Source organism: Candidatus Flexifilum breve (assembly GCF_016713355.1).
Genome location: NZ_JADJPI010000010.1, coordinates 279,888 through 334,296, shown reverse-complemented (window position 1 = coordinate 334,296; position 54,409 = coordinate 279,888). Strand labels below are relative to the sequence as shown.

62 protein-coding genes, 1 tRNA gene and 8 pseudogenes (2 of these 71 only partly in view) are annotated in these 54,409 nt (G+C 60.5%); 39 read left to right on the top strand and 32 right to left on the bottom strand.

Translation table 11 applies throughout. The features are described from left to right. On the bottom strand, positions 1-55 hold the 5' portion of the coding sequence (locus IPK17_RS11430; RefSeq protein WP_343417817.1) for an ABC transporter substrate-binding protein. 941 nt of this gene lie to the left of the window's left edge; only the first 55 of its 996 coding nucleotides appear in the window; it begins with the start codon at positions 53-55; the stop codon falls past the left edge of the window. A 439-nt stretch (positions 56-494) separates the two neighbouring features. Here IPK17_RS11430 and IPK17_RS11425 point away from each other — a divergent pair, with 439 nt between their 5' ends. Together IPK17_RS11425 and IPK17_RS11420 are read left to right on the top strand one after the other, a co-directional pair. Continuing rightward, positions 495-788, top strand: a complete 294-nt coding sequence (locus IPK17_RS11425) for a hypothetical protein (RefSeq protein ID WP_343417816.1) — start codon at positions 495-497, stop codon at positions 786-788. A 294-nt stretch (positions 789-1,082) separates the two neighbouring features. Then, positions 1,083-1,712 carry a response regulator gene (locus IPK17_RS11420; RefSeq protein ID WP_343417815.1) on the top strand — a complete coding sequence of 210 codons (630 nt, stop codon included), beginning with the start codon at positions 1,083-1,085 and terminating at the stop codon, positions 1,710-1,712. Here the strand turns inward: IPK17_RS11420 and IPK17_RS11415 are convergent. The 4 genes and pseudogenes from IPK17_RS11415 to IPK17_RS11400 form a co-directional block, all read right to left on the bottom strand. Next, entirely contained in the window at positions 1,681-2,787 is a 1,107-nt protein-coding gene (locus IPK17_RS11415; RefSeq protein WP_343417879.1) for an ATP-binding protein, read from the bottom strand. The genes IPK17_RS11420 and IPK17_RS11415 overlap by 32 nt on opposite strands. 169 nt (positions 2,788-2,956) lie before the next feature. Continuing rightward, positions 2,957-3,226 (bottom strand): annotated as a pseudogene (locus IPK17_RS11410) (sensor histidine kinase); the annotation flags it as partial. A 422-nt stretch (positions 3,227-3,648) separates the two neighbouring features. Then, a complete protein-coding gene (locus IPK17_RS11405; protein ID WP_343417814.1) occupies positions 3,649-3,810 on the bottom strand; it encodes a hypothetical protein in 162 nt (53 codons plus the stop codon). Positions 3,811-3,871: 61 nt separating this feature from the next. Continuing rightward, the gene (locus tag IPK17_RS11400; RefSeq protein ID WP_343417813.1) at positions 3,872-4,270 is read right to left on the bottom strand and encodes a BadF/BadG/BcrA/BcrD ATPase family protein; all 399 of its coding nucleotides are present in this window, start codon (positions 4,268-4,270) and stop codon (positions 3,872-3,874) included. A gap of 195 nt (positions 4,271-4,465) precedes the next feature. Between IPK17_RS11400 and IPK17_RS11395 the strand changes: the two genes are divergently transcribed. From IPK17_RS11395 to IPK17_RS11360, 10 genes are all read left to right on the top strand, one after another. Then, on the top strand, positions 4,466-5,578 hold the full coding sequence (locus IPK17_RS11395; protein ID WP_343417812.1) for an integrase core domain-containing protein: 1,113 nt from the start codon (positions 4,466-4,468) through the stop codon (positions 5,576-5,578). 214 nt (positions 5,579-5,792) lie between these two features. Next, a complete protein-coding gene (locus IPK17_RS11390; RefSeq protein WP_343417811.1) occupies positions 5,793-6,005 on the top strand; it encodes a hypothetical protein in 213 nt (70 codons plus the stop codon). 81 nt (positions 6,006-6,086) lie between these two features. Beyond that, positions 6,087-6,296 (top strand): helix-turn-helix domain-containing protein, encoded by a 210-nt coding sequence (locus IPK17_RS11385; RefSeq protein WP_343417810.1) that lies wholly within the window; start codon positions 6,087-6,089, stop codon positions 6,294-6,296. Further along, entirely contained in the window at positions 6,293-6,481 is a 189-nt protein-coding gene (locus IPK17_RS11380) for a hypothetical protein (RefSeq protein WP_343417809.1), read from the top strand. Before IPK17_RS11385 ends, IPK17_RS11380 begins: the two co-directional genes overlap by 4 nt. 225 nt (positions 6,482-6,706) lie before the next feature. Next, positions 6,707-6,907: a plasmid mobilization protein gene (locus IPK17_RS41035; protein WP_502748667.1), complete on the top strand. Its 201-nt coding sequence runs from the start codon at positions 6,707-6,709 to the stop codon at positions 6,905-6,907. Beyond that, a complete protein-coding gene (locus IPK17_RS11375; RefSeq protein ID WP_343417808.1) occupies positions 6,904-8,511 on the top strand; it encodes a DUF3987 domain-containing protein in 1,608 nt (535 codons plus the stop codon). The genes IPK17_RS41035 and IPK17_RS11375 overlap by 4 nt, the downstream gene beginning before the upstream one ends. After that, a complete protein-coding gene (locus IPK17_RS40480) occupies positions 8,438-8,890 on the top strand; it encodes a CHC2 zinc finger domain-containing protein (protein WP_350341619.1) in 453 nt (150 codons plus the stop codon). Before IPK17_RS11375 ends, IPK17_RS40480 begins: the two co-directional genes overlap by 74 nt. Before the next feature lie 96 nt (positions 8,891-8,986). After that, positions 8,987-9,571, top strand: coding sequence for a toprim domain-containing protein (locus IPK17_RS11370; protein ID WP_343417807.1), 585 nt, complete (start codon positions 8,987-8,989; stop codon positions 9,569-9,571). After that, on the top strand, positions 9,555-9,737 hold the full coding sequence (locus tag IPK17_RS11365) for a hypothetical protein (RefSeq protein ID WP_343417806.1): 183 nt from the start codon (positions 9,555-9,557) through the stop codon (positions 9,735-9,737). The genes IPK17_RS11370 and IPK17_RS11365 overlap by 17 nt, the downstream gene beginning before the upstream one ends. A 23-nt stretch (positions 9,738-9,760) precedes the next feature. Beyond that, the gene (locus tag IPK17_RS11360) at positions 9,761-10,198 is read left to right on the top strand and encodes a recombinase family protein (protein ID WP_343417805.1); all 438 of its coding nucleotides are present in this window, start codon (positions 9,761-9,763) and stop codon (positions 10,196-10,198) included. Positions 10,199-11,420: 1,222 nt separating this feature from the next. Here IPK17_RS11360 and IPK17_RS11355 read toward each other — a convergent pair. Beyond that, a tRNA-Ala gene (locus IPK17_RS11355) sits at positions 11,421-11,496 on the bottom strand. 97 nt (positions 11,497-11,593) lie between these two features. Between IPK17_RS11355 and IPK17_RS11350 the strand changes: the two genes are divergently transcribed. From IPK17_RS11350 to IPK17_RS11325, 6 genes and pseudogenes are all read left to right on the top strand, one after another. Then, positions 11,594-12,124, top strand: a complete 531-nt coding sequence (locus IPK17_RS11350; RefSeq protein ID WP_343417804.1) for a glycosyltransferase family 4 protein — start codon at positions 11,594-11,596, stop codon at positions 12,122-12,124. 90 nt (positions 12,125-12,214) lie between these two features. Beyond that, positions 12,215-12,779 (top strand): annotated as a pseudogene (locus IPK17_RS11345) (glycosyltransferase family 4 protein). Next, a complete protein-coding gene (locus IPK17_RS11340) occupies positions 12,728-13,324 on the top strand; it encodes a hypothetical protein (RefSeq protein ID WP_343417802.1) in 597 nt (198 codons plus the stop codon). The pseudogene IPK17_RS11345 and the gene IPK17_RS11340 overlap by 52 nt, the downstream one beginning before the upstream one ends. 121 nt (positions 13,325-13,445) lie before the next feature. Then, positions 13,446-13,904: pseudogene (locus IPK17_RS11335) on the top strand (glycosyltransferase); the annotation flags it as partial. Next, complete coding sequence (locus IPK17_RS11330; RefSeq protein ID WP_343417801.1) at positions 13,901-14,422, top strand: glycosyltransferase family 2 protein; 522 nt, start codon at positions 13,901-13,903, stop codon at positions 14,420-14,422. The pseudogene IPK17_RS11335 and the gene IPK17_RS11330, both read left to right, overlap by 4 nt. After that, a complete protein-coding gene (locus IPK17_RS11325; protein WP_343417800.1) occupies positions 14,401-14,613 on the top strand; it encodes a hypothetical protein in 213 nt (70 codons plus the stop codon). Before IPK17_RS11330 ends, IPK17_RS11325 begins: the two co-directional genes overlap by 22 nt. On the opposite strand, the gene IPK17_RS11320 is transcribed toward IPK17_RS11325, so the two are convergent. Further along, positions 14,610-15,260: a LysE family translocator gene (locus IPK17_RS11320; RefSeq protein ID WP_343417799.1), complete on the bottom strand. Its 651-nt coding sequence runs from the start codon at positions 15,258-15,260 to the stop codon at positions 14,610-14,612. The genes IPK17_RS11325 and IPK17_RS11320 overlap by 4 nt on opposite strands. A 395-nt stretch (positions 15,261-15,655) precedes the next feature. On the opposite strand from IPK17_RS11320, the pseudogene IPK17_RS11315 reads away from it, so the two are divergent. From IPK17_RS11315 to IPK17_RS11290, 6 genes and pseudogenes are all read left to right on the top strand, one after another. Then, positions 15,656-16,321: pseudogene (locus tag IPK17_RS11315) on the top strand (glycosyltransferase); the annotation flags it as partial. Between the two features lie 139 nt (positions 16,322-16,460). Then, complete coding sequence (locus tag IPK17_RS11310) at positions 16,461-16,721, top strand: glycosyltransferase (protein ID WP_343417798.1); 261 nt, start codon at positions 16,461-16,463, stop codon at positions 16,719-16,721. A 233-nt stretch (positions 16,722-16,954) separates the two neighbouring features. After that, positions 16,955-17,119, top strand: a pseudogene (locus IPK17_RS11305) (hypothetical protein); the annotation flags it as partial. Between the two features lie 160 nt (positions 17,120-17,279). Next, positions 17,280-17,594 carry a hypothetical protein gene (locus IPK17_RS11300; protein WP_343417797.1) on the top strand — a complete coding sequence of 105 codons (315 nt, stop codon included), beginning with the start codon at positions 17,280-17,282 and terminating at the stop codon, positions 17,592-17,594. An 11-nt stretch (positions 17,595-17,605) separates the two neighbouring features. Next, positions 17,606-17,872, top strand: coding sequence for a hypothetical protein (locus IPK17_RS11295; RefSeq protein WP_343417796.1), 267 nt, complete (start codon positions 17,606-17,608; stop codon positions 17,870-17,872). A gap of 77 nt (positions 17,873-17,949) precedes the next feature. Continuing rightward, entirely contained in the window at positions 17,950-18,159 is a 210-nt protein-coding gene (locus IPK17_RS11290; protein WP_343417795.1) for a DNA-directed RNA polymerase subunit alpha C-terminal domain-containing protein, read from the top strand. Positions 18,160-18,168: 9 nt separating this feature from the next. Here IPK17_RS11290 and IPK17_RS11285 read toward each other — a convergent pair whose 3' ends face one another. The 7 genes from IPK17_RS11285 to IPK17_RS11255 form a co-directional block, all read right to left on the bottom strand. Further along, positions 18,169-18,636 carry a hypothetical protein gene (locus tag IPK17_RS11285; RefSeq protein WP_343417794.1) on the bottom strand — a complete coding sequence of 156 codons (468 nt, stop codon included), beginning with the start codon at positions 18,634-18,636 and terminating at the stop codon, positions 18,169-18,171. Between the two features lie 12 nt (positions 18,637-18,648). Beyond that, positions 18,649-19,134, bottom strand: a complete 486-nt coding sequence (locus tag IPK17_RS11280; RefSeq protein ID WP_343417793.1) for a PaaI family thioesterase — start codon at positions 19,132-19,134, stop codon at positions 18,649-18,651. Between the two features lie 166 nt (positions 19,135-19,300). Beyond that, a complete protein-coding gene (locus tag IPK17_RS11275) occupies positions 19,301-20,158 on the bottom strand; it encodes a DMT family transporter (protein WP_343417792.1) in 858 nt (285 codons plus the stop codon). A gap of 4 nt (positions 20,159-20,162) precedes the next feature. After that, positions 20,163-20,489 (bottom strand): DJ-1/PfpI family protein, encoded by a 327-nt coding sequence (locus IPK17_RS11270; RefSeq protein WP_343417878.1) that lies wholly within the window; start codon positions 20,487-20,489, stop codon positions 20,163-20,165. A 420-nt stretch (positions 20,490-20,909) separates the two neighbouring features. After that, positions 20,910-21,230, bottom strand: coding sequence for an AzlD domain-containing protein (locus IPK17_RS11265; protein WP_343417791.1), 321 nt, complete (start codon positions 21,228-21,230; stop codon positions 20,910-20,912). A 28-nt stretch (positions 21,231-21,258) separates the two neighbouring features. Further along, positions 21,259-22,080: an AzlC family ABC transporter permease gene (locus IPK17_RS11260; RefSeq protein WP_343417790.1), complete on the bottom strand. Its 822-nt coding sequence runs from the start codon at positions 22,078-22,080 to the stop codon at positions 21,259-21,261. Next, positions 22,077-22,817 carry a pyridoxamine 5'-phosphate oxidase family protein gene (locus IPK17_RS11255; RefSeq protein ID WP_343417789.1) on the bottom strand — a complete coding sequence of 247 codons (741 nt, stop codon included), beginning with the start codon at positions 22,815-22,817 and terminating at the stop codon, positions 22,077-22,079. The genes IPK17_RS11260 and IPK17_RS11255 overlap by 4 nt, the downstream gene beginning before the upstream one ends. A gap of 114 nt (positions 22,818-22,931) precedes the next feature. Here IPK17_RS11255 and IPK17_RS11250 point away from each other — a divergent pair, with 114 nt between their 5' ends. From IPK17_RS11250 to IPK17_RS11235, 3 genes and pseudogenes are all read left to right on the top strand, one after another. Beyond that, positions 22,932-23,906, top strand: coding sequence for a hypothetical protein (locus tag IPK17_RS11250; RefSeq protein WP_343417788.1), 975 nt, complete (start codon positions 22,932-22,934; stop codon positions 23,904-23,906). An 11-nt stretch (positions 23,907-23,917) separates the two neighbouring features. Next, positions 23,918-25,329: pseudogene (locus IPK17_RS11245) on the top strand (AAA ATPase domain-containing protein); the annotation flags it as partial. 218 nt (positions 25,330-25,547) lie between these two features. Further along, positions 25,548-26,591, top strand: coding sequence for a glycosyltransferase family 9 protein (locus IPK17_RS11235; protein WP_343417785.1), 1,044 nt, complete (start codon positions 25,548-25,550; stop codon positions 26,589-26,591). A 3-nt stretch (positions 26,592-26,594) separates the two neighbouring features. On the opposite strand, the gene IPK17_RS11230 is transcribed toward IPK17_RS11235, so the two are convergent. Beyond that, complete coding sequence (locus tag IPK17_RS11230) at positions 26,595-27,023, bottom strand: MarR family winged helix-turn-helix transcriptional regulator (RefSeq protein ID WP_343417784.1); 429 nt, start codon at positions 27,021-27,023, stop codon at positions 26,595-26,597. 161 nt (positions 27,024-27,184) lie between these two features. On the opposite strand from IPK17_RS11230, the gene IPK17_RS11225 reads away from it, so the two are divergent. The 8 genes from IPK17_RS11225 to IPK17_RS11190 all read left to right on the top strand — a co-directional run bounded on the left by IPK17_RS11225 (position 27,185) and on the right by IPK17_RS11190 (position 33,230). Further along, on the top strand, positions 27,185-28,309 hold the full coding sequence (locus IPK17_RS11225; protein WP_343417783.1) for a CgeB family protein: 1,125 nt from the start codon (positions 27,185-27,187) through the stop codon (positions 28,307-28,309). A 3-nt stretch (positions 28,310-28,312) separates the two neighbouring features. Beyond that, the gene (locus tag IPK17_RS11220; protein ID WP_343417782.1) at positions 28,313-28,882 is read left to right on the top strand and encodes a hypothetical protein; all 570 of its coding nucleotides are present in this window, start codon (positions 28,313-28,315) and stop codon (positions 28,880-28,882) included. Between the two features lie 200 nt (positions 28,883-29,082). Further along, positions 29,083-29,382 (top strand): hypothetical protein, encoded by a 300-nt coding sequence (locus tag IPK17_RS11215; RefSeq protein WP_343417781.1) that lies wholly within the window; start codon positions 29,083-29,085, stop codon positions 29,380-29,382. A 226-nt stretch (positions 29,383-29,608) separates the two neighbouring features. After that, entirely contained in the window at positions 29,609-30,076 is a 468-nt protein-coding gene (locus IPK17_RS11210; protein ID WP_343417780.1) for a hypothetical protein, read from the top strand. 19 nt (positions 30,077-30,095) lie between these two features. Next, positions 30,096-30,545: a hypothetical protein gene (locus IPK17_RS11205; protein ID WP_343417779.1), complete on the top strand. Its 450-nt coding sequence runs from the start codon at positions 30,096-30,098 to the stop codon at positions 30,543-30,545. Positions 30,546-30,873: 328 nt separating this feature from the next. Continuing rightward, positions 30,874-31,257: an ester cyclase gene (locus IPK17_RS11200; protein ID WP_343417778.1), complete on the top strand. Its 384-nt coding sequence runs from the start codon at positions 30,874-30,876 to the stop codon at positions 31,255-31,257. 65 nt (positions 31,258-31,322) lie between these two features. Continuing rightward, positions 31,323-32,183 (top strand): glycosyltransferase family 2 protein, encoded by an 861-nt coding sequence (locus IPK17_RS11195; RefSeq protein ID WP_343417777.1) that lies wholly within the window; start codon positions 31,323-31,325, stop codon positions 32,181-32,183. A 15-nt stretch (positions 32,184-32,198) separates the two neighbouring features. Further along, positions 32,199-33,230, top strand: a complete 1,032-nt coding sequence (locus IPK17_RS11190) for a class I SAM-dependent methyltransferase (protein WP_343417776.1) — start codon at positions 32,199-32,201, stop codon at positions 33,228-33,230. 174 nt (positions 33,231-33,404) lie between these two features. Here IPK17_RS11190 and IPK17_RS11185 read toward each other — a convergent pair whose 3' ends face one another. Next, positions 33,405-34,397 (bottom strand): multicopper oxidase family protein, encoded by a 993-nt coding sequence (locus IPK17_RS11185; RefSeq protein ID WP_343417775.1) that lies wholly within the window; start codon positions 34,395-34,397, stop codon positions 33,405-33,407. Positions 34,398-34,634: 237 nt separating this feature from the next. On the opposite strand from IPK17_RS11185, the gene IPK17_RS40475 reads away from it, so the two are divergent. Further along, positions 34,635-34,868: a hypothetical protein gene (locus IPK17_RS40475; protein WP_350341618.1), complete on the top strand. Its 234-nt coding sequence runs from the start codon at positions 34,635-34,637 to the stop codon at positions 34,866-34,868. Further along, positions 34,865-35,080, top strand: a pseudogene (locus IPK17_RS40470) (c-type cytochrome); the annotation flags it as partial. The gene IPK17_RS40475 and the pseudogene IPK17_RS40470, both read left to right, overlap by 4 nt. A 679-nt stretch (positions 35,081-35,759) precedes the next feature. On the opposite strand, the gene IPK17_RS11175 reads toward IPK17_RS40470, so the two are convergent. Continuing rightward, the gene (locus tag IPK17_RS11175; protein ID WP_502748658.1) at positions 35,760-36,413 is read right to left on the bottom strand and encodes an FAD-dependent oxidoreductase; all 654 of its coding nucleotides are present in this window, start codon (positions 36,411-36,413) and stop codon (positions 35,760-35,762) included. A 178-nt stretch (positions 36,414-36,591) separates the two neighbouring features. Further along, positions 36,592-37,756, bottom strand: a pseudogene (locus IPK17_RS11170) (acyl-CoA dehydrogenase family protein). A gap of 236 nt (positions 37,757-37,992) precedes the next feature. On the opposite strand from IPK17_RS11170, the gene IPK17_RS11165 reads away from it, so the two are divergent. Beyond that, positions 37,993-38,193: a hypothetical protein gene (locus IPK17_RS11165; RefSeq protein ID WP_343417773.1), complete on the top strand. Its 201-nt coding sequence runs from the start codon at positions 37,993-37,995 to the stop codon at positions 38,191-38,193. Positions 38,194-38,779: 586 nt separating this feature from the next. Here IPK17_RS11165 and IPK17_RS11160 read toward each other — a convergent pair. The 12 genes from IPK17_RS11160 to IPK17_RS11105 form a co-directional block, all read right to left on the bottom strand. Beyond that, positions 38,780-40,072: an anaerobic glycerol-3-phosphate dehydrogenase subunit C gene (locus IPK17_RS11160; RefSeq protein WP_343417772.1), complete on the bottom strand. Its 1,293-nt coding sequence runs from the start codon at positions 40,070-40,072 to the stop codon at positions 38,780-38,782. A 121-nt stretch (positions 40,073-40,193) separates the two neighbouring features. After that, entirely contained in the window at positions 40,194-40,961 is a 768-nt protein-coding gene (locus IPK17_RS11155; protein ID WP_343417771.1) for a hypothetical protein, read from the bottom strand. A gap of 29 nt (positions 40,962-40,990) precedes the next feature. After that, positions 40,991-42,049 carry an anaerobic glycerol-3-phosphate dehydrogenase subunit B gene (locus IPK17_RS11150; RefSeq protein WP_343417770.1) on the bottom strand — a complete coding sequence of 353 codons (1,059 nt, stop codon included), beginning with the start codon at positions 42,047-42,049 and terminating at the stop codon, positions 40,991-40,993. After that, a complete protein-coding gene (gene glpA / locus IPK17_RS11145) occupies positions 42,046-43,860 on the bottom strand; it encodes an anaerobic glycerol-3-phosphate dehydrogenase subunit GlpA (protein ID WP_343417769.1) in 1,815 nt (604 codons plus the stop codon). The genes IPK17_RS11150 and glpA overlap by 4 nt, the downstream gene beginning before the upstream one ends. A 98-nt stretch (positions 43,861-43,958) precedes the next feature. Next, positions 43,959-44,348, bottom strand: coding sequence for a PIN domain-containing protein (locus IPK17_RS11140; protein ID WP_343417768.1), 390 nt, complete (start codon positions 44,346-44,348; stop codon positions 43,959-43,961). Beyond that, positions 44,345-44,614, bottom strand: a complete 270-nt coding sequence (locus tag IPK17_RS11135; RefSeq protein WP_343417767.1) for a hypothetical protein — start codon at positions 44,612-44,614, stop codon at positions 44,345-44,347. The genes IPK17_RS11140 and IPK17_RS11135 overlap by 4 nt, the downstream gene beginning before the upstream one ends. Positions 44,615-44,742: 128 nt before the next feature. Further along, positions 44,743-45,381 carry an SdrD B-like domain-containing protein gene (locus IPK17_RS11130; RefSeq protein WP_343417766.1) on the bottom strand — a complete coding sequence of 213 codons (639 nt, stop codon included), beginning with the start codon at positions 45,379-45,381 and terminating at the stop codon, positions 44,743-44,745. A 13-nt stretch (positions 45,382-45,394) separates the two neighbouring features. Further along, entirely contained in the window at positions 45,395-46,996 is a 1,602-nt protein-coding gene (locus IPK17_RS11125) for a LysM peptidoglycan-binding domain-containing protein (protein WP_343417765.1), read from the bottom strand. Between the two features lie 169 nt (positions 46,997-47,165). Continuing rightward, complete coding sequence (locus IPK17_RS11120; protein ID WP_343417764.1) at positions 47,166-47,978, bottom strand: ABC transporter permease subunit; 813 nt, start codon at positions 47,976-47,978, stop codon at positions 47,166-47,168. Between the two features lie 15 nt (positions 47,979-47,993). Further along, positions 47,994-48,791, bottom strand: coding sequence for an ABC transporter permease subunit (locus tag IPK17_RS11115; RefSeq protein ID WP_343417763.1), 798 nt, complete (start codon positions 48,789-48,791; stop codon positions 47,994-47,996). Positions 48,792-48,801: 10 nt separating this feature from the next. Continuing rightward, complete coding sequence (locus IPK17_RS11110; protein ID WP_343417762.1) at positions 48,802-49,734, bottom strand: ABC transporter ATP-binding protein; 933 nt, start codon at positions 49,732-49,734, stop codon at positions 48,802-48,804. Positions 49,735-49,793: 59 nt separating this feature from the next. Continuing rightward, complete coding sequence (locus tag IPK17_RS11105) at positions 49,794-50,567, bottom strand: TetR/AcrR family transcriptional regulator (protein ID WP_343417761.1); 774 nt, start codon at positions 50,565-50,567, stop codon at positions 49,794-49,796. 667 nt (positions 50,568-51,234) lie between these two features. Here IPK17_RS11105 and IPK17_RS11100 point away from each other — a divergent pair. Continuing rightward, the gene (locus tag IPK17_RS11100; protein WP_343417760.1) at positions 51,235-51,633 is read left to right on the top strand and encodes a hypothetical protein; all 399 of its coding nucleotides are present in this window, start codon (positions 51,235-51,237) and stop codon (positions 51,631-51,633) included. Positions 51,634-51,705: 72 nt separating this feature from the next. On the opposite strand, the gene IPK17_RS11095 is transcribed toward IPK17_RS11100, so the two are convergent. Further along, positions 51,706-53,556 (bottom strand): AAA family ATPase, encoded by a 1,851-nt coding sequence (locus IPK17_RS11095; RefSeq protein ID WP_343417759.1) that lies wholly within the window; start codon positions 53,554-53,556, stop codon positions 51,706-51,708. Continuing rightward, on the bottom strand, positions 53,557-54,409 hold the 3' portion of the coding sequence (locus IPK17_RS11090) for an AAA family ATPase (protein WP_343417758.1). It continues 143 nt past the right edge of the window; 853 of the gene's 996 nt are visible here — the last part of the coding sequence; the start codon falls outside the window, past its right edge; it ends in the stop codon at positions 53,557-53,559.

The following is a 54,409-nucleotide window of genomic DNA, read 5'->3' as shown; positions in this document are numbered from 1 at the left end:
CGGTTCGACGCCGCCGCTCGGTGTGTAGAAACCGCCCAGACCTTTGCCGCCCCACATGAAGTAGATGTCCGGGGCAGCCGAGGTGTTGATGGCGACGCGCATCGCTTCCTTGTGCCCATCGACGGTGCGGGTTTCCAGGGCGATACTCACGTTCGGGTTGGCGGCTTCATACTCGGCGATAATCGCTTCGGTGGGAGCGGTCCCGCCGGACTGCACGACCCACATGGTAAGCGTGACGGGTTGATCCTGGGCGATGACGCTTCCGAAGGACAACAGCAGGGAGAACAGAACGAACATCAGGTAAACAGCAAGTCTTGAACGAGGCATAGCTCCACTCCTTAAGTCTATTCCAAAGGGCGGGTTCAAAAGACCGAAACTCACTATAATCCATAGTACCTTTCAGTTCTAACAATCTTCTGCCATATTCCTGACAAGAATCCCGCGCATCAGCAGTCCAGCAGCGCGGGCAAGTTTGAAAGCAGCGCATTCCGGTGATGAGTTCACTTACGGAAGATGGATTCACCGACGCTTTGCACGAGTGCTTGCAGCACCTCTACGATTTTGCTTTTTTGCAGCAGCAGGCGCTGGTCGATGATCTGGTGCGCGACGCCCAGGGGCCGATGCGCGTGCAGGCTTTCCGCAGCCTGATCATCGACGCGATTGAACAGCTTCGCCCCGCCGACGATCTCGCGTTGAACACGTCCCGCGCGCTTTCACGCGCTGTTGGTGCAACGGTATGTCAAACAGCGTTCCTTGCAGGAGGTGTTGCAGCTTCTGTCGCTCAGTGAGCGCCAGTATTACCGTGATCACGCGAAAGCTATCCAGGCGCTGGCATCGCTGCTGTGGACAGGCGTACACGAGACGGGACACCCGGCGGATGATCACAACGTCCCCCGCGCCGATCTCGCTGCTCTCCGAAGTCGATCGCCTCCGCGCCGGTTACGGACAGCAGCAGCGCGAAACGCTGCAAACGGTGCTGCGCGGCGCGCTTTCGGCGCTGCGCGGCTTGATCGAGTCGCGCTCGCTACCCGTCGATCTGCTGATCGCCGAGGACGCCGCAGGGTTGGAAATCGATCGAGGTGGTGATCCGGCGGTTGTGCATCCTGATCCTGTCCCCGCTCGCGCTCAATGCACCGCCGGACAGCCGCCTCATTATCGCCCCGGAGCTTTCCCCGCAGCAGTGTTCGCTTCGGTTCACGCTGCTGCTGTCCGTAACCGGCGCGGAGGCGATCGAGCGGATCGCGCAGGAGGTCGCCGCGCAGGAGAGCATTCACGTCCTCGCCAACACCATCCATGCCCCGATCCATACAAGCTGTGAAGCGCAGGGCATTCACGTAACCCTGAATATCCCTCTGCATCAGAGTATGATCCTGATGATCGACGATAACCCGAACGTCAGGACGTTGTTCGAACGCTACCTGACCGGGACGCTGTACCGCATTGTCAGTGCCGCCGACGGCGAAACCGCGATTCGCCTGGCGCGCGAGATGCAGCCCGCGCTGATTCTGCTCGACATCATGATGCCGGGACTGGATGGCTGGGAAGTCCTGCAAAACCTCAAGAATCACCCGCTGACCGAGTCGATTCCGGTGCTGGTGTGTTCCGTGCTGGACGTTGCCGCCCTGTGCGCGCACTTCGGGGCAGATGGGTTTCTGCGCAAGCCGCCCGCACAGGACGAGTTCACGGCGCTGGTGTCGCACTGGTTGGGCTGACCACGTCGACCAGCGCCTCGACGCAGCGCACCAGCTCCAGCGGTTGAAAACCACCCTGTTTCGCCATCACCAGCGGCCCGCTGATCCTGGCGCTGATGGCATCCCCCGCGCCGCGCGCCGAGACGAGGATCAGCGGGATGTCGCGCAGTCTAGGATCGGCTTTGACGCGCTCAAGCACGCCAAAGCCGTCAAGATCGTGCATCATCAAGTCAACGATCACGGCGTCGGGGCGCTCGTGCTGCATGATCGCCAGCCCCTCTAACCCGCCGTAGGCTTTCCAGACGTGATCGATGCTGGGCATACTTTCCAGCATCAGACTGAGCAACCGCACCACCTCCGGGTCATCGTCGATCACCAGGGCGACGTGAACCTCTTTGCCACAGCGACTCAGCGCATCCTCAAGCACTTGTTTCGAAACCGGCTTGACCAGAAAACCCGTCAGGCCAATGTCGCGCAGCAGTCGCCTGCCGCTCAACGGCGGCAGTTTGATCGCGGCCAGCGCGTCCGAGGCGGCGGACACGATCGCATCCAGCGCGGCGCTGTCGTAGTCGGCCTCCACAACCAGCGCCGATGGCTGGATCGACCGTACCAGCGCCTCCACTTCGTCGGAGGTGCGTGCGGAGGTAGGACGGTGTTTGGCGCAGTAACGTCCAAAGAGGGACTGCACCGCCGGGTCGTCGTTAAGCACCACGAAATGCCTGCTGGCGGGTTTTTGCTGCACGGACGGATCCAGATTCGAATGCTGGCGCAGCATATGATTTTCGGTGGGCAGCAGGAGAGTGAACGTGCTGCCCTGTCCGCGCACACCCGCGCTCGCCACCGTCAGTGAGCCATCATGCAGGTCGATGAACTGCTTGCTTAGGGTCAGCCCCAGCCCCGACCCCTGTTTGGAGCGCGTATCGCCGGTGGGCGACTGGTAGAACTCGTCGAAGACGCGCTTCAAATCCTGCACGCTGATTCCCGCGCCCGTGTCGGCAACCTCGACGCGCAGATGGTCGTCGTCGTCCCTGGCGCGCAGCGTGACGCTCCCCTGTTCGGTGAAGTGAACGGCGTTCCCCAGCAGATTCAGCAGCACCTGACGAATGCGCACCCGGTCGATCCAGCAGGGCGGCAGCGCGTCCGGGACATCGACGACGAACTCTAACCCCTGACTGCGGATCGTCGCTGATCAAGCCCGCGGCTTCCAGAATCGTCTCGCGCACGTCGGTGCGTTCGCGAACAATGGACATATAGCCCGCTTCCACCTGCGAAATATCCAGTACATCATTGATCAGACTTTGAAGGTGCCGTGCGCTCTCGTAGATCGTCTGCACATCGCCCCGGTAACTCCCCGGCAGGGGAATGCCGTACACCTGCGGCGACTTGACCATGATCTCGCTGAAACCGACGATCAGGTTGATCGGCGTGCGGAATTCATGGCTGACGTGTGCTGCAAACCGCGCCTTGATCAGGCGCGCTTCTTCTGCGGCGTAGCGCGCGTGGCGAAGCTGCACATTGGCCTGATCGAGGCGCATCTGCGACTCGTTGAGCGCGTGCGTCAGGCGCATCAGCTCCCTGCGATGTTCGCGTGCTTCGCGCATCTGCTCATTGGCGTACTGCTGGTGCCCGGTCACCATCTCTAGCTGCCGCCTCCAGTTGAAGTGGATGATCACACTCATGCCCGACAGCAGCCACAGCACGGTCAGCGCGATCGCCGTCACATCCGAGTCACTGGCGAGTATGAATGCCGCCGAGAGGATCATCACGCCGAGCGCACGCGACGGGGAGATCAGTTGGAAGGCGAGAAACGGGATCAGCGCGAACACCAGCAGGAACAGGTCTGCGGAAGCCGCACGATAGCTCAGTGCTGCCCACACCCACAGCGCCGCGATCAGGGCGTACCTGCCGATCCCGCGCCAGTGTCCTTCGACCAGCACAGCCCCCACGCAAAGCAGCATCAGCATGAGCAGGCTGACCAGCGCCGACGAGGGGTAGGCCGCCACAGATAATTCACGCCCAGCAGGGCGATTTGCGCGCTGACGCCCAACAGCGCGGTCAGTTGGTAGAACAGATTCGGCGCAAGCCGTTCGTGATTCTGAACCTGATGATCCATCGCCATTGTCACTCGATTTATCCGCCGGACTCACGCCTGGATCATAGAACAGATCACAACTGACCCACTAGGTCAGAAACAGTTTGCTCGGCGGCAGACTCGTCTCCAGAGCGGTCAGTCGCTCCGCGCTGACTTCAACGCCTGCCGTTTCAAGCGCCAGCAAGACGGCGCCGACCGCCGGCTCATACCGTCCCCGTACCGGCGTGATGTGGGGCGTTTGCTGCTGAATGACGGCGGTCACCGTATCGACCAGCAGCCGCCCCCGATGCCGGAATAGTCCGCCATTCAGCACCAGCGTAAACGTCTGATCGGCAATGCCGACTTTGCGCGCCGCGACCAGGACATATTCAGCTAAGCGTGTGCCAAGCTGCACCACGAGCGCCCGTGCCCTCGGATCGCCGTTTTCGGCTTCGTCAAGTACGATGCGAGCCAGCTTGCTGACTTCAATCTGTGTTGGCGGGACCACCCCGCGCTGCGTAAAGCGGCGCAGCAGACCTTCCGCCGACTCCTCGCCAAAGAGTGCCAGCGCCCTCGGCTGTGCTGGACTGATTGCTCATCCGTTCAAAAACGAGGAGCATCTAAAGTTCTTCCTTTCCAGACGCTCACATGTCACCGTAAAATGCACCACTCGCTCTTCAGTCTATCCCCACCGGGTGGTGTCATGTTTCGTTCTTTGTGGTCCCCATTTGAGAGAAAGCTCATTGAGCTCCTTCAATCGCTTCAGCGTCAAATCAAAACTTGGGCGAAGCCCCTTCCGCCGACTGTCGCCGCTGGCGTACTCACAGATTTACCGCGCACCAAAACCGATCTCGTTCTCGAAAATGCCTTGCTGCGCCAGCAACTGGTCGTGCTGCAACGTCATGTCAAGCGTCCTCGTTTCACTTGGAGAGACCGTATCTTCATGGTCGTCACAGCAAGCCGACTACCGTCTTGGCGTCAAGCGTTGCTGATTGTTCAACCAGACACCGTCCTCCGCTGGCATCGTGACTTGTTCAAATATATCTGGCGTCGCAAGTCGCGTCAGCGCGGAGGGCATCCGCCGTTGAGCCCCGAGATCGTGGCGCTCATCCAGCAGATGGCGACCGCCAATCGCTTGTGGGGTGCGGAACGTATTCGGGGTGAGTTGCGAAAATTAGGCTGGGAGGTTGGGAGAGGTACGGTGCTCAAGTATCTGCGTCGGTTCCGTCCGGTTCGTCCGCCAAGCCAAACTTGGAAAACATTTCTGCGTAATCATGCAGATACCATCTGGACATGTGATTTCATTCAAGTCACCGATGTCTTCTTTCGCTCTCTTTTCATCTTTGTCATCGTCGAACTCGGTTCTCGACGCGTTGTCCATCTGGGCGTTACCCGTCATCCAACGGATGCTTGGGTTGCTCAGCAACTGCGCGAAGCGACGCCGTTTCAACAAGGACCCAAGTATCTCATTCGGGACAACGACCGAAAATATGGAGCGTTTTGCCGTAGTGGCTCAGGAACCTCAATCGAGGTCGTGCGGACACCCATTCGTGCGCCCAAAGCCAACGCCGTGTGTGAACGCTTCATCGGTTCCGTGCGCCGCGAGTGTTTGGATCACCTGCTCGTTCTTGGTGAGAAACATCTGTTCCAGATGATGAAAGCTTATATCGAGTACTACAATCAGTATCTACCACATCAGGGTATAAACCAACGCATCCCTGCATCTGTGACATCAGCGCAGTCGACAAGATCGGGACCCATCACGGCACAACCCATCCTCGGAGGTCTGCACCACCATTATTCGCGCGCGGCGTAGCCGGACAGCTCCAACCTCAAATCCTGGAACGGATGTGCAAAGAGTCCAGCACAGGTTCGTTGGCGATTGGTCCTGGCAGAATTGTTTCTGGGGGTTGATCAAAGCGCGGCGCTGGATCACAAAGTCCAACCAGCGCGTCGATTTCATCTTTGACCTGACGGAGAGCGGACGGTTTCCCAAAGGCGCTGCGCTATACCTTCCGCGAGGAATGGCTGTGGCAGCGGGTCAAGTGGCCGAAAATGATCGGGCGGATCGTGGTGGTGGGTGGTGGGCAGCAAATGAGCGAGCTCTTGAGCTCCGCTGCAAAATTGCTCCGGAGACGATGAAGTATTTCCGGCGGGTCAATACACTGGAGGAAGCGTTTGCGCTGCTCAAAACGTGGGTCCTTGATGATGACACGCCACCCTTCGACGAAATCGCGATCTGACGACTGTCACCCTTTTCCACGCTTTGACGACTTCCGGTTATACTTGGCCAACGACCGAACACGAGTGCTTGAGGGCGGATTATGGATTCCTCGAAGTGGATCAAGAAACGACGGGAAACTCTGGGAATTACGCAGGAGCAGTTTGCCGAACGTCTTGCCCAAGGGGGAATCGAAGTGACGAAAGCCGCCATTTCCAAGTGGGAGGTCGGGCGAACACCCCTACCACTGCAAACCCCAGAAAACCGGCAGGCCTTTGCTGCTGCCCTTGAACTCTCGATCAAGAGTTATTGATCTGTGCCGGTTACGAGATTGATACGGAATGGTCGATCCAGGCGCGGCTCATCGCCACGCTCTTCGATCAGCTTTCAGCGCACAATCAAAAAGCGGTGTTTCTCCTCGTCACGCACCTCAAAGGTGATGAGGATGCCGCGAATGAAACCGTGGATGACAGTGTGCTGCTCGACAAGTTCGGCTGATTCTCGCAGTTTCTCCAAGACGTCTTGCTTAATTTCATCACCAGATGCCAGCCCTACTATTTGTAGCTGCTGGCAATTGTCGTCGCGCAGTAACGAGGTCGTCGCGCCTGATGACATTGTTACTGCGTTTGTTCATGTTTAGCTATCTGGAACGATGACCTTATCATCGGGATTTCTGGTGCTTTCCATTACTCTCTGCGTACAAGTACAGACACGGAGGGTTGAATGTCTACGAAAGTTCCCCGAACTGAAAAAGTCACCTCACGAGTGACCCAGGAAGAGCATCGGCGGCTGACTGAATTGGCGGACGCAGAAGGTCGCAGCCTGTCGAATTACCTTCACTGGTTGATTCGAGCGCGGTTGCAAACGGAAACAACCAAGCAGCCTTCGGCGCCAACCGCTGTGCGCTCGCGACCGCTCCGGTGATCGCCTTCTCTCAACATGATCTGTATGCGTTGTCACGGGCGTTCGTCGGGCTGCCGTGGGCCGGCGTGCCGCTCACACCAACCGCTGCGCTGCTCTTGGCACATCTCGATCCCAACCAAGCGGAAGACCTGCGTTTCCTCCGCAAAGTTTTGGGGCAGGAGCTCATTCAAGCAATCCTTGCCATCGATCCTCAGGCACCGCCCCCCGAAATTGTCGCTCGTTCTTCCGATCTCAACATTGTGCCTGAACTTCCCATGGCTACTCAGCTAACGCCAGCACAAGTTGCGGAAGCCCAGGGGGTTGGACGCTGGCTCACGGATTATATGGAATGGGCGGGACGGGCAGCGAACGAAACGCCCCTGATGTTTCATCAGGGAGCGGGCTTATATCTGGCAGCGGTAGCGGTCGGACGACGGCTCTACATTCGCACACCGTGGCGGCAGCAGATCTTCCCTAACCTTTATCTGATGATCGTTGCCATTTCAACCTACTACCGCAAGTCTGCCGGGCTGAACCTCGCCGCCGAAGTCGCCCCTCTCGCGCTGCCCCACATGATCATGCCGCAGCCCGGATCACCGGAGAACTTCATGGCGATGCTCGGCGGCATTCTCCCGCCGAACTTCTCGGATATTCCTCAGGCAGATCGGACGCGGCTGGAAAAAGGGAATCGCTTTGCAGCCCAGCGTGGATTGCTGCGCGACGAACTGTCCGGGTTGTTCAAATCGATGGGCCGCGATTACATGGCCGGCCTAAAAGAGCTCATCATGACGCTTTACGACTGCCCCGGCTACCTCGACAGCAATACCAACAACAAAGGACTGGTCGTAATCCGGGATGCGGCGCTCTCGATCCTCGGCGCGGCCACCCCCGCCGAGCTCGCCAACGCACTGACGGTTAACGACTGGTACAACGGTAATCTCGCTCGCTTCGCTCTTTTGACACCAGAGACGGATTATCACGAACGGGTCGCGCCACGAGACAGCCATAACCCGACTGAACTCGCTGAGCGTCTGCGTCGACTCCATGAGCGCCTGCCCGAACCGCCGCCAGCCGCCGCGCTCGGGGATGCACCGGAGGCGGAGGCGTGGTCGTTGGTGGCAGAGTTCTGGTCGGCGTGCCACGGGTATGAACAGGCGCTACGCGCGATGACTGCTCCGCAATCCACACTGGATGATCGGTTGCGCGCCATCTACGGTCGACTGCATGTCCAAGCGATCAAGGTGGCGATTCTGTTGGCCGCCCTCGATTGGTCGGATGCGGGCGAGGAACGGCTGCAATTGAAGGTCACTACGGCGCACTGGTACCGCGCACAGTTGATCGTCGAGGAATGGCGCGCCTCGGCGCATCGTCTCCTCGCTGACCTCGGCGAGAACGAAGAAGGGCGTCTGGAAATACGCATTCTGAGTTTGCTGCGGGCCTCCGGGGGGGCGACGGTGCGTGACCTTTACCGTTCACTGCGCTCAACACGCAAACCCGTGATGGAGGCACTGCGGGCACTCGAAGAAGACGGCTGTGTTGTCCGCCTAGAGAATGCGGGCGGCAGTGGTCGTGGTCCGCGCACCGACCTCTATCAGGCGATTGACTTATCTGGCATGGGGTCGTGACAAATCAACAAACCTGTCAACCTGTCAACTTGTCCAGAAGCATGACGAGTTTTTCAGAGAGGGAACCATGAAGACTGTTGTGCGGCGAGCAAAAGAAGCAACAGATCTGAGGGTGCTGGTCGAACAAGATCTGGGACGACCCGTTTCGCGCAGCGCCCGCGCTTGGCTCTGGAAGTGCCCATTTCATCATGAACGGCGGGGCGCGAGCCTAGCGGTGTGGGCCGATGGTTATCGCTGTTTTGGTGCGTGCGCATCGGGTGGCGATCTGGTTGACTGGCTGCAGCGCTACCGTCATTTGAATTTTACTGGAGGCGCTCGCCGTGTTGGGAGATGCTGTGTCTGCCTATCCTCATCTTCATCGACCGCAGGAGTCAACTGAACCACCCCGTTCGAGTGGCAAGAAGCGGCACGGCGCGTCGTCGCTTATGCCGAAGAGAAACTTTGGTCGCTAGAGGGGCGGTCTGCTCTCACGTATTTGTTCAAACGTGGCCTCACAAGTCGAACGATCAAAGCCGTTCGCCTTGGTTACGTGCCCGGTGGGTATCACGGTTGGCAAAGCCTCCACGGACTGAAAGTTCCGTGCGGGATAGTTATCCCCTGGTTTGCGGCGGAGGCGTTGTGGGCGGTCAAGGTGCGGCGCGCTTACGGTGAGCCAAAGTACGTGCAGATTTCCGGAGGCAGTTCGCACGGACTGTACAACGCCGATTCGCTGGAAGATCGTAGTAATGGACTCATGTGTGAAGGGGAATTCGACACACTGATTGCTCAGCAGGAAGCTGACGAACTCGTCGCAGCAGTGTCGCTCGGGAGTGCCAGCGCCGCTCTCTCGATCCGTTGGTACAGTGCCCTCGTGACGTGCAGCGATATCCTTGTTTGCTATGACAATGACGCGGCGGGCAAAAAAGGCGCTGCACGGTTACAACAACTCTCACCCCGTTTTCGTTCGATCTCAGTTCCTCATGGAAAAGACATCACCGATTTCCACCTTGGCGGCGGTGATGTGTATGGGTGGATTGAACAAGTCTTGAGGCTGCGGATTGACAATGAGCCGCACCGGTAACTGCTCGCCTGAAGAGATGCTGCTGCGCGTTCTGCGCGTGGCGGAAATGATCATCAAACAGGAAGCAGTGCTGCCGCATCGTGCTACTGAACACCCTGATCAGCGGCCCGATCCCAAATTGCCTCGCAAAAACACCAGGGGAATAATCTGGTGTAACTTAATGTAGATGAAGTCCTGATTGAGGTTGTGATGCCACGACGCAAAGCGAAACGACTTCCGCCCAAACCCGGATGGGCGGTTTATCTTCGCACCAGTGATGAAGAGGCGCAGAACCCGGCGCTCTCGCAGAAACGGCAGCGGTTTGCCATAAATACGGGACTAGTTGATCGTAGCATGCTGCCACTCATCGAAGAATATGTTGATAACCTGACCGGACGTTCACCTGATCGGCTTGACTATCAGCGGATGTTGGATGACGCGCGTTCAGGTAAGTTTTCCCATGTGGCTGTCGAACGTGCGGATCGTTTTGGACGGAACGATGCGGAGGCACTGCGCGCGATTGATGAACTGCACGACTTTGGTGTTGCCGTGCGATTCGCCAATCAACCAGATTTGATCCGATTGATGCAGATGACCGTATTCTGGTCACACTCCAATTCACACTGGCGCGGCGTGAATCCATTTTGATGGGCTTACGGATCAAAGGCGGGCATCACTCGAAACTTCGTGATGGGGGGTTGGTCAACGCTCGCACCCGATGGCTACCGGAATATGGAAGAACGTACCGAACACGCTGAGCGACTGGAATATGGCAAATACAAGCATTGGGTAGAACCTGATCCTGAACAGTTTAATGTGTGGCGACGGGCATGGGATCTGCTGCTTGAAGATCAAATGACGTTGGAGGAAATCTGCGAAGACCTGCATGCACGTGGTTTCCACTTTCGGACGGGACGTCCATTTGTTGAAATCAAAGATGGCAAACGCCGCGCAGCAGCCAATGGTTTATCCAAGAAGTTTCATAACTGGTTCTATGCAGGTTGGGTGGTGAGTGAACAGGCCAATATTCCTCCAAAGACGATCCGCGGGGAATGGAAAGCGGTCGTAACAACGGAGGAATTTGAGCGCGGTCTTGACATCCTCAAACGGCGGGTGAAAGACAGATCGCCGCGTCGTCGGCACGAGTATCTACTGAGCGGGCTTGTCTACCTTCAGCAAGAGGGACAAGATCAACTGGTGCGCTTGACCTGTTCCACCTCCAATCCTGACCGGAGCGGTGGCGGTACAGCGCACTATCGCGTTGCGCGGTCAGATATTAACCTCCTGTGCAGCGCGATCGATGCGCAAGTAACAACCCTCATCGCACAGGTTAAAGTCGATCCTGAACTCGTACCGGTGATTCGCGCAGCTTATACGCACGATATCGCCGAACGCCTGGGCCATCTGCGCCCGTCGGATCGAACGCGGATCGAAGCCGAATTGAAAGCAATTGATGGGGAAGAAGCGCGGATTGCCCGTTTGCTGGCGTCCGGCAAAGTCACTGAGTCAGTGTGGAATAATCTGTGGGAAGAATGGCAGGATCGCCGCCGCACTTTGCGCGCCAATCTGGATGGCGTTGCGCAGCAGGTAGACACGCATATTGCGCACCTTGATCAAGCTTTAACTCTGATTTCTAAAGTGGGTGTATTATTTGGAGCAATGGAGCGCAGTGCCCAAAAAGCCTTGCTGCGTGAAATGGTTGAGCGGGTTGTCGTTGACCCTGACGGTCAGGTTGTTCGGTTGGAACTGCTCCCCCCATTTTCGTATTTGCGTCAGTTGACGCAGCGAGCAATGGGAAGCAAGCGTGGCACAGGCAAAACAAAAACCAGCAAAGTCTCCTCGCTGGTTTCAGTTCGATTGATTTCTCTTCTGGTGGACCTGAGGGGATTCGAACCCCTTACCTCTACAGTGCGATTGTAGCGCTCTCCCAAATGAGCTACAGGCCCGTGAGTTGCACGAACGAGAGGAATTGTAATGGCGGCGGGCATGGGTGTCAAGGCGGAGTCTCACGCTAATGCGGAAAATTCGCTACAATGACGCCCTATGATGAACCATGTCTTGATGCTCAGTCTGGATACCGCGCTCGCCACCCCATCCTCAAGGCGATTCCCGAGCGCGGCACTCACCTACGCGGCGCGGACGGGGCGCTTGACGATCATCGTCTACACGACGCCGCACGTCGGCGCGGCGTTTCAACCCTCCGACCATCTGACCATCATCCCGACCAACAGCCGCCACCCGGTGCTGTTCCCGCTCGATGCGATCCGGTTGGCGCGCGGTGTGCTGCGCGGCGGCGGCGTGAACCTGATCACGACGCAGGAGCCGCTTGCGACCGGGCTGGTCGGCTTGCGGCTGCGCTTGCGCTATCGTGTGCCGCTCCTCGTGCAAAATCACAGCTACTTCTTCGGCAATCAGGCGTGGCTGGATGAGCGCCCACTGCGCAATCGTCTGCTTACAGCGATTGGGCGGGTGGTGGTCGCGCGCGCTGATTTCTATCGCACGGTCAATGATAAAGAGAAGCAGAACTATCTCGCGGCAGGGGATCACCGCGCCGGGTGGTCGCGCTGCCACTAGGGACGGCGGCGGGCCTTTGCCGCCGCGCCCGATCCTGATCAACTGGCGGCGCTGCGCGCACGACTCGGTTTGACGGCGGCGACGCCCGTCGTGCTGTGGGTTGGTTATCCGGTTGGGTTTAAGCGCGTGCCGATCCTGTTCAAAGTGTTCAAGAAGGTGCTCAGCCGCGTGCCCGACGCCAAGCTCGTGCTCATCGGCGATATGAAGCGCTCCCCGGTCGACTTGGCGGCGCTGGCGCAAACTGAAGACCTCGGCGGGAGCGTCATTTTCGATGGACCGGTGCAGCACGATCAACTGCCGCTGTATTACGCGCTCGGCAGCGTGTACGCGCACACTTCCTCATATGAAGGGGCCGCGCGTGCTGTTCGAAGCGTCGGCGGCGGGGCTGCCGCTCGTGGCGCTGGATGTGGTCGGCGTCAACGAGGTGATCGAGAATGGCGTGAACGGCTATCTCGCGCCGGATATGGATATCGACGGTATGGCGGGGCGGATCGTCACGCTGCTGCAAGACCCTGTGCCTGCCAAAGCGATGGGCGAACGCGCGCGCGATCTCGCGCTGCGGCGCTACGATGCCGAACGCTACATCGATTCGTGGATGGGCGTGTGGCGCGAAGCGATTCGCCTAGGCATGCGCAGGCGGCGGAGGTGGTTGTGAATCTGCTGCTGTTCAACCTCGCGACCGACGCCGACGATCCGATCCTCGGCTTTACGACGGGCTGGAGCAACCGACTGGCGGCGCATTACGAGCACATCGACGTGATCACCATGCGCGCCGGACGCTTGGATGTTGCGCCGAATGTCAGTGTGTACTCCATTGGCAAGGAGCGTGGCTACGGAGAAGCGCGGCGGGCAGTCGAGTTCTATCGCGTGTTGAGTACGCTGCTGTTACGGCGGCGCTACGCGGCGTGTTTCGCGCACATGCAGCCGCTGTTCGCGCTGATGAGCGCGCAGCTGCTGCGACCGCTCAATGCGCCTATCACGCTGTGGTATACGCATCGCCAGCGGCATCGCACACTCGAATTGGCGACACAGGTCAGCCGCCGCGTGGTGACGGCATCGCCGGACAGCTTTCCGATCGCCACGCCTAAACTGCGCGTGTTGGGTCATGGGATTGATACGGATTTCTTTAGGACTGAGGGCGAAGGTCTGAGGACTGAGGAGAACGTTCCCGTTATACCTAACACCTCTATAGCAAGCTGATCTTACTCAGTCCTCAACCCTCAGTCCTCAGTCCTCAATATGTCGTGCATGGCGCGGCTGATGCCGATCAAGCAGCAGGCGACGCTGATCCGCGCGCTGCCGAGCGTGCCCCGCCGCGCACGCCGTGTTTGTTGGCGATGTGCCGCCGGAACAGGGCGCGAACTATCGGGCGGAACTGGAAGCGCTGGCGCGGGATCTCGGCGTAGCGGAGCGGGTCACCTTTGCGGGCAATCAATCGGCGGAGGGCGTACGGGCGTGGTATGCGCGGGCGGCGGCGGCGGTCAATCTGAGCCCGGTCGGGCTGTTCGACAAGGCCGCGCTCGAAGCGATGGCCATGCGCGTGCCGACCATCGTCACGAATCCGTCTTTCGATCCGCTGCCCGGTGATGCAAGCTGGCGCAGCGAGTCGCCGGAGGATCACGCGGGGCTGGCGGCACGTCTCACCGCGATCTTGGCGCTCGATCCCGCGGAACGGGAGCGGCTCACGAGCATCAGCCGTATGCGGACGGTCGAGGCGCATGGTTTAGACGGCTTGATCCGCCGTCTTGTTCAGGTACTCAACACCGGAGAGATGACATGAATTTCCCGAAAACGCTGGTGATCATCCCCGCGCTCAACGAAGCGGACAGCATCGCCCACGTGATCGGCTTGATCCAGCAGCACGCGCCGTGGGCGGATATCGCCGTGATCAACGACGGTTCGACCGACGATACGCGCGCCATTGCGACGACGTGCGGCGCGATTGTGCTCAGCATGCCGTACAACGTGGGGATCGGCGCGGCGGTGCAGACGGGCTTTCTCTATGCGGCGCAGCACGGCTATGAAGTCACGGTGCAGAACGACGGTGACGGCCAGCACAACCCGCAGGAGATCCCGCTGCTGGTGTCCGACCTGATCGCCAGCGGCTCGGATCTCGTGGTCGGGTCGCGCTACATCGAAGATCGCGGCTACATCACGCCGATGGCGCGCAAGGTCGGCATTGTGATCCTCGCGCGCATCATCTCGCTGATCACGCGGCAGCAGTTCACCGATCCGACGTCAGGGTTTCGCGCCTCCAGCCAGCGGACGATTCGCCTGTGCGCGCACCTATCCGCATGATTACCCCGGAACCGGAAGCGGTCGTGCTGCTGCATCGCGCCGGGCTGCGGCTGCGCGAAATCCCCGTGACGATGAACCCGCGCTACGGCGGCAAATCCTCGATCACTCCGATCAAATCGGGCGTGTACATGCTCAAGGTGATTCTCGCGATCCTGATCGGGCTGCTGCGTCCCGCGCCATCCGTCGATTAGCTCGACTTGTGCCCGCCGCTGGAGAAGGCCGTGACCAGCCCTAAGCCGATGTAAATCGTCCCGCTGATGTACTTCTGCGCGCGCAGAAACGTCTGGTTGCGCTTGAGCCAACCGCCCGCCGTGCCGGAGAGGATGGCATAGGTGCCATCGGTGAACAGGGCCATGAGGGTGAACATCAGGCCGAGCAGCAAAAACTGCACGCCGACCGCGCCGCGCGCCGGATCGACAAATTGGGGCAGGAAGGCGAAGAAGAACAGCGCGGTTTTGGGATTGAGCACGGCAACAACCACGCCTTGACGGTAGATCGAGCCAAGGCTGCGGCGTTCAACGACTGCGTTGGCGGTGAGGGGCGTTTTGTCGAGCAGGGTCTTCACGCCGAGGTAGACGAGATAGGCCGCGCCGAGGTACTTGACGATGTCGAAGGCCAGCGCCGACGTGAGCAGAATCGCCGAGAGGCCGAGCGTCGCCGCGAGCACATGGACGAGCGTCCCGGTCTGCACGCCCATGACGGAGACGACACCCGCGCGCCGCCCCTGATCCATACTGCGGGCGACGATGTAGAGCACGGCGGGGCCGGGCGTGATCAGCAAGATGAATGCGCCAGCGAGGAACAGCGACAGCGTACTCAGCGGTAGGATAGTCTCCATGCCTGTGAAATCCTTGTGCGATTGGGTGAACACAACCCCTTTACTATAAGTGGACTTTCCTGACCTGTCTATGACCAGTTGATCGGGCCTCACCCGTAAACCAGACCCCACCCCCGGCCCCTCCCCGAATTCAGGGAGGGAGCCAACATCCCTCGCAGAATCCGATTAGATTTTCGTAGGGACGCGCAACGGCGCGTCCGTCGTTTCCAACCCCACCTCCGGCCCACGCCTCTGAATTCAGGGAGGGGAGCCAACATTCCTCCCCTCTCACCGCTGGCGTGGGAGAGGGGTTGGGGGTGAGGGGAAACATGGCATCTGCTATACTGCGTTGACTGTGACCTGCCACCTGTAAACTGTGAACCCTATGCGCGTGTTGATGATCTCCAAAGCCTGCATTGTCGGCATCTACCAGAAGAAACTCGAACTCATCGCCAAAATGGGCGTCGAACTGCTGGCGCTGTGCGCCCTCGTGGAAAGATGAGCGCGGCGAACAGCGCCTCGAACGGGTCTATACGGACGGCTACCGTCTCGAAGCCATCCCGATCTGGCGGAACGGCGATTTTCACGCGCACAGCTACCCGACGCTCGGGGCGCACCTGCGGACGTTCAAGCCGGACATCGTGCATATCGACGAAGAGCCGTATAACCTCTCGGCGTGGCAGGCGCTGTTCCATGCGCGGCGCGTGGGCGCGAAGTCGCTGTTTTTTAGCTGGCAGAATATCGCGCGGGACTACCCGCCGCCCTTCAGTTGGGGCGAACGCTGGACGCTCAACCATGTCGACTACGCGCTGATGGGCACGGAGAGCGCCGCCGAGGTGTGGCGCGCCAAAGGCTACCAAAAGCCGCTGCGCGTGATCCCGCAGTTTGGCACCGATCCCGACCTGTTCCACCCGTCGCCACCGACCGCTCGACCGTTCACCGTGGGGTTTTTCGGGCGGCTCGTGCCGGAGAAGGGCGTCGACGTGCTGCTGGACGCGCTCGGTCAGCTCGGCGGGGAGTGGCGCGCGCTGATCGTCGGCGGTGGGCCAGAAGCAGAACGCTTGCAAGTGCAGGCCACCGCGCACGGCGACCGGATCACGTTTCGCGCGCAGGTGCCGTCGACGGAGATGCCCGCGCTCTACCCCAAGTGGATGTACTGGTCTTGTTGTCGCGACCCGCCCCAACTGGAAAGAGCAGTTTGGGCGTGTGCTGGTGGAGGCGATGGCGTGCGGCGTCCCGGTGATTGGCTCGGACAGCGGCGCGATTCCCGATGTGATCGGCGATGCGGGGCTGATCACGCCGGAGGGGGATGCGGCGGCTTTAGCGGACGCGCTGCGCCGCGTGCGCGATGATTCGAGTCTGCGGGCGAAACTGGCGGCGCAGGGGCGTCAGCGCGTGCTGGAACGCTTTACGCACGCGCAGGTTGCCGCCGACACGGTTGAGGTGTACCAGGAGATGTTCAACTCGGCTCGTTCACGATAAAAGAGCCGGACGCAATGAATTGCGTCCCTACGCAGACTCAAATGTAGGGACGCGATTTAGAGGGTGTCCAATAAGGGTATCACCTGTAGGGACGAGGCATGCCTCGTCCTGATTTTTTGAGAAGGATACAGAGGACAAGGCATGCCTTGTCCCTACAAAAACTTGGTAACTGTGTGCTTTTTAAACACCCTCTTTATCGCGTCCGCTGATTAGGTAGAGGCGTAGTAATGATAACGGCAGACGAATATGAGAAACTTGTTGCTTTCCTCGACTACTTGATTGATGAAGTTGGCGAGGATGAGTCACACCCGCTGGCATCGGTCATAGATGTGGTTGGGGTGTTAATCGAACGGTACGAAAATGAAAACGTATCGGAGATCTCCAATACTTCAAAATAGCGCGGTTTCTATATGTAATTTGTGCATCAAATATGCACTTGACAAAGACAAGAACAAATGTACAATAAATTCTGTTCACAATGAACGTTATCGCAGACGGAATTAGCGGTACGAATCGTTTCCTGGGTCGCACCCACATTTATCCGGGAGGCCGTGCACCTTGACCGCACATAAGTCAAATGGCGAACAAAACAGTTCACGTCCTCCTCCTGTCCTTGAGCGAAAGTCAGAGAATAAAAGGGCTAAGGAAGAAACTAGTAGAACGCGTAAACGGGTAAAGCGTTACAGTCTTGTCTTGCCTGAAGAACTGTACACGACGATACAAGAACTGGCTGATGACCGGGGAACGACCGTTCTGGAGATATTCCGACGCTTCATCAAGTTGGGGTTAATTGCTGCTGAGCTAGAAAATGATCCCAACAAGAGTCTCATAATTCGTGAAGGCGATAAGGAGCGGGAAATCATTCTCATCTAAGGAGGTGAGTGATGACAACCGCCGGTACGCACGATGAGCGCGTTACTATCGACGAGCTAGCAGGTGATTTGCTAGACCAAAGCATCAGTAACGGGGTAGAAGCGACTGAGTTGGGTGAGGAAAATCGACCCAACTTCTATGTTCTTCACTACCAAGGCAATATTCATGTCGGCCTAAGAGCTTCGATTTCAGTGAAGCGCTTGTTGACTTATACTGGTGCTCTAGGTGGTGCGGGTGGTGTAATCCACCTGATTTTGACAGCAATTTCCGGGAAGTAACGCGATAGCATTGCATATGATTACACCAGGTACGATATGTATCTGGTGTTTTCTTTATATTTCAGGAGACCCAATCAATGTCCAACCAGCAACCTGACCAACCCACCGACCTGCCCAAGATTGGCGCGCCGGCGACGAATGCGCTTAATGGCGCGGGGTACTATCGCCTTGAACAGTTGACACAGGTCACCGAAGCCGAGCTTATGGCGCTGCACGGCTTCGGGCCGAAGGCGCTGCGTATCCTCAAAGAAGCGCTTGCCGAACGAGGATTAGCGTTGAAGGGGTAAGCAGCAAGGCTAGAGCTTCCCCGCCTGCTTGAGTTCGACGATATCCCGCGCGTGGTCGCGCTCGTGGATGATTGCGCCTTCGACGAACTGCGTGACGGTCTCGCTGGCCCATGGAAAGCGCACCAACTGCCCGTAGGCCTCGGCGGGGATGCTCTCAAGGAAGATTTTGAGCGCAAAGCGGTTGATCTCGCATTCCAGCCGCGCGCCGTCCACGGTCGCGCTCTGCCGCTCGGCGACAAACTGCGCGTTGGTCACATCGACGTTGATGTAGGGGTAGGGCGTCACCGGGATGCCCGCCACCGTGTCGCGGAAGATGGTGAACATCAGCGCGTCCCAGCCCGCCATGTGCGCGAAGAAGTCGCGCTTGTTCCAGCCGGGGTAAATGTCGACCGCCGGATCAACATCGGCCAGCACCGCCCACAGATTGTCGCGCTCGGCGTCTAGAGATTGCAGTAAACTCGCTTTATCTTGGCTCATCAAAATCTCTCCCTAAGGTGTCAAAATCGCGCAGGTCGAAACGCCGTGCGCGTACAGTTTGCCCGCCGCATCGACCAGCCGCGCTTCCGCGGTAGCGATGCGCCGCCCCACGTTGATCGTCTGGGCTTCGGCGCGCAGCAGTCCGGTGTCCAGCGTGATCGGGCGGATGAAGTTGGTGTTGCCGCTCACCGTCGTGTAGCCGACGCCCGCTTCCAGCATGGTCTGCACGGCGCAGCCCGTCGCCGAATCGAGGATTGTCATGGCGACGCCGCCGTGCACCAGCCCGATCGGGTTGTAGAGGAATTCGGCGGGCGTCACGGTGAACACGGCGCGTCCCGGCGCGACTTCGACGAGCGTCATGCCAAGCAGATAGGCGAAAGGCGGGCGAGGGATCTCCCCGTCGATCATCGCCTGCAAGAAGTCGAGTCCGCGCATGGTGCGGGCTTTCTCGGCGATGGGCAGCGGGTCGTGCCAGGTCACGGTGCGGGTACGATCCATGTGTTTCCCCTTGTTAAAACCAATGCAGAAATGCGATTGCGTGCGTCCGCTATCTCGACCCCACCCCCAGCCCCACGCCTCGAATCGGAGAGGAGGCCAGCAGACCGCCCCCCCCAGAGGGAGGGACCGTGAGCGTGTCCCTACGAAGATCGCGCCGGGGTGAGGTCTACAGGCTCACCAGCACGATGCCCGTGAAAATCAGCGCAACGCCGAGCCACTGCGATTTGTGCAGGCGTTCGTGCAGCAGATACGCCGCCAGCACGACGGTCACGGTCGTGTAGAGGGAGGAGAGGACCGTCACGATGGAGACCGCGCCGAGCGCCGTGCCGCTCAGAATAGCGATGTAAGCCGTGGTGTCGCACACGCCGATCAGGAGCACGCGCCCGAGGTCATGTTTGCGCGGGACGGTCAGCGGATGGCGGATGAGCAGCGCAATGCCGCCGAGCACGACGATGGTCAGCGCGCGGATGATGAACACGGGCAGAATGCCGCCGAGATACGGCGTCACATAGAAGCCGAACAGCCAGAAGACGAGGGCGTAGCCGACCGCGCCTGTGATCGCCCACGAGACGCCGCGCCGCACATTGCGCTGCTGCAAGGCTTCCGGGTTGATGACGAAAGCGGTCAGCATCACGCCGACGACCGCCGACAGCACGCCCAGCACGCGCACCGCGGGCAGGCGTTCGCCGCTGACGAAGGCGAACACGGCGGTCAGCGCGCCATAGCTCGCCGTGATCGGGGAGACGACCGCCATCAGGCCGATCTCGAAGGCGCGGTACAGGCAGAACGAACTGACGATGTTGAGCAGCGCCGCCGCGACCGCCGCCACATAGACGATGGTCGGCTGAGCCTCCAGCGTGAAGAACAAGCCGGTCGCCAGCGCGTACAGCCCCACGGTGATGAAGCCCACGAACTGCGTGAAAAACAGCGTACGAAAGCTGCCCATCTGGCGGGAGGCCAGCCCCGCGAGGAAATCCGCGCCGCCCCAGCCAATGGCGGACGTCAAACCGAGAATGATTTCCATGAGATCAGCCGGGCTGCCAGTAGTCGTATTCGATGTAACGGGCGGTCTGCCGCGCCACGTCTTCGCCGAGCAGGCGCTGCACCATGTGGAAGGCCATATCGATGCCCGCCGACACGCCCGCCGAGGTCACCACGCGTCCGTTGTCGACGTAGCGCACGTCACGCAGCACGGTGGTGGTCGGGTTATTGGCGGCCAGTTCATCCAGACTGCCGAAATGGGTGGTCGCCTGTAGGCCGTCGAGGATGCCCGCCGCCGCCAGCACCCGCGTCCCGGTGCAGACGGACAGCGTGAACTCCGTGCGCTGATCCTGCGCTTTGACCCACGCGATCAGCCGTTCGCTCTTGGCCGCCTTCCGTGACCCGCTGCCGCCGGGGATGATCAGGATGTCGGGCAGGGGGGCAGGTGTCGATGGTGTAGTCGGGCACGATGGTCAGCGGGTTGGCCGCGCGGATCGGCCCAGCGGTCTCTGGCGACCGTATAGACGTTGAACGGCGGATTGGCTTCAAGACCGTGTTCACCGAGGCGAACACTTCCAGCGGCCCGGCGAAGTCGAGCACTTCGACGGTTTCAAAGAGCAAGATCGCGATGTTGCGCGTCATGCAGGTTGATCCTTATTCCACAAAACCTCACCCGATTGATCACGCCTAGGTTTGCAGCCGACACTTGCGGCTGGGGCGAGGCTGCCCGCCGGGCAGCCCCTCCTCGTGTTAGCCCTTCCATCCCGAAGCGGGTCGTCCGGGGTGAGGTTTGGTTAGACGTTGAAGATGGCGCGGTACGCCAGCAGGGTGATCATGCCGATGACCACGGTCAAAAGCAAGTTCTTGCTGCGCCATGCCACCAGCGCGGAGACAATGCCCGCCACCAGAAACGGATTCGCCGGGGTGAGCGCGATTTCGCCCTTGGGCATGATCACTGACGGCACGATGATCGCCGCGAGGACGGCGGGCGGCACGTAGCGCAGCGCCTTGAACAGCCGCGCAGGCAGTTCAATTTTGCCGACCAGTTCCAGCAGTGGGTAGCGGATGAGGAAGGTCACCAGCGCCATCCCCGCCACGAGCAAAACTTCGTTCATACAGACTCCAACAACAAAAGATCAAGATTCAACGCAAAGACGCGAAGGCGGAAAGGCGCAAAGGAGTGGTAGATGAAAACTTACTTTGCGTCTTCGCGTCTTTGCGTCTTTCGTTAAGTAGCTCTTCTTTATTTTCTTCTTGCAGACCTTCGGCGATGACCCCGGCCACCACGCCAGCGAGCGCCGCGATGATCAAGCCGATATTGTTGGGCAGGGTGGAGGTGACGACGGGCACTATCCCGCCCACCAGCGCCGCGGCGAGGACTGGGCGCTGCTTGAGCGTCGGGATCAGCATGCCGATGAATGTCACCGTGAGCGCGAAATCGAGGCCGAGGTTGGTGAGTTGATCGCGGTCGACGGTGCTGGCGGCGATGATGCCGATCCACGTGAAGATCTGCCAGTTCACATACAGCGCCAGCGCCGCGCCGAGAAAATACCAGTGTTTGTGCGGCGAGTCATCCGGTTCGTTGTAGCGGTTAATCACCGTGAAGAAGGCCTCATCGGTGAGCAGGAAGCCCAGCACGATCAGCCAGCGGCGCGGCAAATGCTTGACATAGGGCGCGAGCGTCGTGCTGTACAGGGCGTGGCGCAGGTTCACTACGAACGTGGTCAGCCAGATGATGGGGAGCGTTGCGCCGCTGGCGACCAGATTCACGCCGATGAACTGCGATGATCCGGCGAACACGAACGCGGACAGGGCGACCGCGGCCAGCGGCGACAGGCCGCTCAAAATGGCGACCGCGCAGAAAATCACGCCGAAGGGCGCGGCCCCGACGATCATCGGGATCATCAGGCGCGCGCCCCGCCAGAATTCGCGCGTGGGGGTAGATGTTTGGGATTTAGCGGTCATAAGAACTCAGGAAAGACCAGTAAGGTTCGCCTACCAAATGTGACGCACGCACTTAGGGGTGTCCAAAGCCCCCCCCCCCCCCCCCCCCCCCCCCCACCCCTCCCCGCAGGGGGGGAGTTGCCCCCCCCCCCGAGAGGGAGGGCGCCCCTGAAATCGCTTTGGCTCGTCCCTACAAGACGTTCACCATGCTGGCCGTAGAAGAACGCGCCGGGAAACTCGTCCTCGACCTGCTTGCGCTTGCCGCTCCACGAGTCGATGCTGATCTGGAAGACGCTCGTACGTTTCAGCTCGTCCAGCGTGATCGGACGGTAGTCGCGGCCCGACTGCAAGTGCGGGAAGTACTTGTCGAGCAGCATCTGCAAGGCGCGTTCGGCCTGTTCACCTTCGATGAGCGTCGCGCGCCCAAACACGACCACGCCCGAATATTCCACGCTGAATTCCAGCGCTTCGTCGGCAGGGAGCAAGCGCCCCATGTCACTCACGCTGAAGCATACCTTGGCATCGCCTTCGACGTTGGCGCGGGTGCGCCCGACCTGCGCGGTATGTGTATAAATTGCCTGATTTTGCGCGTCATACACGAACAGGTTGCTGTTGATGAACGGCTGGCCTTCGTGGACGGTGGCGAGCGTGCCAATCGGCGCGTGAGTGAGCATTTCGGCGATCCACGCTTCATCGGTGACCGCGCGATCCGAGCGGCGCACCTGATTCGGTGGGAGGGCAGCATAATCTCTGGACATCGTTTTACCCTGTTTCGTGTTATAACAAAGAGAGTACCCAAAAACGTACTCCGCCTTAGTGCCAAATAAGACCGCGCCCGATGATCGTTGCCAGAGAAGCGTGTAGAAGGTAAGATGATGGCTGTAACAGATATTCGCTCCGCAAAACTGGTCGATATTCCGGTCATTCAGCGTCTGGTTGAAAAGGGAACGATCCTCGACAGTGAACTCGCCTGCACACGTGAGGCGATTAGCCAGCACATGCTGACGAATTTGCTGCCGCATCGGAACGTTGTGACGCTGGTCGGAAGAGTCGATCACCTGCGGATTGCTGGACAATTTCGTTTGAAAGCGGATGAACATCTGGCGCAAATGCTGTATATCGCGCCCGATTTGAACGAAGCGCACGGGGATACCGCGTGGCTCGAACTGGTCGATTCGATGGCCTTCGAAGCGGGTCGCCGGGGCGCGCACATGCTGACAGGCGAAGTTGACGAAGACGGCACGTTGTTCACCACGCTCCGCACCGCTGGCTTTGCGGTCTATGCGCGGCAGGAAGTGTGGCGTCGTCCCGCTGGTTATGCCGTGCCTGATCATATCACCCCCGCCGAACTCCAACCCGAAACCGATGCCGACGCGATGGAAGTCCAACTGCTGTACTGCAACATCGTGCCGCGCCTGGTGCAGCCGGTGGCTGTGCCGTCGAGTGAAAGTCAGGGGTATGTGTATCGCGGGGCGAATGATCGCATTCAGGGGTATGTCGCCGTCACCGAAGGTCGCAGCGGGATCTACGTGATGCCGTTCCTCCATCCGGATATTCCGTATCACAGCGCCGCCTCGATTCTCGCCGGGGCGATGGCGCGGGTGAACCGCGCGGACAAATTGCCCGTATATATCTGTGTGCGTCGTTTTCAGGATTGGCTGGAAGAAGGTCTCGCCGACCTGGGCTTCGAGCCGTATAAGCAGCAGGCGCTGATGGTGCGGCATATTGCGGCTGGCATCCGCCAGTCCGTGTTCACGCCGCTGAAGCAGGCGTTAGAGGTTGTGCCGGCGGCTGTGCGCCCGCCCACAACCCCCATCTCAAAGTCGGTTTTGGATCAAGGAGAATAGCAGTCTTCAATATGGAACGTCGTATAACAGACGACCTAGACAAGCTCAAGCAAGTCTTGCCTCCTCACATCAACCGCAAACTTGACGAGCTCGGTCGGGCAGATGATTTGCTCGAAGTCGTTCTCGACTTGGGGCGCATCCCGACCGCCCGCTACATCACCGGGGAAGTCTCCCTTTCGGAACATGAAGTCACCCGTGGCGAACTCGATGCCGTCGTCGATGGCATCGGCACGTTTGACGCGGATAACCGCGCTGGCATGGAACGCACGCTGCATCGCATTTCCGCGATTCGCAACCGCCGCCATGAAGTTGTCGGCCTGACGTGCCGCGTCGGTCGCGCCGTGTACGGCACGATTGACATTCTGCAAGACCTCGTCGAATCCGGGCAGAACATTCTGCTGCTCGGCCCGCCCGGTGTCGGCAAGACGACGATTCTGCGCGAAGCCGCCCGCGTGTTGGCGGACAGCAAGCGCGTGATCATTGTGGATACGTCAAACGAAATCGGCGGGGATGGCGATGTGCCGCACCCGGCGGTCGGACGTGCCCGCCGGATGCAGGTGTCGGTGCCGGATCGCCAGCACGAGGTCATGATCGAAGCGGTCGAAAACCACAACCCCGAAGTCATCGTCATCGACGAAATCGGGCGTGAATTGGAAGCGACCGCGGCGCGCACGATTGCCGAACGCGGCGTGCAATTGATCGGCACGGCGCACGGCAACGCGCTCGACAACCTGCTGCTCAACCCGACGCTGTCGGATCTGGTCGGCGGCATTCAGGCGGTCACGCTGTCCGACGAGGAAGCGCGGCGGCGCGGCACGCAGAAGACGGTGCTGGAACGGCGCGCCCCTCCGACCTTCGATGTGCTGGTCGAAATCCAGACGCGGGATCGCATGGCGATTCACGAAGATGTCGCCGCGGCGGTTGATGCAGTGCTGCGGGAACGTCCGCTGCCGATTGAACTGCGCTACCGCAACGAGTCCGGCGAAGTGCTGATCGAACAGCAGATGCCGGAAGTCCGCACGATTGCCGAACGCAACACCCGGTCGAGCAGCGCTAACGGCGAACGGCAGTCCGCGCGCAACGGTAAAGAAGGTCGCCGCCGCTCCGACGCTTACGAGCGCAGCCCGCCGTCTGTGACCGCCCGCCGGAACGCACGCCCGCCGAAAATCGCAGCGGCAAGCCGATGGTCGTGTACGCTTACGGCGTGGCGCGGAATCGCTTGCAGCAGGCGGCGCGCCGTTTGCACCTGCCGCTCACGCTGGTCGATGAGCCGGGGCAGGTCGATATGATCGTCACGCTCAAGAACTATTACCGCCGCCGTCCCAAGTTGATCGTCGATGCGGAACGGCGCGGCACGCCGATCTATGTGCTGCGGGCGAACACGGTCTCGCAGATGGAAAACTTCCTCATGGATGTGTTCGGTCACGAACCGCGTGAGGGCGTGAGCATGGCGGACGATCCGTACGCGGACGATTAAAAACCCTGAATCCGTAGGGGCAGACCCATGTGTCTGCCCGTTATCGGTCGCGCACTTAGGTGCGCCCCCACGGGTAATGAACGGTGTAGGGCGGACGGATGTTCGCCCTTTTTGATTCCCTTTGTATACTCCACAACATGAATATCTACACGCTTCCGTCTCTCATGTTCCCGACCCGCGCCGCGCCGACCAACCCGCGCCGGATCGTCATTTTGCTCCCGTGCTGCATCGGCGATGTGGTGCTCGGCACGGCGACCTTATTTGCGCTGCGCCGCGCTTACCCGAACGCGCACATCACGTGGGCGGTGGGGCGCTGGTCACGCCCCGCGCTCGACGGGCATGATCTGCTGAATGAACTGCTGGATACGGGGGAGGGCGCGCTGCCGATCCATTCGGTCGCCTCGCTGCGGGCGTTTGCGGCGCAGCTCCGGGCCGGGAAGTTCGATCTCGCGGTATCGCTGGTACGCTCCCCGTGGATGAGTCTCGCCGTGTGGCTGGCGCGTATCCCGTACCGTGCCGGGCTCGACAGCGCCGGACGCGGTTTCGGTTACAACATCCGCGCGCGGATCAATCCGCGGACTGTGCGCCACGAAGCCGAAATCTATCTCGATGTACCGCGCGCCTTAGGGATCGACACGACCGACTGCTGGGCGAATGTCCCCGTACGCGAGTCACGGTCCGGTGACGAGCCCTACATCGTGGTCAACCCGGCGGGTGGACGCAACCCCGGCATGGTCATGGATAGCAAGCGCTACCCGCCCGCAGAGTTGGCTGAAGTGGCGAACCGCATCGCGCGCGCGGTGAAGGCCAAAATCATTGTGATTGCGGGGAAAGAAGATCAACCGCTCGTGGATGCGGTGACCGCGCATCTGGATCGCCCGCCCGCGCAGTTCGTCGGCGTGCTGACCTTCCGGCAGATCGCGGCGCTGGCGCATGGGGCGCGGCTGTACATCGGCAATGATACGGGGCTGACGCATCTCGCGGCGGCAGCGGGCGCAAAAACGGTGATGATCCTCGGCCCGACCGACCCGAAACGCTACGCGCCGTTCGCACCGGATGCGATTGCGCTGTGGAAGCCCGCAACCGTCGCGCAGACGGGCGTGGCGGCTGGCGTGCCGACGGATTGGGACTGGGCGCGCGACGGGATCAGCGTAGACGAGGCTGAACGCCAGATCCGCAAATTTCTCGGCATCAGCCGCGTGCTCTAGCAGCTATTCCGCGGCCAGATTAGCCAGCAGACGCTGCAGCAGGTTACGCAGCACGAGCTGTTCGTCAGGATCGAAGCCGCGCAGCATATTCGTCTCCAGCGATCCCCACGCCGCGTTGACATGGGTGTGCAGATTGCGGCTGGTGTCGGTGAGGTACACGCGGGAGACGCGCGCATCGGCAGCATCTACCCGCCGTTCGACCAGCCCGCCGCGCTCCATGCGGGTGAGCATCTTGGTCACGGTCGGCGGTTCGACGCACAGCGCACCCGCCAACTGGCTCTGCGATAGGCCGTCTTCTTCCCACAGCCGCGCGAGGATCATTTCCTGCCCGACATGCAAACCCATCGCGTTCAGGCCCACATCCGCCTGATAGCGGTGGCTTTTGCACAACTGCGCCAGCAAATAGCCGACACTCTCATGAATCTCGCTCATAGGTCACCCGGTTGGTTAGCCGCCTAAACGCTACTCGCATTTGTGGCGGCTGTCAAGCGACCCGGCGCGCGGTCTGGATTGTCAAGATATTTAAACTCGCTTGCGCCGCCGGGATAGAGCGTGTATAACGGCCTGTTGTATCAATTCACGATGAAGTGTCCATGAAGATTCTGTTTGTCGCGTCTCTGCATCATCCCGAAGAACTCCGTGCCGCCATCGCGCAAACGCCATCCGGCGCGCGTCCACCGATTTTTCCGCCGAGCATGTCCCAGCATTTCTGGGAAAAGGCGCTGATCAAGCGCGGGCACACGCTCGATGTGTACTGGCGCAACCTGCCGATCCGCAAGACGCAGAAGCACAGCGAGCGCCTTACGCCGGGCAAGCTGTTCAATGCGGCGCTCAATCGCATCCCCCCGCAGCTCAACCCGGATGGGCGGCGCAAAAACGCGGGTTTGCTCGCTAAAGCCCGCGCCTTCCGCCCCGATGTGCTGTGGATGGTGGGGGACAACACAGTGATCGTGCCGGAAACGCTGGCGACGATCAAACGCGAGCTCGGTTGCAAGCTCATCTACGCCTGCGGCACGTCGCCGATTGTCTTCTCGCACCCGATCGACCGAGCGTCGGCGCGGCAGTACGATCTTGTGCTCGCCAACGACTACTATCACGGCGTGCAGTGGTTGGAACTCGGCGCCAAGCGCATGGAATGTCTGCCGCTGTCCGCCTGCGACCCCGACTTTCATCACCCTTATGCGCTCACCGACGAGGAGCGCCGCCGTTACACCTGCGATATCGCCTTCGTGGGAACGCTCGTGCCCGATCATTTGTACAGCCGCCGCGTGCAGGCGCTCGAAGCCTTGCGCGAGTTCGATATCGGCATCTGGAGCGTGCACGATGTGCCCGCCAGCCTCAAGCCATTTGTGCGCGGCAAAGCGCTGGGCGAGGAAATGCTGAAAATCCTATCCTCGGCGAAAATCTGCTTTAATACCCACGGTGATTTCGTGTATTATGGGGGTAACTTGCGTCTGTTCGAAGTGGCAGGCGCAGGCATTTGCCAGTTGGCCGAAGATTTACCGGGGACGCGCGCGTGGTTTCCAGTGGTAGACGGCGGCGCGACGATCCTCACCTATACCGACCTAACTGAACTGCGCGCGACCAGCGCCCATTATTTACGCCACGACGACGAACGTCGGGCACTGGCCCAACGGGCGCAGACGCATGTTTATGCGCATCATACCTACGATCACCGAGCCGCCAAGTTCGACGAGTTAATGCAATCACTGGGGTAAAACATGGCTGCGGACGTTTTTATCCTGAACCCCCGCTATGAGGGGTATCCTGATTCCGGTACGCCGCACTATCACACGCTCAAGTTCGAAACCGTCGCGAATGTGAGCAATGAGTCCCAGTGGCAGGCGCTCGTGCCGTTTCTGGTGGTGTGTTCCGGGTTGTTCGTATGCCTGCTGAGCACGCCCTTGCTGGCGTTCACACTGCCAGCGGTGGGATCGCCGGGGTTTATCATCGTGCTCATCCTGCTCATTTTGTTGGCGGTCAGTGCCTTGCGCTACGGGACGAAGGGGTTTCGTCAGTTAGGCAAACTGCGCCGCCAAAACCGCGTCCGCTATCAACGACTGCTGAACGGCAGTCAGGTGTTGTCCGGTGAAGTGGTCGGCATGGTCTGCCACTTAGTCCCCACTGGCCGTGGTCAGGCGTTTGAAACCGTGGCGCATTACCAGTTCGTCAATCCACAGGGTGAAATCCGCACCGGGATGCAATACACCAGTCGGCGGCGTCAGCCCATCCCGCCGGGGACGCCGATCCGCGTGTTGTATGCCGACGACGACGCCTACGTGCTCCTCTAGTAGTCACTCGGGCTACGTCCTCCGCCGGAGCCGATCTCGCTCGGGCGGCACATACCTCCCCAACCGATGATAGATTAAACGTTTAAGTTGAAGGTCGCACGCCGAAATACGCCGCTGTGTGGATGAACGCCGCGCGCTTCCGGCGTACTCTAAGGACATCAACTTACAGATCACCGTCTGCTGACGGAGGACATTCAATTATGAAGCGCGTTGTTCTGCTGCTGCTCGCCGCTGTGCTGCTCTCGACCACGCTGGTCGAATCCGTGAATCGCAAAGGCTCGTTCGACATCACCGAGAAGAAGGGGTCGTTCGATATCACGGGGCAAGACCCGGAATACCCGGTCACGCCGAATGTCGCAGGGGGCAAAGACCCGGAAATCCCGGTGACCACAGGCAAGAAGGGCTCATTCGACATCACCGAGAAAGCTGCGCTGCTCGACCGGAAGGGGCAGTTCGATCTCACCGGGAAAGATCCGGAAGTTCCGGTTTCGCCCAACTAAACGGCCCGTTTGTTACGCGAGACGCCCGAAACTTATTCGGGCGTTTTTGATTCCCAGACCCTCGATTGGTACGCATGGGCTGCCGCCACCCGCATTTACGAAAGGTAGTATAGAGAAGTAAGTCACACTAAAGTACCAATTTACGCCAATCTCGATTATTGACTGCGACATCCCCAAGCGGTTTACGTTCTTCAAAGTGTAGTTTGCAAGCAGGAGATTGCGTAAAATGACTAGAACTCATCATCAACTCAGCATGGCTTTAGGCTTGGTTTTGGTGCTGCTCGTGGGCATGGCGCTGGTCGTCCCCCTGAGCGCGCAAGAGACACCGCCGACAGTCGACCCGAACGCTGTCGTCACGATTACCGGCGAGGTCGTCATTGTCAACGGTGTGGTGCAGGTCAACGGTTTCACGCTCGTCGGCACGCTGCCGCTGGGCTTGCAGGCCGGTGACTTCGTCGTCGTGATCGGCAATCAGCTCGCGGACGGGCTCACCATCGAAGTCATCATCTTCGACGTGGTCATTCCGGTGACGCCAGAGCCCGAACCCACTGTCGAAGTGACGCCGGAACTCACGCCTGAGCTCACACCGGAAGCTACACCTGAAGCGACGGTCGAACCGAACCCGAAGCCACGCTGGAACCAGGCTGCACGAACGAATATCACCCGGTGGCGCAGAGCATGGCCGATGCGTTGAGCTGCCCTATGCCGAAATCATGAATCTGCACTGCGGTGGTTATGGCTTTGGCGAAATCGCCCGCGTGTATCTGCTGGCGGAAGCCGCGGGCTTGACGGTCGAAGAACTGCTGGATCGCCGTGAAGCGGGCGAAGGTTGGGGGACGATTGTCCGCGATACAGGCGTCCACCCGCGGGATCTCGCTCCCGGTCAGCTCCGTCACCGTGGCAACGACCCGGAAGCTACGCTCGCTCCTGAAGCGACGGCTGAACCCGGCGCTACCCCAGAACCCCGCGGCAATGGTAACGGTAACGGCGGCGGCAATGGCAATGGGAACGCTGGCGGTAACGGAAATGGTCAAGACAATGGCAACGGCGGCGGCAACGGAAATGGTCAGGGTAATGGCAACGCTGGTGGCAACGGTCAGGGCAATGGTCGTGGCAACGGCGGCGGCAATGGCAATGGCCGGGGCAACGGTCGCGGCGGCTGACCCAACTCCCAGTCCCAACTGAAAAGCGATAAGCGAGGCGCACGGTTGTGCGCCTCTTTCATGTCTTTATCCCAAAATCAGCGAGCGCTACCGGGTAAGTTTGTTATAAATATGACATTTAATTTCGCATAACTAAACAAACTTCACTTTTCATTCGGGACCACCTTGCCTTAGGCTGACAATAGGCTGAGAGCCATTGCCGATCCCCGTGTCGTCAGCCACTGTTCCCCATCTTAATCTCTCCTAAAACGTGCCCCTGTTCCTATAGTGTCGTCCTGCGTTCATTTGACTGTTTTTCTGTTCATCTGCAAGTGAAAGGAACTGAATAATGTCCGCCGCGTCGAACAAAGGCTTGATCAAAGAATATTTGGAAGCCATTCGTAAGGACAAACTGCCAGCAACACTCGACAAGTATATCGCCGAAGAAGCACTGAAACAGCATGTCGCCCAAACAGAAGCGGTGACGCCCGGCTACTGGATCGAAGCCGAGGAACTGATCGCTGAAGACGATAAAGTTACCCTTCGCGGCACAATTCACGCCATGCATACCGGCCCACTGATGGGCGTCCCACCGACAGGTAAACCGCTGGCGTTCACCATCTTCATCACCTACCGCATCGCGAATCACAAGATTGTCGAGCACTGGATGCTGGTTGACTCGCTAGCGCTCATGCAGCAGATCGGCGCACTGCCTGCGCCATCCCACGCGTAAGGCGGAGGGCAAGCGCCTGATCTTTGCTCTGTGAGCTTTACTGCCTCTGTGGTTAAATTGGCGGCATGAAACTGTCGATTGTCATCGTCAACTACAACACGCGCGACCCACTGCGCCGCTGTCTGGAATCGATTCGGCAGCAGCGCGGCGAGCTCGCGCTGGAAGTGTTGGTGGTTGACAATGCCTCCAAAGATGGCAGCGCCGACATGGTGCGCGCCGAATTCCCCGAATTCACTCTGATCGCGCCGGCTAAAAATCTGTGGTTCACCGGGGGAAACAACCTCGGCGCGGCGCAGGCGACCGGTGATTTCGTCTTCATCCTCAACCCGGACACGGTGATCACACCGGGCGCGCTGCCCACGCTGCTCGGCTATCTGGACGCGCACCCGCAGGTCAGCGCGGTCACCTGCCGCATGGAATACCCGGAAGGCGGCGTGCAAAATACCTGTTCCCGCGTGCCCCGCTACCTCGATCTGCTGCTGGGCTATACGTTTCTGGGCGTGGTGCTGGCGCCCCTGCGCGATCGCCGCCGCGTCAGGATGTGGTATGACGATTGGGCGCGCGATACGACTCGTCCGGTCGCGGTGATTCCCGGCTCGTGTATGCTCATCCGGCGCGAGTGGCTGTTCGGCCTGTTTGACCCGGCGCTCAAGCTGTATTTCCCTGAAGATGATCTCTGCCGGCGCATACTGAAAGCCGGCGGGGCGATTCACTTCGTCGCCGAGGCGCTCATCCTCCATGAGGAACACGCCAGCGTCAAACAGGCGCAGCGGCTAGCCTCGCGTATCTACTTTGACGATTTGATCACGTTTACGCGCAAGCACTATGGCCGTGCTGCTGCCGGACTGCTGCGCGCGCTTATCATACCGACCCGCGCCGCGATGGATTGGATGCAGCGGCGGCGGGGTGAGAAAGACCGCTTTTAGAAGGGATTTGACCGAATGACCCGTTACGACTCCACCCGCCGCGCCTGGGAAGATATCTGGGACAGCGCCTCTGTCGACCAAGAACTGGAGACGATGACGTATCCGCGCGCCGTCGAAACGCTCAACACGTATTTGCCCTACCTGCCTAAAGACGAGATTGTGCTGGAGGCGGGCAGCGGTTTAAGCGCGGTCATCTTGACGCTTAAGCGGATGGGCTACCGCGTTATGGGCTTGGATTATGCCGTCAACGCGCTGGAAACCTCGCGGCGCTATGATCCTGAGCTGGCGCTGGTCGCGGGCGATGTGCATCACCTGCCGTACGCGGCCGATACGTTTGGGGCTTATCTGTCGTTCGGCGTCTTCGAGCATTTCGAGACAGGCATGCGCGGGCCGCTGGCAGAAGCCTATCGGATTCTCAAACCGGGGGGAGTGCTGGTGCTGACGATCCCGTATCCGAATGTGGTCAATCAACTGCTGGCGTGGCGGCGCAAGCGCGCCGGGATGAGCGTCCTCAACGACGATGAATTCTTCGAGAGCACCTACACCCGTGCCGCGCTGACGGGCGCGGTCAAGCCGGTCGGCTTCGAGATGGAGCAGGTGGTCCCGACCAGCCATGCCTATACCCTGTGGGGCATCGGGGCGCCGTTCCGCGCGCCGGGTTACTACCGCACCAATGCGCTCGCCGAGGGGCTCGGGGCGGGCTCAAGGCGGTGCTGCCGTGGCCGTTCAACTTCAGCACATTGGTCATTGCGCGCAAGGTTGTTTAAACCTTTGTTATGCTATACTGAAGCAACCACGGCGGCGCCGCAAGCCTGTAGGGAAGAGCGTCCTGTGTTAGGGATAAGCTGGCAGGTCGATCCATGCCGCATTTGCTGCGCCCGCGATTGCGCAGGGATGCCCCGTGGTGATCGCCGCCCCCACCGCCAGACAGATGCCCATGCCTGTCCCTGCACGACGCATCGGCTCCGCGATGGTGTGAGCATGGTCGTGCGTTTCGCCGGCAGTCCGCTCAGTGTCGGCGGGGGAAAAGCGCCGGTAGCATGCTAAGAAGCGCTCGATTTTCTGGAAGTCGCGATGCTTCACTCCCCCAATGAAAATCATCGCCACTCGGCTGTTTTATCCCCTAACTGTCGTTAGGAGGCGAACTTCAGGCCGCGTCCGATGGTAAATAAAACAGGGCGATCCAATGGATCGCCCTGCTTTTTGCTGCCTGGGTTGCGACTATTCGGCGTTGACGACCAGCACGGTCACCATGCCGAACATGCCGTCGCGCGATTCTGCGTGCGTCAACACGTGGCAGTGGTACGCCCACAGACCGGGGTCGTTGCAGTCGATGATCACGTCATAGCGTTCGCCGGGGGCGACGTTGAGCGTGTCGCACATGTACGGCTGCGGGAGCGGGAAACCGTCCTTGGCGTAGACCATCTGCGGGATGCCGTGCAGGTGCATCGGGTGGATCATCAAGCCTTCGTTCATGTAGCGGACGCGGATCTTATCACCCAGCTTGGCGACGATCGGCTGCGTGTAGGGGAATGACTTGCCGTTGATGGTGAAGCCCATCGCGCTGTCGTTCAACACCCAAATGTATTCCGCCGAAACTTCGGGTTCAGCACTGGCGTCCGCCGGGTCGACGATGAAAGCCGCCATCAAACCACGGGTCACCTGTTCCGCCGCATTGTGGTGCGAGTGGTACATGTGCGTGCCGTAGTTGCGGAGCGGGAATTCATAGGTGCGGGACGCGCCGGGGAGAATCGGTTCTTCGGTCACGTAGGGGACGCCGTCCTGATTGTTGGGGACGCGCAGCCCATGGAAGTGAATGTTGGTGCTTTCCGACATTTCGTTGTTGACGATCAGGCGGATGGTTTCGCCTTCAGTCGCGCGGATGTAAGGCCCGGGGACGACGCCATTGTAGGACATGGCCGGGAAGCTCATCGTCGGGGTCGTGAACCATTCAACTTCTTGAACGTTGACGGTGAAGACCTTGACATCGCCGTCCATCGTGAATTCCAGCGGCAAACCCCAGAAGTTCGGGTCGGCGCCGATGTTGGCCAGGAACAATTCCACCGCTTCGCGATGGTGCTGATCCATGGCGGCGGCATCTTCTGGCGTCACCTGGCGGGCGGGCTGCTTGGGGGTCGTCTTGATTCCGAGAGCGCCTGCGCCAACGGCACCAGCACCCACACCCATCATCTTCAGAAAGTCTCTGCGCTGCATCAAATTCATCCTTCTATACGGGGCGTCGGGATGGCTGCAACCATATACGCTATTTAGCCTAAGCAATTTGGCTTATCTGGATAAGTAACATGCTAAACGAGGTGTCGTAATCTTTTAAGGCGCAAAAGGCACATTTTATATGTGACAAAAATCACTTGCGGCCGCGCCCTCACATGTGCATAATAAGGTGCTTCCATTTCTCCAGTACTCGATGATTGAAATTCCGAGGAATTCTCAATGGGTAACAACACCCCTAATCGTTCGGCGGAACAGTTTCCGTTCGTTCCGGCTTTGATTTTGCTCGTCGTGTTTGGTTTCGCCTTGTCGTTATTTCTGGCAGGGCAGCCGCGTATCGCGCCTCAGGTACGCCCAACCGTGACCATTCGCCCGACAGCAACCCCGATTACGCCGACTGCGGTGGCCGCGGTGCCCAGTGAAGTCCCGCTCAAAAGGTGTCGGCTGGTCCTATGATCCCGCCAGATGTCCGCGCGGGTGAAAATGTCATTCTGGCGACCTGCTCGGCCTGCCACGGCATGAACGCGCGTGGTATTCAGGGTTTGGGTAAAGATCTGCTCGACAGCGAATTCATCGATAGCTTGACCGATGATGAACTGGTTGCCTTTATCCGTGTTGGTCGCCAGCCCTTTGATCCGCTCAATACGACGGGTGTGCTGATGCCCGCCTCGGGTGGCAACCCGGCGCTGACGGAGCAGAACCTGCATGATGTGGTCGCGTTTCTGCGTGTGAATGCGATTCACCCTGAACGGATCGGGGCAGGTGGTGGCGCGGTGGTGGCGGTGGTGCCCCGGCAGCACGCCCAGTTGGCCGGGGTACGCCCACGCCGACGACACCGTTTGTCCTGCCGATCAATCGCATTGGTGGCGCGACCGCGACGCCGACCGAAGCCTTCGTTCTGCCAATCAATCGCCTCGGCGGGTGGCAGCAAGCGACGCCGGAAGTGACCCCGGCCAGTAAGCCGACCGTGACAGGTCTTCAGTAGACAGTTAAACGCTGTTCTGCTGTGGAACGGTTTTTTGCCTCCTTTGCCTGTGAACTGCTGCGCTGGGACCAAATCTTTCAGCTTATCGCCCGCCGCCAACCCGGATAGAATTGCGCCTTCGACGCGCGGCCCGGCGAACGCATCCCCCGCGAACATCAGCGGCGCGGGTTGTCCTCCGGCCAGCAGATAGCGTTCCGGATACGTGATGTTCGGCTGGGCGTAACGCCAGCGTTTGATCTCCCATTCGGCGATCTGCGATTTTTCGTCGAGGAAGGGCATCAGGTCAACACGCAGCGACCGCATGATCTCCTCGTCGGAGCGTCCCCACAATTGATGGCTGTAGCCCGCGTTCGCCTGAATGGTCAGGAGCGTGGTCTGGCTGATCCCCTTCTGGCGGTTGTCGGCGATCCACTGGATCGGCGCGTGTAGGCGTTGAATCGCGCCGGGAGCGGGCAGGTTGACGCGCCCTTCGATGCGCGCCATCGCCGTGATGCACGGTAAATAGTCGATCTGGTCGAGCGCTTCCCGGTCCTTGGGGGCAAGCGCCACCGGGCCGCTGTCGAGGATGGCGAGGACTGCGGAACGGGCGCCGTGAGCAGCACGGCTTTCGCGCTGACTTTCACGCCCGCTTCGTCGCGGATTTCCCAACCGCCCTCGATCGCGTGCATGCTGGTGGCGCGGACATTCACCCGCACATCGAGGCCGACGGCCAGATGTTTCATCAGCGCGTTCATGCCGCCGTTGATGGCATAGCGCGGGTGGCCGTCGCGGGTCGAGACCAGACTGCCATCGCTCCAACCGCGCGACCATTCGAAGGCGAGACCTGCCTTCAGCCATTCATTGAGCAGGGTGCGGAACTGGGGCGCACGCACGGTGAAGAACTGCGCGCCATGATCCGCGGTTCCGCTGCCAATGCGTCGGGTCGCCATACGACCGCCCACGCTTTTCCCCTTATCAAAGATGAGAACTCGTTTGCCCGTCTTGCTCACTTCCCGGGCAGCCATTAGTCCGGTCAAGCCAGCGCCTACTATGAGTACATCCGTATTCATCATCAACCTTTGTTTGCCTGCAACAGAATGCGCCTATTATAACGAAAACGGAGGAATCTCTCGATTTCTCCGTTTTTGTTGTGCTGAATTTCACGAATTCTCGGGACGATGGGCACCTTTGCCGCCGGACGCAGCGGGCGATTCGTTAGCGGAACAGCTCCCGCACGATGACGTTGCGCTGAATTTCGCTGGTGCCTTCGTAAATCTGGAAGACCTTGACGTCGCGCATCAGCTTTTCGACCGGGTATTCGCGCATGTAGCCGTAGCCGCCGAAGACCTGCACCGCATCCACGGTGATCTTCATCGCAGCATCGGCGGCGAAGGCCTTGGCAAACGCGACCGCTTTCGGGTTGCTGATGCCGTTGTCCACCATCCACGCCGCCTGATAGGTCAGCAGACGCGCCGCTTCCACGTTGATCGCCATGTCCGCGATTTTGTGCCCAATGGCCTGATGCTGCCAGATCGGCTGGCCGAACGTCTCGCGTTCTTTCGCATATTTGACGCATTCTTCCAGCGCGCGCCGGGCCACGCCGACCGCGCCCGCCGCCACACCGGGGCGGCTGTGATCGAACACGGTCATCGCCAGCAGGAAGCCCATGCCTTCTTCGCCAATGCGATTTTCGGCGGGGACTTCGACGTTTTCGAACGTGATTTCGGCGGTATCCGCGGCGCGCTGACCGAGCTTGTCGAAGTGACGGCTCACGCTGATGCCGGGGGTATCGCGTTCGATCACGAAGCAGGAGATGCCTTTGTGCTTCTTGCTGGGGTCAGTCACGGCGAACACGGTGTAGAAGCTGGAATAGTTCACGTTGCTGATGAAAATCTTCGAGCCGTTGATGATGTACTTGCCATTGACCCGTTCGGCGCGTGTTTGCATGCCGACGACGTTCGAGCCCGCGCCCGGGTTCGGTCACGCAGTAGGCGGCGAGATCGCCTTTGCCGACCATGCGTTCGCCGAGCCAGTATTCTTTCTGCTGTTCCGTGCCGCCGAGCATGATCGGCAGTGACGACAGGTTATTGACGCTCATCGCCGTGCTGATGCCCGAACACCCATAGCCGAGTTCTTCCTGCACGATCACTTCGTCGAAGACTTTCGCGCCGGGGCCGCCGTATTCTTCGGGGATATTCAGATTGACGAGGCCAATGTTACGCCCTTTATTGATGATGTCGATTGGGAATTCCGCCGTTTTATCGAAATGCTCCGCCACCGGGATGATCTCTTTGGCGGCGAAGTCGCGCGCCAGCTTTTGCAGCATCTTCTGGTCGTCGGATAGCTCAAAGGAAACGCCGTTGACAGCCGTCTGGTCCATAATTTGTGGGCTCCATAAATTTAATCGAATGTCGATTAGATTATTATAGCGGGGAATGTTTGACCGTGGCAACTAAGCATCTGTATAATGAATTTGTCCGGTTGTCAGCATAGGAAGCGCCATGTCGCTGCTCTTTTTCGCGTAAATCAGGCTGAACTGCCCACTGCGGTTCGCAGTCGCGTAACGCGACTGTGCTGTTTTGCTGCACCTGTTTACGAATGAAAAGGAGACTAGTCATGTCTGACTTCCTGCCCGGCGTGCACGCGGCGCCGAATATTCAAACTGCCCCTGACCTCTACGAAATTGAAAACCGCGCCGCCGACCCTGAGCAGCGCATTGAAGCGGCGCTGCGTTCGATCGCCGGATGCAAGAACCGATTGTGCTGGATCCTTGGGGACGGGGTTTCAGCCACGCTTTCACGCCCACGCCCCATGTGATCCCGTGAGCCGCCGATGCTCGCGCCTGCAAATTATGCGGCGGGTGGCGGGGCTAATTTGGAACGTGTTTCGTACCGGATCAGGCGGAGCGCATTTTGCACCCTGCGCGTCGTTGATGATCCATGCGCCTGTCTCTTTGCGCCGAACTGTTCGGTCCCGAGGTCGCGCGCGTGCTGCGTCCCGGGGAACCGCCATCATCGACAATGATTTGCGGCATGGGCAGTTCGCGGAGTGGCTGAAACGGCATCCCTTGCCGCTTCCGGATGCGTCGAGGGTTGGCAGCGCAAGGCTATCAAACTGGCGTGATGCCAGATATTGGCGCTTTGACAACCGCGCCGACTGGAGCCGCTGGCGGATCAAATTCGTTTCTCAAACATGATTTGGGACGGGGTGATAAGGGCGAGAGGTGCGAAGGTTTTTAGGCCCACTTCGTCTGAACGGACGCGATAAATCGGTCCCTACAAGAACTGTTCTGTGTAGGGACGCCATTCATGGCGTCCGCTGTGCCCAAATGGATTTCACGCTGTTCAACCGAGCGACCGACCTGCCTCGTCCGCATTTTTGGCGTCGAACCCGCCGTTGCGTCCTACAACCCGAAATTGCCTGACAAGCGGTACAACTCCATCAACCCATACGCGGCGGCAAGGAGGCTGATCGGGTGGACGCTTTGCGCTCCGGTCGCGTGCGTGATCTGCCAGCGGCAGGTCTCGCTGTCGCAGATCACGGGCTTGCTCGCGCCGATGTCGCGCACCTGATCAAACAGGGGCTTGCCGACCGCCATGCCGATGTCGTACTTTTCGACCTTGTAGCCATACGTCCCGGCGATACCGCAGCAGGAGGCGTCGGAGAGGCGCACGTCGAGGCCGGGGATCAGCTCGAACAGGTCGAGCGCGGGCTGGCCCATGTTGTGCGCTTTTTGCTGGCAGGGCGCGTGATAGAGCAGCGTCCCGCCGAAATCGAGCGGCTTAAAATCGGTCTTGAGTTCGCCGCGGCGGTGCAGCAGGAGCAAAAATTCGCTGATGTCGTACACATTTTCGGCGACCACGTCCCGATCCGGATGGTCGAGCTGCAAAATCTCGCGGTAGTCGGATTTGAAGCTGAGCGTACAGGACGTGCTTGCCCCGACAATCGGGATGCCCGCGCGGGCATACTGCGCCAGATGATCGAGGTTGCGGCAGGCATGCGAACGCGCCGCGTCAAATTCGCCGTTGGACTGCATCGGCAGGCCGCAGCAGTTCTGCTCGGGCAGCACCACGTCGTAGCCGTTGTGCGCGAGGATCAGCACGGCGGCTTTGCTGACCGCTGTCTCGAAGTAATTGCCCGCGCACGCGTGGAAATACGCGACCTTGCCCCGCACCGGGGCGGTGGCCTGCGGTTTGTGCCGCGCGAACCATTCGCGGAACGACTGGAATTTGAAGTTGGGCAGGGGCGCGTCGCGGTGAATGCCGATGACTTTCTCGACGACGATGCGCGCGGGGCGCAGGTTTGCGCCCCAGTTCGCCAGCGGCGCGAACTTGTGCCCGAGTTTGCCCATCAGTTCGGAGCGGCCTAGGGCGCGGTTGCGCAACGGGATTTTGCCGTCGTAGAGCTTTTCGCGCGCCCGGGAATTGATCTCCATCACTTTTACGCCGTGGGGGCAGACCATCGTGCACATGCCGCAGCCGGAGCAGTAATCGACGCTCTTATCGGGCGATTCATCGCCGCGTTCTTCGTTCATGCGGAAGCGCTGCCACTGCGGGCCGACGACCTTCGGGCCGGGAAATAGTTCGGTCACCGGGGCGACCGGGCAGGCCGCCGTGCAGATATTGCATTTGACGCACAGATCGGCGCTGAATTCGACCTGCTCGCTGATTTCAAAAGGGTTGATCAGGTTGGTCATGGGAATATCGCCACTTCATCAACAATGGACGCCATTATAACGTAAAGACATCGGCCTCACCCCACTGCGCTGCGCATGAATGGTTTCCCCCCTCTCCCGTTCGAGGGGTTAGGGTAGGTGCTTATACGACTGCGCGCCGCCGCCAGAAGATCGAGCGCGGACGCCGCCGGATGGACACGCCACGCGACCGCGTGATCACGATCTGCAGCACAATGCCGAGAATCGCCAGCAGCAGCACCCACTGCGCGCCGAGGCCGAAGCCGAGCGCGATCATCTGCGCGCCGACGATGGCCGAGAACACGAGCAGCAGTTCGAACGAGATGAGCAAGAGGATTACCCCGCCGATGATCAGCGCGATCAGCAGCACGATATCGGAGGGCAGGCCGAAGCCGAGTGCCAGCACCAGCGAGCGCGTGAGCACGATGCCGATGTAGCCGCCGATGAGGAACACGGCGAGAAACCACAGCACCGCCGCCAGCGCCGCGCCGATCAACCCGCCGACGATGAAGACCGCCAGCGCGATCACCGTGTTTGGCTCGTTGAAGAACGAGAGCGCGATCAAGCCGCCGATCAGGAAGCCCGCGATCAAGATGATGAAATCGTAGACCGCCCAGCCCGCGACCAGCAGGATCACGCCGCCGACGATCAGGATGATGCGCGCCGTTTCGGATGTGGGCGGCTGGAGCAGTCGCTCCCACAGGCCGACGGCCGTCGCCGTGATGCTTTCCGCCGCGCCTTCCGCCACATCGACCACGCCGCCCGCCGTCTCTTCGACTTGCGTCGCGTTGGGTGTGGGCAGCGGCGTGAGCGTGGGCGCGGTATCTTGCGCGCTGACCGCGCTCACGATGAGCAGCAGCCCGAGTGTCACCAAGCCGATTCGTTTGAGCATATTTTCACCTCCTGTAATTACGAATTACATTATACAGGAGATAAGGCTTTCTGCGCGGCCAATGCGCCCGTTGCCAGATCGACGCCTTCCGCGCTGCCTTCCACGACCGGGCTGTAGCCCGCCAGCAGACGACCCACCGCGTACAGATTCGCCGCGAACGGCTGACCATCTGCGCCGAGCGGACGCAGATCGGCGTCCGTGTTGAGGCCGACCGCATGGATCGGCTGGGGTTGGCCGCTCAAGAGCGGCGCGGTGAACCAGTCATCGCGCTTGCTCACGTTGCTGACGGGCAGATCCAGAATTGTCTCGCAGATGCGCCCCGTGTAATCGCTCTCCAGCCCGCCGCCGTATAAGCCGCCCGTCGCCATGATGACGGCATCCGCGGGGATGACGCGCGCGCGACCGTTCGCTGTGCCCGCTTGCACGCCCGTCACGCGACCATTGATGATTTCCAGCCCGGTGACGGTCGCGCCAATGGTGATGCGTCCGCCGCGCGCCAGCAAACTGCGCCGCAAGGCGTGGAACAGGCGCAAGCCGGGGATCGATGGGGTGAGCGTGGGAATCTCGAATACGGGCCCGCCGAGTTCTTGCGCCAGTTGGCGGGCGGTCTCCGCCTTGAAGCCGAGGATCGCCGGGAAGCCGAGCACGGTGGCGTCGCGCACCAGCGGCTTGACCTGCCGCACGAGATCGGCGCGCCCTTCGGGTGTGTCCAGATAGTTGGCGTAATCGGTCGTCCAGTCGTCGAAGTTGCCGCCCATATGCGGCAAGTCGATCACGCCCGCGTGCGCTTTAAAGCCCGCTGCGTTGAGGTTGTCGGCAATCAGCCCGCCGTAGAAGTCGCGCCAGCCATCGACGCCGATGATCATGATCTTATCGCTCGGCTGGAGCGCGTGGGTCACGCTGCCGAGACCGAAGGCAATGGGACGCAGTTTGCCCATCGCGGTCACAGCGTGGAGCGGTGTGCCGTTGGGGAGCTGGGCGGCGAGTCCGTGTTGGCGTGCCGCCCGCTCGACCACGCCTGCGCCGATGGGCAGCGCCGCCGCGGTTTTCGCGTACGGGTGATCGGCTTGCGCGGCCAGTGCGTTCACGTCACCCGTCTCGATCCACGCTGGGAACAGCGTAATCGCGCCCTTGCCCCGCCGTCACCAGTTCGACGCGCGCCCACTTCGAGGGCGGTCAGCGCGGCGGTCAGCCCCGCCAGCCCCGCGCCAATCACGACGATGCGGGGTCGAGATGACCTCACCCCGGCCCCTCTCCGAGTCGGAGAGGGGAGAAAAGTCGGTTTGCTCCCTCCCCTGAATTCGGGGGAGGGTTGGGGAGAGGCTAAGTTCGGCACAAACTGCTTGACATTCCCCGTCTGCGCCGACAGGCCGAGGATGCGCCCGTAGATGTGTTCCGAGAGCAGCGCCTGCCGGAGATTGTGCCCCCACAGCAGCGGCTTGACCCCGCCGAAGCGCCGTTCGACGAATTCGGCGAGCAGCGCGTGCGTGTTTTCTGGCTTGTCATGCACGTACTCATGGCGGATGGAGGCGGCGCGGTAGGAGCAGAAGCCGCCCTGACACGGCCCCATGCCCACGCGCAGATCGCGGCGCAGATCATTGAGCGTGACCACATCGCCGCCGCGCAGCGCCTCGCTGATCTGCGGCTGCGTGACGATCTCGCACTCGCAGATCAGCGCGCCGGGGTTGCCCCCATGTTCGAGCGCGTCCAACCGACCGCGCAGGCGATGATAGTTCGATTTCGCGCCGTGCGCCGGGGGAATCGGCGTGGTGGCCGTGCTGCACGGTTTGGTCACGTTGAGCTTGGCGCACGCCATATCCGCCGCGCGTTCGGCCATCTGGCGGAAGGTGGTCAGCTTGCCGCCGATGATGCTGATCAGCCCGTCGATGCCGTCGCTCTGCGCGTGGTCGAGCAGGGTGAAGGTGCGCTTGGCCTCGCGACCATCCGCCGATTCGCCGGGGTCGTAGAGCGGACGCACGCCGCCCCACGAGCGCAGAATGCGCGCCTGACTGATGCCCGGCGTCATGGCTTCGGCTTCGTCGAGGATGCGCGTGACTTCCCACGCTTCGACGCGGGTATCGCCGGGATCGTCCGTTTTGACGGAGGTCGTGCCGATCACGCTGACCGTGCCGACCGGGACGAAAATATCGCCGTCGCCGGGCAGGCGCAGCTTGTTGATCACGGTGTTGACCCAGCGGATGTTATAGGCCAGCATCGCGCCGCGGCTCAGCTTCATCTTGAACTTCGCGCCCGCTTTCGCGCCGATCTCGCCCGCCCACGGCCCCGCCGCGTTGATCACAACCGCGCATTCCACCTCGACCGACTCGTTGGTGCGCAGGTTGGTCAGGTTGGCGCCGACGATGCGGCTGCCCTGCTTGCGGAACGACTCGACGCGGTGATAGGTCAGGAACTGCGCGTTGTTGGCCTCGTACGCGCCGCGCTGGAGCGCGTGGAGCAGATCCCACGAGTCGCAGGTGCCGTCCGGCACTTCGTAGATCGCTTCCAGCTTGGGATTGAGCACTTTCTCGCGCTTGAGCGCCTCGCTCAGCGGGACTGCCCGCGTCGGCAAGTCGACCGCCGCGCAGGCCTTGAGCCACTTATCGACGTAGCTCACGTCGTCGCCGGGGCAGAGCACGAAGAAACCGCTCGTGTCTTCGATGGCATGCGGCGCGACGTGGCGGATGATGCGATTTTCGTCAATGCATTCTTTGGCGCTTTCGGGGTCGCGCACGGCGTAGCGCCCGCCGGAATGCAGCAGGCCGTGATAACGTCCGCTCGTGCCGGTCGCCAGATCGCTCATCTCGGCGAGCACGACGCGCACGCCGCGCAGCGCCAAGTCCCACGCGATGCCGCCGCCCGTCGCCCCGCCGCCAATGATTAAAACGTCAGTTTGGATCATCGTTGATCTGCAAACTCCTGCTCATTTTTGGGGCAGATTATAGCGCGGGGAAGCAAAAAGGACGCGGTGATCCGCGTCCTCTTGCATCAGTGCATGGATTAGGCGCGCCAGTTCTCGCGTTTGACGGGTAGGGCGTCAAAGTCCTGATCGTCTGTAACAACAATTGCATCTTGGCGCAGGGCAATCGCGGCGATCAACAAATCGACGTCGGCGAGCTGGCGACCGTGGCTGACGGCTTGTGCCCATAACACACCTGCTTGTTCCCAATCAGACTCCAAGAGTTGAAACCAGCCCAAGCGTAGACGCAACCGCTCTAGCGTTTGGATTTTCGTGGTCGCATTCTTCCACAACAGCCCACGCATGGCTTCGTAGAAAACCGGTTGGCACAGATAGACACCATCATCGAGATGGGCTTCCAACTGGGCAAGCACACGAGGATCACCTTTAATCAAAGCGGTGATGATGTTGGTATCCAACAGGTATTTCATGCATCCTCAGCCGGAGGTTTGATCACCTCCACATTCATCGCCCAATCCAATTCCTCAAGGTCATGTTCGCTAAAGCCGTCGCGCAGTTCGGCAAAAATCTGCTTCAGGTCGTCCATATCGAGGGACGCCGGATGTCGATCCGCTGCTTCAGGTTCCTGCTCGACCAAACGCCGATACTCGCGCTGATCCTGAACGAAAAGGTATAACGCTTCCAACTCATCACTGGATAGAGATTTGACCTCGCGCATTAAATCTGACAACGCCATTGCACTCAACTCCTCATCTCTCATTTGATTGTACGATGTTTCGGTTGCTGCGCGAAAGAGCGTAGATGTTTGCCTGAATCAAAAAGGACGCGGCGATCCGCGTCCCCATAAGCAAGCAGTTGCGGCTTTTACCCCTTGGTCGAGCGCATCTCTCCGGTTTCGTCGGTGCGCACCGCGCGCATCGATCCAGTTGTGGTCGTTTTCATGGGCTTGGGCGCGCGGCGGGCGTAGACCACCAGATAGATCAGGAAGCCGAGCACGCTGAACGCGCCCATGACGATCACCGCGCCGAGCAGCGACAGGCCGAGGCGCAGCACTTGCGGGTCAAGTGCATTGAGTGCGGCGAGCGGATCACCGGGTGTCGTGGTCGCAATGCTGGTGACAGGACGCTGCGCGCCATACCACAGCACGGTCGGCATGACGTTCTCTTCAATGGTTTGCGTGAAGGTGTCGGGCGTGGTCGCCGTCCAGTCGGCGCCCGTGACGATCACGGTGTAGGTGCCGGGCGACAGGCGCTGGAAGCCGATCAGCCCGCGCGAGGCATTGGGCGACTCGTCGAGCAGGGCGCTGGCGACGACTACACCGTTCGCGTCGAGCAGATCGACGGAGACGCCGCGCGTGATGAACGGTTCGTTCGGGTCGCGTGCGCCGTCGCCATCCCGGTCTTCAAAGGCGTTCACCCACAGTTGACCGCCGCCCTCCTGCGCGGAGGCGGCGCTGGCCACCAACAAGCCGATTACGATGCAGAGTAGGAGTAAACGCCGCATGATTTGTCCTCCGTTAACGCCGCCGCAGCACCAGTGAAATGCCCATGCCCGCGACGAGCACGACGCCCGCCGCGCCGAATAAGATCAAGCCGAGGTTGTCGGGCAGCGGGTTGGCCGTGCCCGTTTGCGGTTCGTCGCTCTGCGCCGTCACATTGACCAGTTCATCGGCGGGCGGCGGGGTGACAGGCAGCACGCCCTGCGCCGCGCCGAACGCCAGATTCACCTTCGCTCCGGCAATCGCGCGCACCGTGAGCTGCGCCGAAGTCGTCAGACCGTAGCCTTGCGGCGCTTGCATCGACGCGGTGTATTCGCTCGCCGCGAGATCGGCGAAGCAGTACGGTTCCGGGGAGCTGTCCATCGCATGTTCGCCTACGACGCCACTCGCGCCAGTCAGCGTGATCACGCCGCCGGGGAGCGCGACTTCGTCGGCTTCCTGCACGCGGTCGGCGTTGATATCTTCATAGAGGCTGATGCAGATCTGCGCGGCGTCGCCTGCTGGGTTGATCGAGGGGAGCACATCACCGCCCGCCACCGAACGAATTGGCGCGGGTGGCGCAGACTCGACGGGGGCAGGGGGTGGATTATTGGCGGCTTCGGCGGTGCTTTCGGGCGCGGCAGAAGCTTCCGCCGTCGCTTCAGGGTTCGCTGTGCCCGCTTCCTGCGCGGTGATATTTTCCGCAGTGAGCAGTTCGGCGGTTACTTCCGGTGTCGCCGCTGAGGCTGGCGGGCGGATGATGATCTGCTGGCCGATCTGAATGATGCGCGGGTCGCGGATATCCGGGTTGACCGCCAGCACCTCGGCGCGCGTCAGACCATAGGCGACGGCAATGCTGTCGATGGTGTCGCCGGGCTGGACAGTATGGACGATGGAGCCGTCGCCCTGCTCAGTTTGCGGCTGCACAAAGCCGACTTCGGCGGGAATGGTGGGAATCGGCGTCGCGCCTTCCACAGCGGCGGGGGCAGCCGCACCACCGGCGCCGCCACCAACGAGCGCGGCATCATCCCAGTAAACGTTGTTGAGTTCGAGCGGCCACTGCTGCGTAGCGAACAGGAAGACGGTTGCTGTCGTGCCCGTGGTCGTCGCGCTGACGGTCAACTGCGCCCAGGTGTCGTGCGGCGCGGCGTTGCCTGACCACACAATATCGCTGTCATAGGGATCGGTGCCGCCGTTCGGGTCAATCCCGACGCGGGTATACGCGCCCGATCCGGCCGCCGATGTGCAGTTGTCGAAGCCGTCGGGGATATCGCAGGTCTTGAGGTACGCCCACGCGCTCGCGGTGACGTTCGCTCCCTGCTGCACGCTCACTTGCTGATAGAGCGCGGCGGTGAAAGTCGCAAAGCCTTTGTTGAGGTTGACGGCGCGCCCACCGGAATGCGGGTTAGGGCCGGGACCGTTGTGCGGAAAGCCGACCGGCGGCAGGTTCTGCCACGCTTCGCTGCGCGGGGCTTCGGTGTACCAGAAGCTCCAATCGGCGGGGATATTCAGGTCAGCGCGTCCGCGTTGGGTATAAGTACCTTCCATCCCCCCATCCCGGAGGGCATTTCCATCTTGCGCCGCGAGGGGCGCACTCACGAGGAGGAGTGCGATCAAGAGAAGCGGGAAAATCCGCTGCATTGTTCACCTTCATGGCTTCAATAACAAATCGGCGTGGTTTCCCACGCCGTGAGCGGATTATAGCATTCGAGATGTTCGTGTCAACCAACGGTTGGGCTACGGTGGGGCAGGCGAAAAGTCCCCCTCAGGTCCGCTCCGACAGCCGGAGCCGACCCCTGTTCGCCGGCGACTAGGCCGCGATATCGCGCCGCTGGAATGCAACCATGCTCACGCCGACCAGCGCTACCGCGACGACGATCAACACCAGCAGCGCGCCGGTTGCCATCCCGTTCTTCACAATGTCAGTCGCGCGGTAGTAGCTGAACACGGAAATCCGGTTGATGGTGCTCAGCAGGTCATCCCCGACCGACGCAGCGAGGAAATTGAGGAAGAAACTGCCGATCACCGCGCCAAAGGCGATCGTCATCACCCGCGAGCGGCTCGGTAGCAACGCTGCGAGCAGCGCCGTGAACGCCAGCGCGACCAGGCCAATCGGGAACAGCGCAATCGTCATTTCGAACAGCCGACCCATCGGGAAGGTAGCGGCCACCGGCGTGGACAGCACACCGCCCGCCGCGCCCGCAAAGGTGATCAGCGTGACGCCCAGCAGCAGCACGGCATAGGCAGCGAACTTTCCGGCGATCAACTGCCAGCGCGGGAGCGGCGTGCTCAACACACTGTTGAGGATGCCGCGATCTTCATCTGCTGCCGTGATGTTCAGCCCACTGAGGACCGCGTACACGGCGAACATCACCACGACGAAGCTGAAGAAACGTCCCGCCAGATACCCTTCCGGCGTCGCCAGCACGTTGACGTCGTCTGTGCCGAGGAATTGCAGCAGGAAAGGCGGCATCGAGGCGACTAAATCGGCGAACTCGCGCAGCGCGTCCACGTCGCCGCGGACGACCGCTTGCACCAGCGCGATGAGCGCGAAGCCCCCGCCCCACATCAACATCCCGCGCCAACTGCGGCGCAGCGTTTCGCGAAACACGACGAATGTCATGATAGCACTTACCCTCTACAGTCCAATATCACGACGCTGGAATAGGAACGCGCCGCCCACGAACAACACTGCGCCCACCGCGATCAACAGGACGATATTGCCCCACGCCAAGCCGCTCGTCATCACCGTATCGCTGCCCGTGTAGCTGAAGTACGATAGCACACGCAGCGCCGCGACCGCCGTCTGACTTGCCGCGTTGCCGATGAACTCGATGAAGTAGCTGCCGATGACGAACGCGACCGCCAGTGCCAGCGCCGTTGCGCGGCTGCGGGCGAGCGCGCCCACGAGCACGCTGAAGCCGAAAACCGTCAGCATGGCGGGCAGCATGTTGAGCGAGGCCACGAACAGCTTCCCCAGATCCACGTCGAGGGTCGAAACCGCCTTGCCCCCCACAAAACCGAGGTATGAGACGAGGATGGTCAGCACCATCAACAGCACATACGCCAACCCCTTTTCGATCATGAGCTGCGTCCGGCTGACCGGCGCGCTCAACAGAATGTCGAGGATGCCGCGATCTTCTTCCACCGTCGTCACATTCAACCCAGCGACCACGCCGTACACGCTCATGATCAGCATGGTGTAGGTGAAATAGCCGAACCCAATGAAACCTTCCGGCGTGGCGAGCTGAGCCACATCGGACGCGCCAAAGGCCTGAAGGAGCGCGGGCGGCATCGATTCGAGTAAACGGGCAAACCGCTGCAAGGACTCCGCGTTCGGCAGGATGAGCATAATGAACATGCCGATCACCCCGACCCCCACGCCCCAATACACGGCGGACAACCAACTCCGCCGCAGCGTATGAGTGAAAATCACGCCTCTCATGTTACGACATCACTTTCTCGCGGTGATTATTCGCGGGCTGCCCGCCGTAGAACGTCAGGAAGATGTCTTCCAACGTGGGCGTTTCGACCAAAATATCCTGCACATATGCGCTGCTGACCGCCTTGAGCAGCGGATCGAAGTCACCCGCCAACTGCAGCGAGAGTACGTTCGCGCCCTCTGCGCTGACCTTGCTCACGCCAGCTACACTGCTCACCAGCAGGGGCGACACAGCATCGCGGAATTTGAGCGTCACCTTGCGGAAATCGACGCGCGTCAGGCGTTCGACCGTCTCAACGGCTTGCAGCTTGCCATCGCGGAGAATGCCGACGCGGTCGCAGATCGCCTGCACTTCGTTCAAGACGTGCGACGAGAGGAACACCGTCTGACCGTTGGCCTTCGCCTCCAGCATCAATTGGTTGAAGGTCTGCTGCATCAGCGGATCCAGCCCGCTCGACGGTTCGTCCAGAATCAGCAGCTTGGGTTTGTGCATCAGCGCGAGGATCAAGCCGAGCTTGCGCTTGTTCCCCGTCGAATAGGTACGCATGCGCTTGGTCAGGTCGAAGTTCAGGCGTTCCGCCAGTTCATTGACGTAAGCAGTATTCACTCCGCCGCGTAAATTGCCCATGTAGTTGACGATTTCGCGCGCGGTCAGCCGATCCCATAGGTTGAGTTCGCCGGGGAGAAAGCCGATGCGCTGGCGGATCGCCACGCTCTGCGCGATGGTATCCAGACCGAAGATCGCCGCGCGGCCGCTGGTCGGACGGATGAGATCGAGCAGCAGGCGGATCGTCGTCGTCTTACCTGCGCCGTTCGGTCCCAGATACCCGAAGATTTCGCCCGGCGCGACAGTGAGACTCAAGTCTTCCAGCGCAGGTTTGCCGCCGCTGTAGACCTTGGTCAGCTTCTCAGTTTGGATCACGACTTGACTTGCCATAGTTCCTTGGCCCCCCTCTATCACGGGCACACACTCAAAAACATCTTTTGCCGTTCCGGCTATAAATAAAAAACCGCAGCGAATAGCCCTTGCCCAGAGGCCAATTGAACCTCTGCGCTGGTGCGCTCGCTGCGGTTCAGACCTATTCTGCTTGATTGATCGTGCTTCCCGACGTTCATCGATGACGGCGCGGATCTGCGCGATGTAGCCGCGCATGATCGCTTTGCCCGCTTCCGAGTTCCCCTGCCCATCGGGCGAGCGCCCTTGCTGAGCATGTCCGCCATGGCCGCGACGATCTCATCAATGGGCGGTGTATGTTCCGGTGGCAGGATGTTCTCGCTCATCAGGAAGCCGTAGCGCATATATACCAGCAGATGCGTCACAGTTTCTGGTGATAAATCGCTGCGGATCAAACCGGCAGCCTGGAAATGCGCGATGAACTCGCGTCCGAACATCATCGACTCTTGCGGCGATACCATGTTCGCGAAACGCCGCGCAAAATCGCCCAGTACGCGCCGATCCCGCGTGGACAGCGCCCGAATCAGCGGGTTGGTGATCGCCGCCCGCATTGCATGGCTGTAAACGTGAAACAACGTCCCGCCTTCCGGGTCGGCTTCAATGCGAGCAAACATATCATCCATGACCCGCTCGGACTCGCGCAGGAGCAGCGCTTCGAACAGCGCCTCCTTGCCCTTAAAGTGCAGGTACACCGCACCTTTGGAAATGCCCGCCGCCCGGGCGATGTCGTCGATGGTGGTTTTGTCGTACCCGTAATGGGTGATCAAGTCATTTGCCGCATCCAGAATGCGACCTGCGCGTTCGGCGTCGACCATAGCCCTCGTGACTGATTGACCAGAATCGTCAAACTGGTCAAATCATAGCACTGACTCGCCGGTTTTGGAGGTCAAAATGTATTAAAACGGACTGGCCATATAAGCTGCTTCATGAAATATGTAAAAAAATAGATCATAATTTTATTATTAAAATTAAAGTGAGTATCATTATATAAACTGCGGATCGAATTACTATCAACCGAGTCAACTTAAAGGAGTTCTTATGTCCAGACACAGCTTCGTTGTGCTTGCCTGGCTGCTCGTCATCACCTTGTTTGGCTGGAAGCAGCGCGCTTGCCGACCCGATCACCGTGTCGAACACGGGGACGATTTCCACCACCACCACCACGCCTACCCGTCTCTTTCGAGATGGAATAATTTCCAGCTGTGCCGGAAAGACTTTTCCCGGACCATTTTCATCAGGTTCGTTTGGCTATACCGTCGAAGGCTCATTCGGTCCGGTGGCGAGCAGCAGTTGTATCACCGTGACATGGGGAACGGGAACCTGCGGTACCAACGTCATCCCGGTCGCCTTCCTGAACAGTTTTGATCCTACCTGGGGTGCCGCGAACGATACCAATTATTTGGGGGATCCCGGTGGCAGCGGTAGCGGTGCGGGACTTTTAGTTTTACAGTACCAGCGGGCGGTTCGTTTGTGCTCGTTTTCATGAACGCGAATAGCCTTGCGGGCTGCCAGTACAGCTATTCGTTCACCTACGACGGTGCAGGTGCAGCCGCCGCCGGGGGGCCGGAATGCACTTTGCCCGTGCCCGAAGGCAGCGTGGTGGGTGATGTACCGTTCAACGCACAGGTCTACTATGAGCCGGGCAGCGCTTCACCGGGCGTGCTCCTCAACCCAGGGACGTACATTGTCATCGGTCAGGACGTGAGCGAAACCTACTATCAGATCGTGCTCGCCTGCCAGTATGTGTGGGTGCTCAAGTCCAACGTGCAGCCCAGCTACCAACCGCCGCAGAACGGCGCAGCCTTGCCGACCCGGATTGTCGACGCGCCGAGCGGTGATACCTCGGCTTCCGGTGGGGCGAACGACCTCGGCAGTTCATAAGCTCGTACAGTCTCCAGAATCAAAATGGGCGATCCAACACTGGATCGCCCATTTTTGCTTCACGGTCGTTCGCTAGTTCCCCGCCTCAAGCCCTGGTTTGGGCGTTGGCAGCAGCGACAATTCCTCACCGTCGAGGATCAGCGTGACTTCCGGTGTGGGCATGCCATACTGATCGAAGAAGGCGCGGATCTCATCCGCCATCAGTTCTTCTTTGTCCAGCAGCAGCGCCTGCAGCGCCTTGACGACCTCGGCGTTTTCGCGCAGCGCGCGCCGCGTCTCGTTCAACACGCGCTGGTAGGTCTCTTCCATCGCGCTCATCATCTCGGGTGGCAGGCTGCCAAACGTGCCATCGGGCTTGAGGCGCATCGACAGCGACCCGCCGAGCGGCCCGAGCATGCCGGCGAGCGCCATCATGTTGAGGCGCTGGCGCACATAGCTGAAGTCACCGCCCACGCCGAGCGTTTGATTCTGTTCGCCGCAGAACTCGATTTCGGCGGCTTTCCCGGCGACGGCCACGCGCAGCGCGTTGTAGTATTCGTCACGCGTGTTCAGCCCCTGGAACGATTCGCGCGCCGGGTAGCTCACCACGTGACCGAAGGCCATGCCCTGACGGACAATCGTGATGCGGCTGATGCGGTGATGCGGTTGGAAGACGCGCACGGCGACCGCGTGCCCCGCCTCATGGAAGGCGAGGCGAGCTTTCGCCTCTTTCGACAGGTTCTTAATCGGGTTGCGCACACCCATTTCGTGTTCGGGCTTCGCACGCTGGAAGTCGGCGTAGGTCATGAAGCGCCGACCCGCGAACAGGGCATAGCGCAGCGTTTCGTTGAGCAGATACTTGATGTCGGCAGGGGTGTAGCCCGGCGTCTCCGACGACAGGATGACCGGATCCAGCGATTCGTCGTGCGCCATCTTCGACAGGTAGTACTCGAAAATGTCGCGGCGACCGAGCGCGTCCGGCGCGTCAATGCGCAGCTTCTTGTCGAAGCGACCGGGGCGCAGGAGCGCGGCATCGAGCGCGCTGATGCGATTAGTCGCGCCGATGGTCAGCACGCGCTTATCTGGCTTGGGCGGGATGCGACGCAGGAACGTCTTGTACAACCACGTGCGCAGGCGCGCCTGCCAGCCATGTTCACCGCTGAAACCGCTCATCTGGCTGAGCATGGTGTTGAGCAGCGCGGGATCGCCCCCCATGCCGCCCATGCCTTGCTGCTGATTCAGACCGCCGCCGACCGCGCTCACGCCTGCGCGCGAACCGATCGAGTCGATTTCGTCGAGGAAGATGACCGCCGCGCCGTACTCGCGCGCCGCTTTGCGCGCTTTGCGGTACATGAAGATCACGCGCAGCGAGCTCGTCCCCATGAACATACCTTGCAGCGATGAGGTGTCCACATAGAAGAAGGGGACGCCTGCCTCAGTGCTGATCGCCTGCGCCAGCCACGTCTTGCCCGTACCGGGCGGCCCTTCCAGCAGCAGACCGTTGAGCGGTTCGCCGCCCGCGCCTTCAAACGCCTTGACACCGCGCAGCAGCGTGACGATTTGCTGCGCGTGTTCGAGGATTTCCGGCTGGCCGCGATAATCCTTGAAGCCGACGCCTTCCGCGCCCGGCATAATCGTGTACTGGCGCGGGCGGCCTAAGAACCAGAACATGAGCACGAACTGGAAGATCGCGCTGCCGAGCAGCACGGCGAGCTGCAGCACAAACCCCGCCGCCGAGAGCAAAAAGGTCATGAACCCGGCGTCGAACAGGGCATACGCGAACAGCGCGATGATCCCGATCCACAGCCAGAAATTGGTCAGGAAGCGGAAGATGCGGTTGGGCAGGCGATTCCGCTGGTCGACCAGCGTCGCCTCATGCTCCCAATCGACCGGATCTTTCGTGGGCAGATACTTCTGATTGGGCGCGTGTTTGACGGTCGACATTTACACCACCTCCCCTTCGACCACGTCGGCGGGCGCTTCCCGGCGCAGCTCGACTTTCGGCGTGTACAGCCCGTACTGATCGAAGAAGGTTTCGACTTCGTCGGCCAGCATTTCATTCTTCACTTGCAGCACCTTGATCAATTCTTCAGCCATATCGCGGTGCATGCGGAAGGCCATGCGCACCTCGTCCAGCACCATGCGGAACATCTCTTCCATCGCTTCGCGGGTCTCGTGCGTGGGGGAACTGCCATCGCCGAGCGCGCCGAACATGCCCGCATCAGCCATCGCCGCCAGCACCGCGCGGATGTTGGCGAAGTCGCCGCCCACGCCGAGCGTCTGCTCGCCGACGCCGCAGTATTCCATCTCGCCCGCCTTGCCCGCCACGGCGACGCGCAGGCGGTTGACGAGCTGTTCATACGAGCTCATGTAGTCGTATTCTTCCTGCGCCGGGTACGAACTCACGTGCCCGTAGGCGAAACCCTGCCGCACAATCGTGATGCGCGAAATGCGGTAGCTGGGACGGAACAACCGGATCGCGATCGCGTGGCCAGCTTCGTGCGCGGCGAGGCGGCGTTTGGCCTCCGGTGACAGGTTCTTGATCGGGTTGCGGATGCCCATTTCGTGTTCGGGCTGCGCGAGGCGAATGTCGCGGATCGACATGGCGATGCGGCCGTCGAACAGGGCATAGCGCAGCGCTTCGTTGAGCAGATATTTGAGGTCGGCGGGGGTGTAGTACGGCGTTTCCGATGCCAGAATCAGCGGGTCAATCGTCTCATCGTGGGACATCTTCGACAGGTAGTACTCGAGGATGTCGCGGCGGCCTTCAAGGTCGGGCGCGTCGATGCGGATTTTC

Excerpts from the sequence above, each read along its gene's own strand:
- IPK17_RS11425 (WP_343417816.1), top strand. The coding sequence starts at position 495 with ATGAGTTCACTTACGGAAGATGGATTCACCGACGCTTTGCACGAGTGC.
- IPK17_RS11405 (WP_343417814.1), bottom strand. The coding sequence starts at position 3,810 with ATGGCGATGGATCATCAGGTTCAGAATCACGAACGGCTTGCGCCGAAT.
- IPK17_RS11395 (WP_343417812.1), top strand. The coding sequence starts at position 4,466 with ATGTTTCGTTCTTTGTGGTCCCCATTTGAGAGAAAGCTCATTGAGCTC.
- IPK17_RS11385 (WP_343417810.1), top strand. The coding sequence starts at position 6,087 with ATGGATTCCTCGAAGTGGATCAAGAAACGACGGGAAACTCTGGGAATT.
- IPK17_RS41035 (WP_502748667.1), top strand. The coding sequence starts at position 6,707 with ATGTCTACGAAAGTTCCCCGAACTGAAAAAGTCACCTCACGAGTGACC.
- IPK17_RS40480 (WP_350341619.1), top strand. The coding sequence starts at position 8,438 with ATGCGGGCGGCAGTGGTCGTGGTCCGCGCACCGACCTCTATCAGGCGA.
- IPK17_RS11365 (WP_343417806.1), top strand. The coding sequence starts at position 9,555 with ATGAGCCGCACCGGTAACTGCTCGCCTGAAGAGATGCTGCTGCGCGTT.
- IPK17_RS11360 (WP_343417805.1), top strand. The coding sequence starts at position 9,761 with ATGCCACGACGCAAAGCGAAACGACTTCCGCCCAAACCCGGATGGGCG.
- IPK17_RS11350 (WP_343417804.1), top strand. The coding sequence starts at position 11,594 with ATGATGAACCATGTCTTGATGCTCAGTCTGGATACCGCGCTCGCCACC.
- IPK17_RS11330 (WP_343417801.1), top strand. The coding sequence starts at position 13,901 with ATGAATTTCCCGAAAACGCTGGTGATCATCCCCGCGCTCAACGAAGCG.
- IPK17_RS11320 (WP_343417799.1), bottom strand. The coding sequence starts at position 15,260 with ATGGAGACTATCCTACCGCTGAGTACGCTGTCGCTGTTCCTCGCTGGC.
- IPK17_RS11310 (WP_343417798.1), top strand. The coding sequence starts at position 16,461 with ATGGCGTGCGGCGTCCCGGTGATTGGCTCGGACAGCGGCGCGATTCCC.
- IPK17_RS11295 (WP_343417796.1), top strand. The coding sequence starts at position 17,606 with ATGACAACCGCCGGTACGCACGATGAGCGCGTTACTATCGACGAGCTA.
- IPK17_RS11290 (WP_343417795.1), top strand. The coding sequence starts at position 17,950 with ATGTCCAACCAGCAACCTGACCAACCCACCGACCTGCCCAAGATTGGC.
- IPK17_RS11285 (WP_343417794.1), bottom strand. The coding sequence starts at position 18,636 with ATGAGCCAAGATAAAGCGAGTTTACTGCAATCTCTAGACGCCGAGCGC.
- IPK17_RS11280 (WP_343417793.1), bottom strand. The coding sequence starts at position 19,134 with ATGGATCGTACCCGCACCGTGACCTGGCACGACCCGCTGCCCATCGCC.
- IPK17_RS11275 (WP_343417792.1), bottom strand. The coding sequence starts at position 20,158 with ATGGAAATCATTCTCGGTTTGACGTCCGCCATTGGCTGGGGCGGCGCG.
- IPK17_RS11265 (WP_343417791.1), bottom strand. The coding sequence starts at position 21,230 with ATGAACGAAGTTTTGCTCGTGGCGGGGATGGCGCTGGTGACCTTCCTC.
- IPK17_RS11260 (WP_343417790.1), bottom strand. The coding sequence starts at position 22,080 with ATGACCGCTAAATCCCAAACATCTACCCCCACGCGCGAATTCTGGCGG.
- IPK17_RS11255 (WP_343417789.1), bottom strand. The coding sequence starts at position 22,817 with ATGTCCAGAGATTATGCTGCCCTCCCACCGAATCAGGTGCGCCGCTCG.
- IPK17_RS11250 (WP_343417788.1), top strand. The coding sequence starts at position 22,932 with ATGATGGCTGTAACAGATATTCGCTCCGCAAAACTGGTCGATATTCCG.
- IPK17_RS11235 (WP_343417785.1), top strand. The coding sequence starts at position 25,548 with ATGTTCCCGACCCGCGCCGCGCCGACCAACCCGCGCCGGATCGTCATT.
- IPK17_RS11230 (WP_343417784.1), bottom strand. The coding sequence starts at position 27,023 with ATGAGCGAGATTCATGAGAGTGTCGGCTATTTGCTGGCGCAGTTGTGC.
- IPK17_RS11225 (WP_343417783.1), top strand. The coding sequence starts at position 27,185 with ATGAAGATTCTGTTTGTCGCGTCTCTGCATCATCCCGAAGAACTCCGT.
- IPK17_RS11220 (WP_343417782.1), top strand. The coding sequence starts at position 28,313 with ATGGCTGCGGACGTTTTTATCCTGAACCCCCGCTATGAGGGGTATCCT.
- IPK17_RS11215 (WP_343417781.1), top strand. The coding sequence starts at position 29,083 with ATGAAGCGCGTTGTTCTGCTGCTGCTCGCCGCTGTGCTGCTCTCGACC.
- IPK17_RS11210 (WP_343417780.1), top strand. The coding sequence starts at position 29,609 with ATGACTAGAACTCATCATCAACTCAGCATGGCTTTAGGCTTGGTTTTG.
- IPK17_RS11205 (WP_343417779.1), top strand. The coding sequence starts at position 30,096 with ATGAATCTGCACTGCGGTGGTTATGGCTTTGGCGAAATCGCCCGCGTG.
- IPK17_RS11200 (WP_343417778.1), top strand. The coding sequence starts at position 30,874 with ATGTCCGCCGCGTCGAACAAAGGCTTGATCAAAGAATATTTGGAAGCC.
- IPK17_RS11195 (WP_343417777.1), top strand. The coding sequence starts at position 31,323 with ATGAAACTGTCGATTGTCATCGTCAACTACAACACGCGCGACCCACTG.
- IPK17_RS11190 (WP_343417776.1), top strand. The coding sequence starts at position 32,199 with ATGACCCGTTACGACTCCACCCGCCGCGCCTGGGAAGATATCTGGGAC.
- IPK17_RS11185 (WP_343417775.1), bottom strand. The coding sequence starts at position 34,397 with ATGCAGCGCAGAGACTTTCTGAAGATGATGGGTGTGGGTGCTGGTGCC.
- IPK17_RS40475 (WP_350341618.1), top strand. The coding sequence starts at position 34,635 with ATGGGTAACAACACCCCTAATCGTTCGGCGGAACAGTTTCCGTTCGTT.
- IPK17_RS11165 (WP_343417773.1), top strand. The coding sequence starts at position 37,993 with ATGTCTGACTTCCTGCCCGGCGTGCACGCGGCGCCGAATATTCAAACT.
- IPK17_RS11160 (WP_343417772.1), bottom strand. The coding sequence starts at position 40,072 with ATGACCAACCTGATCAACCCTTTTGAAATCAGCGAGCAGGTCGAATTC.
- IPK17_RS11155 (WP_343417771.1), bottom strand. The coding sequence starts at position 40,961 with ATGCTCAAACGAATCGGCTTGGTGACACTCGGGCTGCTGCTCATCGTG.
- glpA (WP_343417769.1), bottom strand. The coding sequence starts at position 43,860 with ATGATCCAAACTGACGTTTTAATCATTGGCGGCGGGGCGACGGGCGGC.
- IPK17_RS11140 (WP_343417768.1), bottom strand. The coding sequence starts at position 44,348 with ATGAAATACCTGTTGGATACCAACATCATCACCGCTTTGATTAAAGGT.
- IPK17_RS11135 (WP_343417767.1), bottom strand. The coding sequence starts at position 44,614 with ATGGCGTTGTCAGATTTAATGCGCGAGGTCAAATCTCTATCCAGTGAT.
- IPK17_RS11130 (WP_343417766.1), bottom strand. The coding sequence starts at position 45,381 with ATGCGGCGTTTACTCCTACTCTGCATCGTAATCGGCTTGTTGGTGGCC.
- IPK17_RS11125 (WP_343417765.1), bottom strand. The coding sequence starts at position 46,996 with ATGCAGCGGATTTTCCCGCTTCTCTTGATCGCACTCCTCCTCGTGAGT.
- IPK17_RS11120 (WP_343417764.1), bottom strand. The coding sequence starts at position 47,978 with ATGACATTCGTCGTGTTTCGCGAAACGCTGCGCCGCAGTTGGCGCGGG.
- IPK17_RS11110 (WP_343417762.1), bottom strand. The coding sequence starts at position 49,734 with ATGGCAAGTCAAGTCGTGATCCAAACTGAGAAGCTGACCAAGGTCTAC.
- IPK17_RS11105 (WP_343417761.1), bottom strand. The coding sequence starts at position 50,567 with ATGGTCGACGCCGAACGCGCAGGTCGCATTCTGGATGCGGCAAATGAC.
- IPK17_RS11100 (WP_343417760.1), top strand. The coding sequence starts at position 51,235 with ATGAACGCGAATAGCCTTGCGGGCTGCCAGTACAGCTATTCGTTCACC.
- IPK17_RS11095 (WP_343417759.1), bottom strand. The coding sequence starts at position 53,556 with ATGTCGACCGTCAAACACGCGCCCAATCAGAAGTATCTGCCCACGAAA.